The following is a 57,671-nucleotide window of genomic DNA, read 5'->3' on the forward strand; positions in this document are numbered from 1 at the left end:
GGCGTAGAGCAGGTACGGCGCGGTATTGCCTTCGAAGTTGAGCATCAGCTCGAAGTTGAAGCTGTAGTCGCTGGTGCGGTGCTTGGACAGGTCGGCGTACTTCACGGCGCCGATGCCGACCACTTCAGCGATGCGGCGAAGGTCGTCCTCGGCCAGGCTCGGGTTCTTCGCCTTGACCAGGGTGTAAGCGCGCTCCTTGGCCTCGGTGAGCAGATCGATGAGCTTGACGGTACCGCCATCGCGGGTCTTGAACGGGCGGCCATCGGCGCCGTTCATGGTGCCGAAGCCCATGTGCTCCATCTGCATCGGGTGGCCGATGAAGCCGGCGCGGCGAGCCACTTCGAACACCTGGTTGAAGTGCAGGGCCTGGCGCTGGTCGACGAAGTACAAGGCGCGGTCGGCCTTGAGCACGTTGCTGCGATAACGCACCGCGGCCAAGTCAGTGGTGGCGTACAGATAGCCACCATCGGCCTTCTGCACGATCACCGGCAGTGGCTCGCCTTCGCTGTTCTTGAATTCTTCCAGGAACACGCATTGTGCGCCCTGGTCCTCGACCAGCAAGCCCTTGGCCTTGAGGTCGGCAACCACATTGGCCAGGTCGGCGTTGTATGCGCTTTCGCCCATGACATCGGCCATGGTCAGCTTGACGTTGAGCAGCTCGTAGGTTTTCTGGCAGTGCGACAAGGAGATGTCCTTGAAGCGTGTCCATAGGGCCATGCATTCCGGATCGCCAGCCTGCAGCTTGACCACCAGGCTGCGCGCGCGGGTGGCGAACTGCTCGGATTCGTCGAAGCGCTTCTTGGCCGCGCGGTAGAAGTTTTCCAGGTCCGACAGCTCATCGCTGGTGATGGGGTTTTCTTCGAGGTAGGCCAGCAACATGCCGAACTGGGTACCCCAGTCGCCGACGTGGTTCTGGCGGATGACCTGGTCGCCGAGGAATTCCAGTACGCGGGCAACGCTGTCACCGATGATGGTCGAGCGCAGGTGGCCAACGTGCATTTCCTTCGCCAGGTTCGGCGCCGACAAGTCGACCACCACTTTCTGCGCAGGGCCGGCCTTGCGCGCCCCCAGGTGGTCATCGGCGAGGGCCGCGTCCAGGCGTTGGGCCAGGGCATCGGTGTTCTGGAAGAAGTTGAGGAAGCCAGGGCCGGCGATTTCGACTTTGCTGATGTCGGTGCTGGCCGGCAGCGCCTGGATGAGTTTCTCGGCCAGGTCGCGGGGTTTCATGCCGGCCGGCTTGGCCAGCATCATGGCGATGTTGCTGGCGAAGTCGCCGTGGGTCTTGTCCCGGGCGTTTTCCACCTGAATCGCCGGCGAGAGCCCTTCAGGCAGCACACCGTCGGCGACGAGTTGGGTGAGGGCTTGCTGGAGCAGCTGGCGAATGGTGTCTTTCATGGGAATCTCTTTTCGACCGCAAGCGCGGTGGAGCGCCTCGATGCGCAGGTGGAAAAACTGGGCATTATCCAGACTTTGAGCGGCAAGTCGCAAGCTTCAAGCTCCAAGACCGCCCCGCAAGCTTTTGCTTTTGCTTGCAGCTTGCAGCTTCGAGCCCCTTCTCAATAAAGGTCAACGGGATCGACGTCCAGCGACCAGCGCACCTGGCGCCCGCTCGGCAATTGCTCCAACACTAGCAACCAGGCGCTGATCAGTCGATGCAGCGGCGCTCGGGTGCTGGCTTGCAGCAGCAATTGTGCGCGGTAACGCCCGGCGCGGCGTTCCATCGGTGCAGGCACCGGGCCGAGCAGTTCGATGCCGGGCAGGCGCTGCTCGGCGACCAGGCGCTCGGCGCCAGCGCAGGCTTCGTCGAGAAAGCTTTCCGCTTGCCCGGGCTTGTGCGCCTCGGCACGCAGCAAGGCCAAGTGGGCAAACGGTGGCAGGCCAGCATTGCGGCGCTCGTCCAAGGCTTGCTCGGCGAAGGCGAAGTAGCCTTGCTCGGTCAATTGCACCAATAGCGGGTGGTCGGCCAGGTGCGTCTGGATGATCACCTTGCCAGGCTCGTCAGCGCGTCCGGCGCGACCGGCCACCTGGACGATCAGCTGCGCCATGCGCTCGCTGGCGCGGAAGTCCCCGGAGAACAGGCCACCGTCGGCATCGAGGATTGCTACCAGCGTCACCCTGGGGAAGTGATGCCCCTTGGCCAGCATCTGGGTGCCGACCAGGATACTCGGCTGGCCACGCTGGATCGTGCTGAACAGGTTGTGCATGGCATCCTTGCGCGCCGTGCTGTCACGGTCCACGCGCAGGATCGGGTAGTCCGGGAACAACACCTTCAGACGCTCTTCGGCGCGCTCGGTGCCGGCACCGACCGGGCGCAGGTCAACGTGATTGCATTGCGGGCACTGCTGCGGCAGGCGCTCGTCGTAGCCGCAGTGATGGCAACGCAGCACGCCGGAGCGCTGATGCACGGTCATGCGCGCATCGCAGCGCGGGCATTCGGACAGCCAGCCACAGTCATGGCACAGCAAGGTCGGAGCGAAGCCGCGACGGTTGAGGAACACCAGGACCTGCTGGCCGGCCTCCAGCGTCTGGCGAATCGCCTGCTGCAACGGGCCGCTGATGCCACTGTCCAGCGGAAGGCTCTTGACGTCCAGGCGCAACATGCGCGGTGGCCGCGCGCCGCCCGCGCGCTGATTCATGCGCAGCAGGCGGTAGCGCCCGGTCAGGGCATTGTGCAAGGTCTCCAGTGACGGCGTGGCCGAGCCAAGCAGGATCGGCACGTTTTCCTGATGGGCGCGTACCAGGGCCAGGTCGCGGGCGTGGTAGCGCAGACCTTCCTGCTGTTTATAGGAACCGTCATGTTCCTCATCGATGATGATCAGCCCGGGGTTCTTCATCGGTGTGAACAGCGCCGAGCGCGTACCAATGATGATGTCGGCCTCGCCGTCGCGGGCGGCCAGCCAGGCATCGAGCCGTTCGCGGTCGTTCACTGCCGAATGCACCAGGGCGATGCGGGCGTTGAAGCGCTGTTCGAAACGCGCCAGGGTCTGCGGGCCCAGGTTGATTTCGGGAATCAGCACCAGCGCTTGCTTGCCGGCTTCCAGGGTTTCGCGGATCAGTTGCAGGTAGACCTCGGTCTTGCCGCTGCCGGTGACGCCTGCCAGCAGAAAGGCGCCGAACTTGCCGAAACCTTCGAGCACGGCATCGAACGCTTCGAGCTGTTCTTCGTTCAGGGGCAACTCAGGTTGCGCCAACCAGTGTTCCTGGCGCTGAGGCGGCTGGTGGCGACGTACCTCCAGCTGTACCAATTCCTTGGCCAGCAACAGGTCAAGGCTGTCCTTGTTGAGGTTGAGCTTGCTGAGCAGGCTGTGCGCCACCCCGTGCGGGTGCTGGGCCAATGTCCTCAAGGCATCGCGCTGGCGTGGCGCGCGTGCGATGCGCGGATCCTCAAGACGGGCGTCTGGGGCCACGTGCCAGAAGCGTTCCTGGCGCATTTCGGCAGGTTCGCCCTGGCGCAGCAGCGTGGGTAGCGCCCAGCTCAGGGTATCGCCAAGGCTGTGCTGATAATACTGGGCAGTCCACAGGCACAGCTTGAACAGCGCCGGTGGAATCGGCGAGACCGGATCGAGCAGTGCGCTGGCCGGCTTGAGCTTGTCCGCCGGCACCTCGCTGTGCTGACAGACTTCGACCAGCACACCGATCATCTCGCGTCGGCCAAACGGTACGCGAATGCGCATGCCCGGGGTCAGGGCCTGGCGCGCCATGCTCGCCGGCGCCTTGTAGTCGAACAGGCGCCGCAGGGGCGAGGGCAGGGCAAGGCGCAGGATGACGTCGGACACGCGGAAGGTCTCGCAGGGCGTTTCAAAGAGTGGCGAGCCTAGCAGACGACAGCCGGTGCAAGCGACAACTTGCGCTGGCGTGATGCTCTGGTATTATTTGCCGCCTATTTACGTGCGGTATTCAACAATTGGTGTTGGGTGGCGGCACGCAGCTCGAGGAAGTGACCATGAAAGCAGATATTCATCCGAACTACGAAGCAGTTGCAGTCACCTGCAGCTGCGGCAACAAATTCGAAACGCGTTCGACCCTGGGCAACACCCTGGCGATCGACGTTTGCAACCTGTGCCACCCGTTCTACACCGGTAAGCAGAAAGTCCTGGACACCGGTGGTCGCGTACAGAAGTTCGCCGATCGCTTCGGTATGTTCGGTACCAAGAAGTAATCATGCGCATGGCGAATCCTTCGGGCTTCGCGTTGTTGCTGAAGAAGGCGCCCCTTGCGGGCGCCTTTTTTGTCGGCGCGGTTTGGCACCTGCCCGCGCTGGCTTTTTGCCCATTACCGGCCAAGGTGCAGACGGTGGCCGTGCGCCAGGTCGTCGATGGCGATACCTTGCGCCTGACCGACGGTCGCAGCGTGCGCATGATCGGTATCAACACGCCGGAAATCGGGCGCAAGGGACGCCCCAGCGAACCCTACGCACAGGCCGCGCGCCAGCGGCTGCAAGCGCTGGTCAAAGCCAATGACGGGCGCGTTGGGTTGGTACCAGGCGTCGAAAGCAAAGACAAATACGGTCGTACCCTGGCCCATGTGTACGGTCGCCATGGCGACAATCTGGAAGCACGCCTGCTCAGCGAGGGGCTTGGCTTTCGCGTTGCAGTGGCTCCCAATGTCCGCCTGGCCGGCTGCCAGCAAACCGCCGAGCGCTCGGCGCGCCAGGCGCGCGCTGGCATCTGGCGCACGCTGCCGGTGCGCAAGGCCGGCGAACTCAGGCGCTCGGGCTTTGCCGTCGTTGCCGGCACCCTGCGCAGCATCGAGCGCAATCGCGGCGGCGTCTGGCTGGAACTGGACGAGGCGCTGGTGCTACACATCCCCGCTCGTCTGCAGCGCAGCTTCCCCACTACGTTCTTCGCTAATCTCAAAGGGCAGCGGATCGAAGCCCGTGGCTGGGTGCGCGAACGCACCGGCAAAAGCCGCAAGCCGGGGCAGCGCCGCTGGGTGCTGCCGCTTACGGATCCGAGCATGCTCGAGCGCACATCTGGCTGAAAGATGTAGACAGTTCGATATTGGATTGTACACACTGTCACCCGAATGCCCCCGTGCGTGATAGCTTAAAGTCGTAGGCCAGAGGCCTTGACACAAGTGACCGACCAGTCTTGTGGCTCCTCGGCTCTTTGCGTATCCTCGGCGGTCCGTCAGAACAGTAAATAGCGGAATGCCCACCATGTCAGACCTGAAAACCGCCGCTCTCGAGTACCACGCTCAGCCTCGTCCGGGGAAACTGAGCGTCGAGCTCTCCAAACCCACTGCCACCGCCCGTGATCTCGCCCTGGCCTACAGCCCAGGCGTTGCAGAGCCGGTGCGTGAAATCGGCCGTGACCCTGAGCTGGCCTACAAATACACCGGCAAGGGCAACCTGGTCGCGGTGATTTCCGATGGCACTGCCATCCTCGGTCTGGGTGACCTCGGCCCACTGGCGTCCAAGCCGGTCATGGAAGGCAAGGGTGTTCTGTTCAAGCGTTTCGCTGGCATCGACGTGTTCGACATCGAAGTCGATTCGGAAAGCCCGCAGGCCTTCATCGATACCGTCAAGCGTATCTCGATCACCTTCGGTGGCATCAACCTCGAAGACATCAAGGCGCCTGAGTGCTTCGAGATCGAACGCACCCTGATCGAGCAGTGCGATATTCCGGTTTTCCACGATGACCAGCATGGCACCGCCATCGTCACTGCCGCTGGCATGATCAACGCCCTGGAAATCGCTGGTAAAAAGCTCGAAGAAGCGAAGATCGTGTGCCTGGGCGCCGGTGCTGCCGCCATTTCGTGCATGAAGCTGCTGGTGAGCATGGGCGCTCAGGTCGAGAACATCTTCATGATCGACCGTAGCGGTGTGATCCACGCTGGCCGCGAAGACCTCAACCAGTACAAGGCACAGTTCGCTCACGCCACTGACAAGCGCACCCTGGCCGACGCCCTGGACGGTGCCGATGTGTTCGTTGGCCTGTCCGGCCCGAACCTGCTGAGCCCGGAAGGCCTGAAGTCGATGGCTGCCAACCCAATCGTGTTCGCCTGCTCGAACCCGGATCCGGAGATCTCCCCGGAGCTGGCCCACGCCACGCGCAACGATGTGATCATGGCCACCGGTCGTTCCGACTATCCGAACCAGGTCAACAACGTACTGGGCTTCCCGTTCATCTTCCGTGGCGCACTGGACGTTCGCGCCAAGCGCATCAACGAAGAAATGAAGATTGCCGCCGCCATCGCCCTGAAAGACCTGGCCAAGCTGCCGGTGCCCAAGGAAGTGTGCGAGGCCTACGGCGTCGAAGGTCTGGAATTCGGCCGTGAATACATCATTCCGAAGCCGCTGGACGCGCGTCTGATCACTGTCGTCTCCGACGCGGTGGCCAAGGCTGCCATCGAATCCGGCGTAGCGACCCTGCCGTATCCGAAGCACTACCCGCTGAACAGCGTGGATGAAGTGTTCAACGGCTGATCCCTGCCGTTGCGACACAAAAAGCCCCGGCTCGTGAGAGTCGGGGCTTTTTGTTGCGCTATCGATCGACTCGAGTTCGGATCAGAACAGGTCCATTGGCGCCGCTTCATCGGCTGGCAGCGGGCTGCCAGGCGCTGCGCCGTTGCCCAGTTCATCCACCGACGGCGGTGAGTCTTCGGCTTTGAACAGCTCGAAGTAGGCGTTTGGCGTGCTGGGCGAAGCCGCCCGGCCGCTGACCGGGTCGACGCGCAGGCTGAGGATGCCCTCTGGTTCGGCCGGCGGGTGGTTGGGCTTGTCCTTGAGCGCAGCGCCCATGAAGCCCATCCAGATCGGCAGGGCGGCGGTACCGCCGTATTCACGACGACCGAGGGTTTCCGGCTGATCGAAACCGACCCATACGGTGGTCACGTAATCGGCGTTGTAACCCGAGAACCAGGCGTCCTTGGACTCGTTGGTGGTACCGGTCTTGCCTGCCAGGTCGGTACGGCCGAGCGCCAGCGCCCGGCGCCCGGTGCCGCGCTTGATCACATCCTGCAGCATGCTGGTGAGGATATAGGTCGTACGGCCATCGACGATCTGTTCGGCCACCGCCGGCGTTTGCGGTGGCGGGGCGATCTGACCCAGCGCCGAAGGCGCCTCGCCGGGCAGCGTAGCCGTGCTGATCGGCTGCTCGGGTGCTGCCTGGCCGGCATCATCCTGCGCACCTTGCGGCACGCGAGCCGGATTGGCGGTGAACAGGACCTGGCCGTCACGACTCTCGATGCGGTCGATCAGGTACGGGTTGATCTTGTAGCCGCCGTTGGCAAAGGTGCTCCAGCCGGTAGCGATCTCCATCGGCGTGAGGGTCGCGGTCCCCAGCGCCAGCGACAGGTTGCGCGGCAGGTCCTGCTTGTTGAAGCCGAACTTGGCGATGTAGTCGATGGTGCGGTCGACCCCCATGGCCTGCAGCAGGCGAATCGACACCAGGTTGCGCGACTTGTACAGCGCTTCGCGCATGCGGATCGGGCCCAGGAAGGTGTTGGTGTCGTTTTTCGGACGCCACACCTTGTCCACCGACTCGTCGACGAACACGATCGGTGCATCGTTGACCAGGCTCGATGCGGTATAGCCGCTGTCCAGCGCAGCACTATAGATGAAGGGTTTGAAGCTCGAGCCAGGCTGACGCTTGGCTTGCATGGCGCGGTTGTAGTTGCTCTGCTCGAACGAGAAACCGCCCACCAGCGCACGGATCGCACCGTTGTAAGGATCGAGGGTGACCAGCGCGCTTTGCGCCCCTGGCACCTGACTGAACTTGAGGGTGCCGTCGTCCAGGCGCTGCACGCGGATCAGGTCACCGACCTGGGCCACATCCGCTGGCGACTGCGGTGCGCGGCCCTGGGCATTGGTGTTGATGAACGGACGCGCCCACTTCATGGTGTCCCAGGCGACGTCTGCTTCCTCGCCGCCGCGGGTCAATACGTGCAGGGCAGTCTTGTCCACGCGGGTAACGATCGCCGGCTCCAGTCCGCCGAGCGTGCGCTGTTTATTCAGCTCCTGCTTCCAGGCCGCCAGGGGCTTGCCGGGGAAGCGGGCTTCCGGGCCGCGGTAGCCGTGACGCTCGTCGTAATCGGAAAGGCCATTGAGGATGGCCTTGTTGGCCATGTCCTGCATGTCGCTGGGCACCGTCGTGGTGACGCGGAAGCCTTCGGTATAGGCCTCGCTGCCATAGCGGCCGACCATTTCGGCGCGGGCCATTTCCGCGACATAGGGCGCGTTCACTTCCGGAGTCGGCACGTGGTAACTGGCATTGAGCGGTTCGGCCAACGCGGCCTGATAGCTGGCCTCGTCGATCTTGCCGAGCTTGTACATGCGGCCCAGGATCCAGTCGCGACGCTCCTTGGCACGCACCGGGTTGGCCAGCGGGTTGAAGCGCGAGGGTGCCTTGGGCAAGCCGGCGATCATCGCCATCTGCGCCAGGCTCACGTCGCGAATCGACTTGCCGTAGTACACCTGCGCGGCAGCATCGATGCCGTAGGCCCGGTTACCCAGGTAGATCTTGTTGACGTACAGCTCGAGGATCTCGTCCTTGGTCAGCTCACGCTCGATCTGCAAGGCCAGGAGGATCTCGTTGGTCTTGCGCGAGAAACTGCGCTCGCTGGTGAGAAAGAAGTTCTTCGCCACCTGCATGGTGATGGTGCTGCCGCCGGTCTGGATATGACCGGTTTTTACCAACTGGGTGGCGGCGCGCATCAGGCTGCTCGGGTCGACCCCGTAGTGGTTGAGGAAATTGTCGTCCTCAGCTGACAGAAGCGCCTGAATGAACTGTGGCGGAATGTCCGCGAAGCGGATCGGGGAACGGCGCATCTCGCCAAACTCGGCAATCAGCTTGCCGTCGCTGCTATATACCCTCAGGGGGATCTGCAACTGGATGCTTCTGAGCGAATCGACCGACGGCAGGTTGGGGCTAAGATACAGAAACGCACCGCTCAGACCGAGGACGAGCGCGCAGATGACTGCGATGAAAGACCACCAGAAGAACTTTAGCAGGCGTATCAAGGCTTTTCGGTGTCCAGATTGAGGGTGAATTGCGCACGGGGCCGGCGGACGAAAAAACGCCGGGCATTATAAGCACTTTTCGCCTTGCCGGGTGACCGGCCGGGCGGCTCGCTGTACCGTCTGGCCGCCAGCGCCCGGCGGTAAGGCGGTTCATGGTTGTAACAAGGAAGTCGCGATGCTTGGACGTTATGGCAGGGACGCCAGTTCACTGTTAGGGATAGAAATCGCCAGCGGTTGCGTTCGAATCGCTCAAGTCCGCCGCCACAAGGGGCGGTATGAAAAAATGGCCTGGGTCCAGCAGGCATTCGGGCCGCCGAGTGCTGGCGACAGCCTGCGTGAGCCTGATCGAGTGGTGGCGGCACTGCGCAGTGCCCATCAATCCTCGGGCAGCCACCAGCGGCGTGCTGCGGTGGCGGTGCCGGCCTCGCAAGTGATCTGCAAGATCTGCCAGCTGCCAGCTCGCCTGGGCAGCCAGCAAGTAGAGGCGCATCTGCTGGCGGAAGCGGACCGCTTCTTTCCTTTCCCTCTGGAAGACCTGGCCCTGGACTTTCAGGTGCTTGGCGCCTCGAGAAGCGCGCCAGACGCGCTGGATGTGCTGATCGCCGCCAGTCGACACAGCGCCCTGCAGGCCCTGCAAGCGGTCTTTGAAGCAGCCGGCCTTGATCTGCAGGTTGTAGAAGTCGATACCATCGCCTTGCGCAGGCTGATGCCCGTTGAGTCGAACGCAGCTGCAGGGTTGCTGCGTGTTGAAGCAGACGGAGCGACGCTGCACGGCTGGCAGCAGGGCATGTTGCCGATGCGTCGGGAGGTGTTGCCCGATGCGCTGCCTGTTGGCGCCGAGGGCAGCGAAGGCATGCCCTGGCCACAGCGCTTGCTGGTGGTGGGTCCGGCGCAATCAGCCCAGGCCACATTGGCGCGATTGGGCCAAGCCTGTGGCGTGCCATGCGAACCACTGCCTGATCCCAACGGCCTGGTCAGTCCCGATGGCGGCATGGCGCTGGCCTGTGCCCTGGCCTTAGGGGGGCTGACATGACCTTGCGTTTGAATTTGCTGCCCTGGCGGGAGCGAGAGCGCCAGGCGGCACTGCGACGCTTGCGCGTGACCGTGGTAGGCGCAGTGATAGCCGCACTGTGCGTGGTGCTACTGGTGGACCAGTTGGCCCGCCAGCGACACCGCCAGCAGGTTGCCGCCAATGACCAGCGGCAGGCTGTGAACCACGCGCTACGGGCGCAGTTGGCAGAACGGGAACGCCTCGCAGTGGCCTTGCAGGCGGTGCGTGACGAGGCCGCAGCGCTGGCCAAGCTGCGCGCCCAGCAGGGCCTGCCGACGGCGGTATTCGCCGATCTGGAGCGAGCGCTGCCGCCCGGTATGCGGCTGGTGAAACTAGAGCTGCAGCAAGGCACCGCGCTGCGCTTGTTCGGGCTGGCGGCTTCAAGCGCGGCGGTAGCGCAGTTCATTCGCAACCTGCAGCACTCGCAGGTGTTGCACGACCCGCAGTTGAAAAGCCTCGAAAGCCAGGCGCAAAGCAAGCGCTTCGAGCTATTGGTCCGTTTGTCCGCCCTGTGGTCATGAACGTGCTGTCAGGTCGTTTGCGGCAGGTCCTGCTGGAGCGCCCGCGTTTATTGAGGCTGGCTTTGCCATGGGCAGCAGGCTGTATGGTGATCGCGCTCGGCTGCGCCTGGCGTTGGCCGCACTGGTGGCTGCTTCAGCAGGCAGAACTTGCCAGACAGCGGCTGTTGCTCGAAGCCCACGCCGCCAAGCGCTTGCAACTTCAGGCCTTGGCGCCAGCACGCGTGGCGTTGGCGGATGCGCAGCAGCGGTTGCAAGCGGCGCGCTGGCGCCTGGCAGCCGATGGCGACATGAGCGACCTGTTGGAGCAGTTCGCGGCTTCCGGTCAGGCCCATGGCTTGCGTATCGAACAGGTCGATGTAGGGGCTGCACAGCAGCAACCCGGTTATTGGCAGACGCCGATCGATGTGCGAGTCGTCGGTCCCTACGCGGGCCTGCGCCCGTGGTTGGACGACTGGCTGGGGCAGATGCGCCTGCTGCGCAGCGAGACATTGCAGCTGACGCCTGTCGAGGGCAGCCCTGGGGCGTTGCGCCTGGACATGCGCGTGCAGGCCTACCGTGCCGACGAGCCACTCGCGGCGCCGGCGGGGCTTGCAGATTGGCCAGCCCGCGCGCAAGCACAGCCGGTGCGGGTCGATCCTTTTTCCCGCTCGGCCTTGGGCAACGCCCAGGTCGACCTCGCCAACCTCCCGCTGACCCAGATGCAAATGGTCGGCTTCTTGCGCCGTGGGGCATCGCAAGAAGCGCTGTTGGCGGCGGCCGGTCGCCTCCATCGCGTGCGCGCAGGCGACCGGCTCGGGCAAGAGGATGGTGTGGTACAGCACGTCGGCGAACACCAGGTGCAGGTGCTCGAACGCGTGCTGCTTGAAGGTGAGCCGCGTGAGCGTCTGGTGACGCTGGCGCTGGCAAGGCGAGTGGCAACGGAGGCCAGGCAAGACGATGAGACAGCTGTGGATACCGATGATAGTAGGCCTGTCGCTCAGCCCGTGGTGCGCCGCAGCGCCCCTTCGGGATGAGCTCATATCGCTCAATTTCCAGGATGTGGAAGTGCGCTCGGCGCTGCAGGTATTGGCAGATTTCGCTGACATCAACCTGGTGGCCAGCGACTCGGTGCAGGGCCAGGTGACCTTGCGCCTGCATGATGTGCCTTGGGACCAGGCCCTTGAGTTGGTACTGCGCAGCAAAGGGCTGGGGCGCCATGAGCAGGGCAATGTGTTGCTGATCGCGCCCGCCGCCGAGCTTGCCGAACAATCGATGGCTGCCGGTGGTGAGCAGATGGACGCACAGCTGCCGCCCTTGCGCCGTGAATTGCTGCCGATTCATCACGCCAGGGCGGCAGATCTTGCCGAGCTGTTGCTGGCCGCGCTGGCCGACCAGGGCATTTTGACCGGGCGCGGCAGCTTGAGTGTCGATGCCCGCACCAACACCCTGATCGCGCACCAACCGGCCGAGCGCCTGGCGGAGCTGCGCCAGTTGGTGGCCCAGCTCGATGTGCCGGTGCGCCAGGTCGAGATCGAGGCGCGCATCGTCGAGGCCAACGTCGACTACGAGAACGGCCTTGGCGTGCGTTGGGGGCGGCAGTTTCACGGCGAAGCACCGCAGTTGGGCAAGGATGTATTCGTTGACCTGGGGCTGGAGCGCGCCACTGGCAGCGTTGCCGTTGGCCTGCTGCGTGGCGGCCTGTTGCTGGATCTGGAACTCAGCGCCATGGAAAAAAGCGGCAATGGCGAAATCATCTCGCAGCCCAAGGTGGTCACGGCAGACAAAGAGACCGCGAGGATCCTCAAGGGCACCGAGGTGCCATACCAGGAAACCAGCCGCAATGGCGCGACCTCGGTGGCGTTTCGCGAGGCCTCGCTGTCGCTTGAGGTCACCCCGCAGATCACCCCGGACGGCAAGGTCATCATGACGGTCAAGGTGACCAAGGATGAACCCGACTACGTCAATGCCCTGAACGACGTGCCGCCGATTCGCAAGAACGAGGTCAATGCCAAGGTTCGGGTGGCCGATGGCGATACCATCGTGATCGGCGGGGTGTATTCCACCACGCAAAACAATGTGGTCGCCAAGGTGCCATTTTTCGGCGATCTGCCGTATGTTGGGCGGCTATTTCGACGCGATGCATTACAAGAGAAAAAATCCGAGCTGCTGGTCTTCCTGACTCCGCGTATCATGAATGACCAGGCGATTGCTGTGAGTCGTTGATTCTGTGCGAAATTTGATACTTGTAGGGCCCATGGGCGCTGGTAAGAGCACCATCGGGCGCCTGTTGGCCAAAGAGCTGCGCCTGCTGTTCAAAGATTCCGACAAGGAAATCGAACTGCGCACCGGCGCCAACATCCCGTGGATCTTCGATAAAGAAGGCGAACCGGGTTTTCGTGACCGTGAGCAGGCGATGATCGCCGAGCTCTGCGCCCTTGATGGCGTGGTCGTGGCAACCGGGGGTGGCGCCGTCATGCGTGCGGAAAATCGCCAGGCGCTGCATGCCGGCGGCCGCGTCATCTACTTGCACGCCTCGGTCGAGCAGCAGGTAGGGCGTACCGCGCGGGATCGCAACCGTCCGTTGCTGCGCACGGCCAACCCGGAGGCGACCCTGCGCAATCTGCTCGAAACCCGCGACCCGCTGTATCGGGAGATCGCCGACCTGGTGGTGGAAACCGACGAACGGCCGCCGCGTATGGTGGTGCTGGATATTCTCGAGCGCCTGCAGCAGTTGCCGCCCCGCTAAGCCGGGACTATTCTCGGCCAGCGCCGGGGCAAGGTTCAACGTAAGCGCGTGGGTCGCACAGCCGGCGCCACGCCCAAGTACACTGTGGGGACACATGCAGACACTTAAGGTCGATCTCGGCGAGCGTAGCTACCCGATCTACATTGGCGAAGGCCTACTGGATCAGCCAGAGCTGCTGGCGCCGCACATTCGCGGGCGGCAGGTGGCGATCGTTTCCAACGAGACCGTCGCACCTCTGTATCTGGAACGCCTGAGCAAGACCCTCGGTGCCTATGCGGTGCAGTCGGTGATTCTCCCTGACGGCGAAGCCTACAAGAACTGGCAGACGCTCCAGCTGATCTTCGACGGCCTGCTGACGGCACGGCATGACCGGCGGACCACCGTGGTCGCCCTGGGTGGCGGCGTCATCGGTGACATGGCCGGGTTCGCGGCCGCCTGCTATCAGCGCGGGGTCGACTTCATCCAGGTGCCGACCACCTTGTTGTCCCAGGTGGACTCGTCGGTGGGTGGCAAGACCGGCATCAACCACCCGCTGGGCAAGAACATGGTCGGTGCGTTCTACCAGCCCAACGCGGTGCTGATCGACACCACCAGCCTGAACACACTGCCTGCTCGCGAGCTCTCCGCTGGCCTGGCCGAGGTGATCAAGTACGGCCTGATCTGCGACAAGCCGTTCCTGGCCTGGCTCGAAGAACATATGCCGGCCCTGCGGGCGCTCGAGCCTGCCGCGCTGACGGAAGCGATTCGCCGCTCCTGCGCCGCCAAGGCTGCGGTAGTAGGCGCCGACGAGCGCGAATCGGGCGTGCGTGCCACGCTGAACCTGGGCCACACCTTTGGCCACGCTATCGAGACCCATATGGGTTACGGGGTCTGGCTGCACGGCGAGGCAGTAGCTGCGGGTACGGTCATGGCCCTGGAAATGTCCATGCGCCTGGGTTGGATCGATCAGGCCGAACGTGATCGCGGCATTCGCTTGCTGCAGCACGCAGGGTTGCCGGTGGTGCCTCCACAGGAAATGACCCCGGCGCAGTTCATGGAGCACATGGCGGTCGACAAGAAGGTGCTCGACGGTCGCTTGCGTCTGGTGCTGCTGCGCCAGCTGGGCGATGCGGTGATCACCGACGACTATCCGAAAGAGATTCTTCAGGCCACGCTGTCGGCGGATTACCGCGCGATCGTGGCCCAGCTTTGAGGTTGTGACAGCGCAATGACCAGTTTGCATGCCGATGAGGCGTTTCTCGATCACTACCAGCTGAGCCACGATCCGTTCGCGCCGCGTGTGCCCGGCTTCAAATTCTTCCCCGCCCAGCGCAAGCCGGTGCTCGGCCAACTGCATCATCTGGCACGCTACAGCCAATTGATGCTGGTGGTCACAGGGCCGTTGGGCAGTGGCAAGACGCTGCTGCGCCAGGCCCTGGTGGCCAGCACCAACAAGCAATCGGTACAGAGCGTCGTGGTTTCCGCTCGCGGTGCCAGCGATGCGGCCAGCGTGCTCGGGCAAGTGGCGCAGACCCTGGAGGTGGCCCAGCCCGAGGTCCAGGCGATCCTGAACAAGGTGGTGCAGTTGGCACTCACCGGGCAGGAAGTCTATCTGTTGGTGGACGATGCGGAACAACTTGACGAGTCGGCACTCCAAGCGTTGCTGGAACTGGCCGGCGGCTTGCCAGAGGCGCGCCCGCATGTGTTCCTGTTTGGCGAACCGTCGCTGATTGCCGGGTTGGATGAGATCGAGGTCGAGGAAGAGCGTTTCCACGTCATCGAACTCGCCCCCTACAGCGAGGAGGAAACCAACGAATACCTGGAGCAGCGTCTGGATGGCGCGGGCCGGGGCATCGAGGTGTTCACCCGCGAGCAGCTGGTCGATATCCACGAAAACTCTGGCGGATGGCCTGGCAACATCAACCAGGTCGCCCGCGATACCTTGATCGAAGCCATGATCGCTAGCCGGACCACGGTGAAGCGACCATCCATGGGGTTCAAAATGCCTAAGAAACACGTGCTCGCGCTGTCCGCAGTCGTCGTGGTTGCCGTAGGCGCTGCGGTGCTGATGCCCAAGAAAAGCGACAAGGCGCCAAGCGAGGCGCCGGTGGCGCAGGCCCAGTTGCCCTTGGGCGAGGGCCTGCCAGGTGCTGCTCAATCCAATAACGGCAACCCGGCCATCGAATTCTCCGGCCAGTCCCAGCCGATGCCGTTGCCGCTGGTGGGCCAGTCGCAACCGGTGATGCGTGAGCCGCTGGCCCAGGCTGCTGGCATGGGCGACGGTGAAGAGGGTGGGCCGGCAGGCAACACTGCCCTGCAACCTTCAGCGCCGCCGACCGTGACCACCACCGCACCGCCGCAGGGCGTCGCGGCGGGTCCGGCACCGAGCATGGCCCAGGCGACCGCGCCGTCCCAGCCTGCCGCGCCTGTGGCCAATCCAGTCACCAGCCAACCGGCCAAGCCGGTGCCCAAGCCTGCGCCTGCGCCAACCCAGGTGGCCAGTGCCAAGCCGGCGGTCAAGGCCACCGAGAAGCCTGCAGCAGCGGCCGGTGCCGGCAACAGCGGCTGGTACAGTGGTCAGAAGCCTGGCAACTACGTGGTGCAGATCCTCGGTACCAGCTCCGAGGCGTCGGCCCAGGCCTTCGTCAAGGCGCAGGGTGGCGACTATCGCTACTTCAAGAAGAACCTGCAGGGTAAACCCCTGTATGTGGTCACCTATGGCAACTTTGCCAACCGTGATGCGGCAGTTGCCGCAATCAAGAACTTGCCAGCGAAGGTCCAGGCTGGTAAACCTTGGCCACGTACTGTCGCCAGCGTCCAACAAGAGCTGGCCTCGGCCCGCTGATACCTGCCGGGCGGCACCACCCCGCCGCCCAGTTGCTGAGCGATTACTGACACTTGATAAGCCTGCTGCGCCCTGCGCGGCAGGCTTTTCTGTCCCAGCCTGCCGGCCACAAGCCCCGCGCGCAGTGTTGGCTGAAACGCTTCAGAGTCAAGCCCTGCCAACCCATGGTTTGCGGCTAAAAACATTCAAAATAGCGACATAAATTTTCAATGGTGAGACATGAAAATTTGTGGGCAGGACTGTCGCTGTGCAACAATGGTTTTCCATGGCCACCGCAAATAAGCTGGCGTTTGATCGGCGTGGATGGTAAGTGGTTGTACATAAAAGAGATTTGCCTCCGGTTGAGAGGTGAACCTGGTGAGAAAGTGTCTATGAAAACAGGTCTGTACCATCCCGAAGAATTCAAGGACAACTGTGGTTTTGGCCTGATCGCCCATATGACGGGCGAGCCAAGTCACCACCTTCTGCAAACCGCCATGCAGGCGCTGACGTGCATGACCCACCGTGGCGGCATCAATGCCGACGGCAAGACCGGCGACGGTTGCGGTCTGTTGATGCAGAAGCCTGACCGTTTCCTGCGTGCAGTGGCCCAGGAACACTTCGCCGTAGAGCTGCCCAAGCAGTACGCCGTCGGCATGGTGTTCTTCAACCAGGACCCGGTCAAAGCCCAGGCCGCTCGTGCCAACATGGATCGTGAAATCCTGGCAGCCGGCTTGCAATTGGTAGGCTGGCGCAAAGTCCCGATCGACACCAGCGTGCTGGGTCGCCTGGCCCTCGAGCGCCTGCCGCAGATCGAGCAGGTGTTCATCGGCGCTGATGGCCTGAGCGACCAGGAGTTCGCCATCAAGCTGTTCAGTGCCCGTCGCCGTTCGTCGGTAGCCAACGCCCACGATGCCGACCACTACATCTGCAGCTTTTCGCACAAGACCATCATCTACAAGGGCTTGATGATGCCGCGCGATCTCGCGGCGTTCTATCCAGACCTCGGTGACGAACGCCTGCAGACCGCGATCTGCGTGTTCCACCAGCGTTTCTCCACCAATACCTTGCCGAAATGGCCGCTGGCCCAGCCATTCCGGTTCCTCGCCCACAACGGCGAAATCAACACCATCACCGGCAACCGCAACTGGGCCATGGCCCGTCGCACCAAGTTCGCCAACGACCAGATTCCCGACCTCGAGGCCCTCGGCCCATTGGTCAACCGTGTCGGCTCCGACTCCTCGAGCATGGACAACATGCTCGAGCTGATGGTCACCGGCGGCATCGACCTGTTCCGTGGCGTGCGCATGCTGGTGCCACCAGCCTGGCAGAACGTCGAGACCATGGACGCCGACCTGCGCGCCTTCTACGAATACAACTCCATGCACATGGAGCCGTGGGATGGCCCGGCCGGTATCGTCATGACCGAGGGCCGCCACGCAGTGTGCCTGCTCGACCGTAACGGCCTGCGTCCGGCGCGTTGGGTCACCACCACCAACGGCTACATCACCATCGCGTCGGAAATCGGTGTCTGGGGCTATCAGCCTGAAGACGTCGTGGCCAAGGGCCGTGTCGGCCCAGGGCAGATCCTGGCGGTGGATACCGAAACCGGTCAGATTCTCGACACCGACGCCATCGACAACCGTTTGAAGTCGCGTCATCCGTACAAGCGCTGGCTGCGTCAGCACGCTACGCGCATCCAGGCCACGCTGAGCGACGATCAGGGCGTGGCCAGCTACGACGCTGACCAGCTCAAGCAATTCATGAAGATGTTCCAGGTCACCTTCGAAGAGCGTGACCAGGTGCTGCGCCCGCTCGGTGAGCAAGGCCAGGAAGCCGTGGGTTCCATGGGTGACGACACGCCTATGGCGGTGCTGTCGCAGCGGGTGCGTTCGCCTTACGACTTCTTCCGCCAGCAGTTTGCCCAGGTGACCAACCCGCCGATCGACCCGCTGCGCGAAGCGATCGTCATGTCCCTGGAAATCTGCCTGGGTGCCGAGCGCAATATCTTCCAGGAGTCGCCGGAGCATGCTTCGCGGGTCATCCTCAGCTCGCCGGTGATCTCGCCCGCCAAGTGGCGCTCGCTGATGAACCTGGAGCGCGAAGGTTTCGACCGTCAGCTGATCGACCTCAACTACGAGCAAGGCCTGGGCCTGGAAGCGGCGATTCGCAACATCGCCGACCAGGCTGAAGAAGCCGTTCGTGCCGGCAAGACTCAGTTGGTGCTGAGCGACCGCTACATCGCCCCCGGCAAGCTGCCCGTGCACGCTTCGCTGGCGGTGGGTGCCGTGCACCACCGCCTGACCGAACAGGGTCTGCGCTGCGACAGCAACATCCTGGTAGAGACTGCCACTGCGCGTGACCCGCATCACTTCGCCGTGCTGCTGGGCTTCGGCGCCTCGGCGGTCTACCCGTACCTGGCCTATGAAGTGCTGGCCGACCTGATTCGTACCGGTGAAGTGCTGGGCGATCTGGACGAAGTGTTCAAGTACTACCGCAAGGGCATTTCCAAGGGCCTGCTGAAAATCCTCTCGAAGATGGGGATTTCCACCATCGCCTCGTACCGCGGCGCGCAGTTGTTCGAAGCGGTGGGCCTGGCCGAGGAAGTCGTGGGCCTGAGCTTCAAGGGCGTGTCCAGCCGCATCAAGGGCGCACGCTTCGTCGACCTGGAAAGCGACCAGAAGCTGCTGGCCGCCGAAGCCTGGAGCGCGCGCAAGCCCATCCAGCAAGGTGGCCTGCTCAAGTTCGTCCATGGTGGCGAATACCACGCCTACAACCCGGATGTGGTCAACACCCTGCAAGCGGCTGTGCAGCAGGGCGACTATGCCAAATTCAAGGAATACACCACGCTGGTCGATCAGCGCCCGGTGTCGATGATCCGCGACCTGCTCAAGGTGAAAGTGGCCGAGCAGCCCCTGGCGCTGGACGAGGTCGAGCCGCTGCAAGCCATCCTCAAGCGCTTCGACTCGGCCGGCATCTCGCTGGGCGCGCTGTCGCCGGAAGCGCACGAGGCGTTGGCCGAGGCGATGAACCGCCTGGGCGCGCGCTCCAACTCCGGGGAGGGCGGTGAAGACCCGTCCCGCTACGGCACCGTGCGCAGTTCCAAGATCAAGCAGGTCGCGACCGGCCGCTTCGGTGTGACGCCGGAGTACCTGGTCAATGCCGAAGTGCTGCAGATCAAGGTGGCCCAGGGTGCCAAGCCTGGCGAGGGCGGTCAGCTGCCCGGCGGCAAGGTCAATGGCCTGATCGCCAAGCTGCGTTATGCAGTGCCGGGCGTGACCCTGATCTCGCCGCCACCGCACCACGACATCTATTCGATCGAAGACCTGGCCCAGCTGATCTACGACCTCAAGCAGGTCAACCCGCAGGCGCTGGTGTCGGTCAAGCTGGTAGCAGAAGCCGGCGTCGGCACCATCGCTGCAGGTGTGGCCAAGGCCTATGCCGACCTGATCACCATCTCCGGCTACGATGGCGGCACCGGCGCCTCGCCGCTGACCTCGATCAAGTATGCCGGCGCCCCATGGGAACTGGGCCTGGCGGAAACTCACCAGACCCTGCGCGGCAACGACTTGCGCGGCAAGGTCCGGGTGCAGACCGATGGTGGCTTGAAAACCGGTCTGGACGTGATCAAGGCGGCGATCCTCGGCGCCGAGAGCTTTGGCTTCGGCACCGCGCCAATGATCGCCCTGGGCTGCAAATACCTGCGTATCTGTCACCTGAACAACTGCGCCACCGGCGTTGCCACGCAGAACGACAAGCTGCGCAAGGACCACTACATCGGCACCGTCGACATGGTGATCAACTTCTTCACCTTCGTCGCCGAAGAAACCCGCGAATGGCTGGCCAAGCTGGGCGTTCGCAGCCTCGGCGAGCTGATCGGCCGCACCGACCTGCTCGACGTGCTGCCCGGCGACACCGAGCGTCAGCAGCACCTTGACCTGACGCCTTTACTGGGCAGCTCGCACATTCCGGCCGACAAGCCGCAGTTCTGCGAAGTCGACAAGAACCCGCCGTTCGACAAGGGCGAGCTGGCCGAGAAGATGGTCGAGATGGCGTTGCCGGCGATCCGCGATCAGGCCGGTGGTGAGTTCGATCTGGATATCTGCAACTGTGACCGCTCCATCGGCGCGCGGATTTCCGGTGAAATCGCCAAGCTGTATGGCAACCAGGGCATGGCCGCCAAGCCGATCACGTTCCGCTTCAAGGGCACTGCCGGGCAGAGCTTCGGGGTCTGGAACGCCGGCGGCTTGAACCTGCACCTGGAGGGCGATGCCAACGACTACGTCGGTAAGGGCATGACGGGTGGCAAGCTGACCATCGTGCCGCCAGCCGGCAGCCCGTTCGAAACCCAGCACAGCGCCATCGTTGGCAACACCTGCCTGTACGGCGCCACCGGTGGCAAGTTGTTCGCCGCCGGCACTGCCGGCGAGCGTTTCGCTGTACGCAACTCCGGCGCCCACGCGGTCGTCGAGGGAACGGGCGATCACTGCTGTGAATACATGACCGGTGGCTTTGTCTGCGTGTTGGGCAAGACCGGTTACAACTTCGGTTCTGGCATGACTGGCGGCTTCGCCTACGTGCTCGACATGGACAACAGCTTCGTCGACAAACTCAACCATGAGCTGGTGGAAATCCAGCGCATCAGTGGTGAGGCGATGGAAGCCTACCGCAGCCATCTGGCGCGGGTTCTGGGCGAGTACGTGGAAGAAACCGGCAGCGCGTGGGGGCGTGAGCTCTCGGAGAACCTGGACGACTACGTGCGCCGCTTCTGGTTGGTCAAGCCCAAGGCCGCCAACCTCAAGCAGCTGTTGTCCAGCACCCGTGCCAATCCGCAGTAAAACCAGCTGCAAGTGGCGAGCCTCGAGCTGCAAGTCAGAAGCTGCACGAGGTTTGCCCGGCTTAAGTGATCGTCTTGCGGCTTGCAGCGTGTAGCTAGCAGCTGCTGTAAAGAGGTTTTGAAAAATGGCTGAACGTCTGAACAACGACTTCCAGTTCATCGAAGTGGGCCGAAAGGACCCCAAGAAAAAGCTGCTGCGCCAGCGCAAGAAAGAGTTCGTGGAAATCTACGAACCGTTCAAGCCCCAGCAGTCCGTGGAGCAGGCCCATCGCTGCCTGGGCTGCGGTAACCCGTATTGCGAATGGAAGTGCCCGGTTCACAACTTCATCCCCAATTGGTTGAAGCTGGTCGCCGAAGGCAACATCCTGGCCGCCGCCGAACTGTCGCACCAGACCAACACCCTGCCGGAAGTGTGCGGTCGCGTATGCCCGCAAGACCGCCTGTGCGAAGGCGCCTGCACACTCAACGATGGCTTTGGTGCGGTCACCATTGGCTCGGTCGAGAAGTACATCACCGACACCGCCTTCGCCATGGGCTGGCGCCCGGACATGTCCAAGGTCAAGCCAACCGGCAAGCGCGTCGCCATCATTGGCGCCGGCCCGGCGGGCCTTGGTTGCGCCGACGTGCTGGTACGCGCTGGCGTGACCCCGGTGGTGTTCGACAAGAACCCGGAAATCGGCGGTTTGCTGACCTTCGGTATCCCTGAATTCAAGCTGGAGAAGACGGTGCTGAGCCACCGCCGCGAGGTCTTCACCGGCATGGGTATCGAATTCCGCCTCAACACCGAGGTGGGCACTGACATCAGCATGGAGCAGCTGCTCGCCGAATACGATGCGGTGTTCATGGGCATGGGCACCTACACCTACATGAAAGGCGGGTTCCCCGGTGAGGACCTGCCGGGTGTGCACGATGCGCTGGACTTCCTGATCGCCAACGTCAACCGCAACCTGGGCTTCGAGAAGTCGCCGGAAGACTTCGTCGACATGCAGGGCAAGAAGGTCGTGGTGCTCGGCGGTGGTGACACGGCCATGGACTGCAACCGCACCTCGATTCGCCAGGGTGCCAAGTCGGTGACCTGCGCCTATCGTCGCGACGAGGCCAACATGCCCGGTTCGCGCAAAGAGGTGAAGAACGCCAAGGAAGAAGGCGTGAAATTCCTCTACAACCGCCAGCCTATCGCTATCGTCGGCGAAGACAAGGTCGAAGGGGTGAAGGTGGTGGAGACCCGCTTGGGTGAGCCTGACGCCCGCGGCCGTCGCAGCCCCGAGCCGATTCCAGGTTCCGAGGAGATCCTGCCGGCCGATGCCGTGGTCATCGCATTCGGCTTCCGCCCAAGCCCTGCGCCATGGTTCGAGCAGCACAGCATTCAGCTCGACAGCCAGGGTCGCGTGGTCGCGCCGGAGAAAGGCAAGTTCAAGCACCAGACCAGCAACCCGAAGATCTTCGCCGGGGGCGATATGGTGCGTGGCTCGGACCTCGTGGTGACGGCGATCTTCGAAGGCCGCAACGCCGCTGAGGGGATCCTGGACTACCTGGAAGTCTGATCGCCAGCTGGGGCTGTCAGCCAGCCCCAGCACATTTTGTATACAAAATCAGTTGATCTACAGCACTCGATAGCCAAAACCCATGGCCTCGGCCGTGCCTTTTATGCGCGCGTCTGAGAAAATGCCGGCACTCTTTTTCCGGATGCCGACATGACTGCCTTGAAGAACGATCGTTTCCTGCGTGCGCTGCTCAAGCAACCTGTGGATGTCACCCCGGTCTGGATGATGCGCCAGGCCGGCCGTTACCTGCCGGAATACCGTGCCAGCCGGGCCAAGGCCGGTGACTTCATGAGCCTGTGCAAGAACCCGCAGTTCGCCTGCGAGGTGACCCTGCAGCCGCTCGACCGTTATCCTCTGGACGCGGCGATCCTGTTCTCGGACATCCTCACCATTCCGGATGCCATGGGCCTGGGCCTGTACTTCGAAACCGGCGAAGGCCCGCGTTTCAAGAAGGTCGTCAGCACCCCGGCCGACATCGAAGCACTGCCGGTGCCCGATGCGCAGAAAGACCTCGGCTACGTGATGGATGCGGTCAGCACCATCCGCCGCGAACTCAATGGTCGTGTACCGCTCATCGGCTTCTCCGGCAGCCCGTGGACGTTGGCCACGTACATGGTCGAAGGCGGCTCGTCGAAAGACTTCCGCAAGACCAAGGCCATGGCCTACGACAATCCGCAAGCCCTGCACCTGCTGTTGGAAAAGCTCGCCCAGTCGGTTACCAGCTACTTGAACGGGCAGATCCTGGCCGGCGCGCAGGCGGTGCAGATCTTCGATACCTGGGGTGGCAACCTGTCAGCCGCGGCTTACCAGGAGTTTTCCCTGGCCTACATGCGCAAGATCGTCAGCGGTCTGATTCGCGAACACGAAGGGCGCAAGGTGCCGGTGATCCTGTTCACCAAGAACGGCGGCCTGTGGTTGGAAAGCATCGCCGAGGCTGGGGCCGATGCCCTGGGCCTGGACTGGACCTGCGACATTGGCGATGCCCGCCGCCGGGTCGGCGACAAAGTGGCGCTGCAAGGCAACATGGACCCGACCGTGTTGTACGCCAGGCCCGCGGCCATCCGCCAGGAGGTGGCGCGCATCCTGGCCAGCTACGGTCATGGCAGCGGTCACGTCTTCAACCTGGGCCATGGCATCACCCCGGAAGTCGACCCCGAGCACGCCGGTGCCTTCATCAACGCTGTGCATGAACTGTCCGCGCAATACCACGGCTAGGCGCTGCAAACGACAAAGCCCGGCCTGTTGAGCCGGGCTTTTTTTCGCCTGTCGCCTATGCGGTTTTCGGCGCCAGCCTGCTCAGGCGCAAGGCGATCAACAGCGCTGCGGCCAGCAGGGCGCCAATGAACACGCCGATGCCATTCCAACCCCAGTGGTGCCAGAACACGCCCCCGGCTGTGCCGGCCACGCTCGAACCTGCGTAATAGCTGAACAGATACAGGGATGAGGCTTGGCCTTTGGCCTTCAACGCGCGGCGACCGATCCAGCTGCTGGCTACCGAGTGAGCGCCGAAGAAACCGAAGGTGAACACCAGCATGCCGGCGATCACCACCGGCAAGGGCGTGGCCAGGGTCATCAGCATACCGCTGGCCATCACCACGATGCTGGCCCAGAACACCTTGCGCCGGCCGAGCTTGTCGGCCAGGGCACCGACTTGGGCAGAGCTGTAGATGCCAGACAGGTAGACCACCGAGAGCAGTCCTACCAAGGCCTGGTTCATGTGATAGGGCTCGGCGAGCAGGCGATAACCGATGTAGTTGAACAAGGTGACGAAGGCGCCCATCAGCAGGAAGGCTTCAAGGAACAGCCAAGGCAACCCGGCATCCTTGAAGTGCATGAGAAAGCCGTCGCGCAGGCTGCGCGGGTTCATCGATTGGGCGCGGAAGTTGCGCGACTCCGGCAGCACTTTCCAGAACACCACGGCAGCGATCAGCGCCAAGGCACCGATGGTCAGCATTGCCGTGTGCCAGCTGACGAAATCGATCAGCACCCCAGTGATCAGGCGTCCGCTCATGCCGCCGATGGCGTTGCCACCGATGTACAAGCCCATGGCCAGGCCAATGTGCTGCGGGTGGATCTCTTCGCTGAGGTAAGTCATGGCCACCGCCGCCAGGCCGCTCAACGACAGGCCCACCAGCGCCCGCGTGGCCAGCACTAGCTCCCAGGTCGGCATCACGGCACTGGCCAGTGTGGAAAGCGCCGCGCACACCAGGGCGAATACCATCACCGGCTTGCGGCCCACGCGGTCGGAAATCGGCCCGGTGATCAACAAGCCGCAGGCCAGCATCGCCGTCGCTACCGACAGCACCAGGCTGCTTTGCGCGGCATTGATGGCGAACTCTTGGGACAACAGCGGCATCATCGGCTGAACGCAGTAGAGCAGGGCGAAGGTGGCGAAGCCACCGCTGAACAAGGCCAGGACGGTCCTGAGAAAAGCGGGCGTGCCTTTTTCGATCCACCTGTCCGGTGCGATGGCTGCCGAGCAAGCGGGGAGGGGGGCGACTGCAGTTTTCACGCGGCGGTACCTCTGGTGCAATGAAAAAAGCATATAGCCGGCTAATGATTTGATCCAATATATTGTTCGACCTATTTAAGTTGTTTGGCGACCTATTGGAGCAAGCTCATGGAGCTGCGGCACCTGCGTTATTTCATCGCTGTGGCGGAGGAGCTGCATTTCGGCCGTGCGGCCCAGCAGTTGGGGATCTCGCAGCCGCCGCTGAGTCAGCAGATCCAGGCGTTGGAACACGAACTGGGCGCCCGCCTGTTTGAACGCACCAACCGACGGGTCGAGCTGAGCGAGGCTGGGCGCTTGTTTCTGCAAGAGGCCCGCCAGGTCCTGGCACAAGTCGAGAAAGCGGCGGATGTGGCACGTCGGGCGCAGTTGGGGGAGCTGGGCGAGATGAAAATCGGTTTCACCTCGTCCGCACCCTTCACGTCGAAGATTCCCAAGGCGATTCATGCGTTTCGCCAGCGCTTTCCGGCGGTTCATCTGCACCTGCAGGAAATGAGCAGCCGCGATGTCGCCGAGGGGGTTTTCGATGAATCCATCGAAGTTGGCCTGATGCGGCCGATGCCGTTGCCTGAGGGGCTGGTGGCTACCGAACTGTTTCGCGAGCCGCTGGTGGCAGTGATCAACGCCTCTCATCCTCTGGCCCACGGCAGCGACGATGGCGTATACATGGCAGCGCTGGCGCAGGAGCCGTTCGTGTTCTTCCCGCGCAGCTACGGCAGCGGCTTGTATGCGCAGCTGCTGAGCCTGGCCCGCCAGGCCGGGTTCAGTCCGCATTTTGCCCAGGAGGCGGGCGAGGCGATGACCATCATCGGCCTGGTATCGGCCGGGCTGGGTGTGTCGGTACTGCCGGCGTCGTTCAAGCGCATGCAGATCGAAGGCGTGGTGTATCGCACGCTGCTCGATGCCGAGGCGACTTCGGCCGTGTGGCTGGTCCAGCGCGAGCGCGGCAGCTCGGCGATGGCCAGGGCTTTCGCCGAATTGGTGACCGGGCAGGTCTACGCCGAGTGAATCCGAACCGAGATCAAGCCGGCATCAGGTAGCCATCGACAGTACTGGCCATTGCCGCTGCACCGACACATACTCGGGCATTCGTTGATACACGGAGGTCAATCATGCGGCGCGTGGTGTTCAATCAGAAAGGTGGCGTTGGCAAGTCGAGCATCGCTTGCAACCTGGCAGCGGTGAGCGCCAGCGAAGGCTACCGAACCCTGCTGATCGACCTGGATGCCCAGGCCAATTCGACCCAGTACCTGACCGGGCTGACCGGCGACGACATCCCCATGGGGATCGCCGATTTCTTCAAGCAGAGCCTGTCCAGCGGGCCATTCAGCAAGAAGAACAAGGTCGATATCTACGAAACCCCGTTCGACAACCTGCATGTGGTCACCGCCACTGCGGAGCTTGCCGACCTGCAGCCCAAGCTCGAAGCCAAGCACAAGATCAACAAGCTGCGAAAGCTGCTCGACGCGCTGGACGAAGACTATGAGCGGATTTACATCGACACGCCGCCGGCGCTCAATTTCTACGCCGTATCAGCGTTGATCGCCGCTGATCGCGTACTGATTCCTTTCGACTGCGACAGCTTCTCGCGGCAAGCCCTGTACGGCCTGCTGGCGGAAATCGATGACCTCAAAGACGACCACAATGAAGCTCTCGAGGTCGAGGGCATCGTGGTCAATCAGTTCCAGTCCCGCGCCAGCCTGCCCCAGCAGATGCTCGATGAGTTGCTGGCCGAGGGCCTGCCGGTGCTACCGGTGTATCTGGGCAGCTCGGTAAAGATGCGCGAATCGCATCATGCAAGCCTGCCGCTGATCCACCTGGAGCCGCGGCACAAGCTGACCCAGCAGTTTGTCGAATTGCACGATTTGCTTGAGGGCAATGGCTGAGGATCGCGCGGGCGCGAGCTGTCGTCAGGACGAGCAGCTGATTTCCAGGTGCTTGCCCCATTCAGGCGGACGCTCGGCATAGGCCTGCATGCCAGCCTGTTCTTCGAACGGTCTGGTCAGCACCTGATGCAGGCGCCGCACCTCGCTGTAGTCGCCTGCCTCAGCCGCTTCGATGGCCCGCTGCGCCAGGTAGTTGCGCAGTATGTACAGCGGGTTCACCGCATGCATGCGCTCGCGTCGGCCGGTCGCATTGTCGGCTTCGCGCTGGCAGCGCGCCAGGTAGTCGGCAGCCCAGGCGTCGAAACCGGCCAGGTCGATGAAATCATCACGTAGCAGCTGCAGGGCGTCAGCCACCGGCTGCTCGCCCAGCCTGCGGAAGAACAAGGTGTAATCCACGCCACCGCTCTGCATGCGCTGCAGCAGCCGTTCGACCAAGGCCATGTCCTCATCTTCGGCGCTGGTCAGGCCCAGGCGGCGGCGCATCAGGTCCAGGTAATGGGCCTGGTACAGCGGCAGGAACAACTCCAGGGTCTGCTTCAGCGCTTCGACCTCGATCACCGTGGTCAAGGCCTGGGCGAGGGCGCTGAGGTTCCAGTGGGCAATGGGCACCTGGTTGGCATAGCTGTAACGGCCACGGTCATCGGAATGGTTGCAGATGAAGTTGGCGTTGAAATCATCGAGGAAGGCGAACGGTCCGAAGTCGAAGGTGATGCCCAGGATCGACATGTTGTCGGTGTTCATCACGCCGTGGCAGAAACCGTAGGCCTGCCAGTAGGCGATCAGCTCGGCATTGCGTTCGACGATGGTGCGGAACATGGCCAGGTAGGGCTGTTCGGCGTCCCGGCATTCGGGGTAATGCTCGGCGAGCACGTGGTCGATCAACACCCGTTGCTGTTCAGGCTGCTTGGTGTAGTAGAAATACTCGAAGTGGCCGAAGCGCACGTGGCTGGGCGCCAGGCGCGTCAGCATCGCTGCGCTTTCGCGGGTTTCGCGCCAAACCGTGGTGCTCGAGCCTATTACGCAGAGTGCCCGGCTGCTGGGAATGCCCAGCGCATGCAGGGCTTCGGAGGCAAGGAATTCGCGGATCGACGAGCGCAGCACGGCGCGCCCGTCGCCCATGCGTGAATACGGGGTCTGGCCAGCACCCTTGAGGTGCAGGTCCCAGTGCTCGCCGCGCTCATTGCGCACCTCAGCCAGGAGCAAACCGCGACCATCGCCCAGGCGCGGGTTGTACGAGCCAAATTGATGCCCAGAGTAGACCATTGCGCGGGGGTCGGCTTCTTCCCAGAGCTTGTGGCCGCTGAACAGCTCGGCGAACAGCGGCAGTTGCGCCTGGGCAGGGTCGAGATCGAGCAGCCCCATGGCCGACTCGCTGGCCACCACCAGGCGCGGGTCGGCGATGGGATCGGGCAGCACCTGGGTGGAAAATGCATCGCCCAGACTGGCGAAGCGGTTGTCGAAGGTCAGTTGGTCGAGGGCTTTCACAGGCTGCTCCTGGTTGAGGGCCATTGGGGCCGTCTTGCGGCCCTACGCGGGCAAGACGGCTCGCCCCTGATTGGCGGCGAGCCTTCCCGGCATTGTGCACAGCGTAAAGTATTGGAGCCCCATCAAGCCGGAGCAGTGCCATCCGATTTCGGCTGCTCCATCGCTATCAGCTGCTGCTTGCCGCCTTTGGGATCCATCAGGAACACTTCCACCTGGCGCACCGAGATCTTGATGTCGTGGGCCTTGAACTCGCGGTTGATGTAGCGGTTGATCTCGTCGAGCGTCGGGTTGCGATCGCCAAGGTCGCGTACATGCATGCGCAGTTCGTGGTCCAGCGAGCTCTCGCCGAAGTTCAGGAAGTACACGATGGGCTCAGGGTCCTTGAGTACCCGCGGGTTTTCATGGGCGCCCTTGAGCAGCAGGTCGCGCACCAGATCAAGGTCAGAGCCGTAGTCGATGCCCAGCTTCAGTGTTACCCGCGTGACCGTATCGGTCAGCGACCAGTTGATCAGCTGCCCGGTGATGAAGGTCTTGTTGGGAACGATGATGTCCTTGCGGTCGAAGTCGGTGATGGTGGTAGCGCGGATGCGAATCTTGCTCACGGTGCCGGACAGGTTGCCGATGGTGATGGTGTCGCCGATGCGCACCGGGCGCTCGAACAGGATCATGATGCCGGAGATGAAGTTGGCGAAGATCTCCTGCATGCCGAAACCCAGGCCCACCGACAAGGCCGCGACCAGCCACTGCAGCTTGTCCCAGCTCACCCCCAGGGTCGACAGGGTACTGACGATCCCGACGCCGACGATGGTGTAGGACAGCAGCGTGGTCGTTGCGTAGGCGCTGCCCTGGGCAAGGTTCAGGCGCGACAGCACCAGCACCTCGAGCAGGCCCGGCAAGTTGCCCGCCAGGGCGAAGGTGATGCCGACGATCACCAGGGCGCCGAGCAGGTCGCCGAGGCTGATCGGTACCATGCTGGCGGCAGCGCCGGTGCCGCTGGTGTATTCGTAGAGGACGAAGTTGTTGAGGTAGGCGAATACCGACAGCAGGTCCGACCAGACCCAGTACAACCCGGCGATGAAGCCGCCCAGCAGCGCCAGGCGGATCAGGCGCAGCGATTGCTGGTTGACCTGCTCGATGTCCAGGGTGGGCTCTTCGCTGATCACTTCGCCGTCCAGCCCTTCCTTGGCGGCCTGGCGCTTGCTCAAGGCGCGTTGATAGGCCAGGCGCCGCGCCGCCACCGACAGCCCGCGCACGAACGCCGCTTCGATCACCAGCCAGAACAGCAGCAGGTACAAGGTGTAGATCAAGCGGTCGGTGAGCTTCAGCGCGGTGTAGTAATAGCCGAAGCACACCGCGACGAACAAGGCGATCGGCAGGGCGGTGAACGCCACCCCCACGGCCTTGCGGAACAGCGAGGTGTCGCGATGCGCAGGGCTGCTCAACAGCAGGCGGCTGAGCAACCAGGCCATCAGTGCGTAGCAGGTCAGCACCACACCGATGCCGAGCACATCTTCAGCCAGCGCCGAGGGCTGGTGCTCGGCCACCGCCACCACGCCGACCAACGCCAGCACCACCGTGCCAAGGCGGCGCACCCAACCACGCAGGAATTCGACCTGCGGCTTGTGCCAGCGGAAGTGGATCTCGGCCACACCGCCCGGCGAAAGAATGCGATAGGCGGTGTAGAACACCAGCCAGGCCTGGGCCAGCTGCCACAAGGCGGCACCCAGGTTGGCGTTCTGCCCGCGGGCGTCGATCTGCAAGGCATAACTGCAAAGCGCCAGGCCCAGGCTGACCGGCATTGCCAGGAGAATGTTGATGAGGATCGCCTGGGGCGTGTGCCACTGGCTGTCGCGGCGGAAGTGGCCGATATCCTGGTGCACCTTGCCCAGGCGCTGATACAGGTACTTGCGCCGCCATTGCAGGGCGCCGATCACCAGCAGCAGCGGCAGGAACAGCAGCGGGCGCTGGATCAGGCCATCGCCCAGTTCCTTGACCCCCGAGGCCCACGGCAGGCTGGCAACCTGCTCCGGCAAGCGCTCTGGCACCAGGCGCAACCAATCCCAGTCCAGCGGCTTGTTGCTGGGAATCCAGAACATCTGTTCGTCGAGGGTGTTGCGCAGGCCGATGGCGGTGCCGAGCAGTTGCTTCTGGTTGAGCTGCAGGGTGATCGATTCGTTGAGCAGTGCCGACAATTCGCGGTTCAGGCGCTCGAGCAGGTCGCTGCGGGTGATCGCCACCTCGAGCAAGGCCCGGCGCAGCTGGGGGGTGACATCCTGTTCGGGCTGAGTGGCTAGCAAACGGTCGACGTAGGTCACCGGGCTGCTCATCTGCTCGCGCTGCTGGTTGATCTCGAACTGGTACAGGCGGATATCGGCAATCTGGTCGGCCAGGTCGCGGTCCAGCTTCAGGTGCGGCAGCGCCTGTTTCTGCTTGTAGAGGATCTTGGACAGCAGCAGGCTGCCCTTGAGCACGTTGATCTGCTCGTCCAGGGCCTGGTCAGCCTGGGTCAGGCTATCGAGCTGCTGTTTGGTGCGCAGGTTCTGTTGGGTCAGCTCGTTGAGGCGGTCGGTGCTTTTGAGCAGGTAGTCGGACAGCTTGAGGTTGGCTGCACTTTCGGTAGCCAGCAGGCTGCTGCCGCCGGCCTTCTGCGCCTCGATGGACTGCTGGGTGACGGTTTGCTGCGACTGGGCCAGGCGCTTTTCGTTGATCAGCGTCTGCAAGTCCTGGATTTCCTGCTCCAGGCGCGCGGTACGCTCGATGAGCAGGTCGTGGCGGGCATTGCCCAGGTCCTGCAGCAGGCCGTTGCCGGCCAGCTCCTGGCGGCGCAGCAAGGTCGTGGCATTGAGCGAGGCCAGTTCGGCGAGCAACTGGTTGCGCTGGTCGGCGTTGATCGGCTTGCCGCCGTCCTTGCCACTCTTGAGGCTGTTGTTGATCTGTTGGGCGCGGGTCTGGTTGTTGCTGATCTCGGCCTGGGCACGCTCAGGGCGAGTTTGCGAGTTGATGATCAGGCTGTTGGCCTCGGACAGGGCCTTTTGCAACTCACCCTGCTGGGTGTTGCGCTCACTGAGCATCTGCTCGAGCTGCGGTACGCTCAAGTTGGCGTAGCGCTGAGCCAACGGCTGCGCCTTGCTCTGCTTGAGCTTGGCCAGTTCCTTCTGATTGTCGCTGGTTTCCTTGGGCGCATCGGCCAACTGTTGCTTGAGCTCGGCCAGCTTGCGCTCGCTGTCTTGCTTGCTGTTGAGCAGGCCCAGGGTTTGCTCCAGCACCTGCTGCAAGGCCTTCTGATCGGCTTCGGGCAGCTTGCGCTCGGCAATCTTGTCGAGGCTGCTCTGGATGCTGGCGGTGGTCGGGGCTTCTGCCGCGTTGGCGGCGAAACAAAGGCACAGGCACAACCCGAGCAGGGCTGTGCGAAGGTACACGCGCAGGGACATAGGCAGACTACTTTGGATCAGGCGGAAACGGAGTTTAGAGGAACAATCCTGGTCCGGGTCGCGTTCCTTCGGGGAATCTGACGCCGACTTTCTGGATCTTGTTCCCGTCCAGGGTCGCCACGGTCCAGATCGTGCCATGCCATTCGACCTGGTCGCCTACTACTGGAGCGCCTCCGACCTTTTGTCGGATGAACTGCGCCAGCGGCATTTTCGCGTCCAGGCCGTCGAGCTTGAGGCCATACAGCGCAGCGACCGCGCCCAGCTCGGCATCGCCTTCGAGCACGAAGTCGCCGAAGAAGCGCAGGTCCAGCCCGCGCTGCGGTGCCTGGCTGAACAGCTTGCCCAAGGCCGGCAGGTTGTGTTCGTGGCCGATCACGCAGAGCATGTCGCCCACCTCCAGCACCGTGCTGCCCGAGGGGTGCAGCAGTTGCTCGTTGCGAAACAGGGCGGCGATGCGTGTGCCCTCGGGCATCTTCAATTCGCGCAGGGCTGCGCCGATGCACCACTTTTCCGCACCCAGGCGGTACACGAACAGCTCCCACTCGCTGGTCACATGCACCTCCAGCGCCGAGCGGGAAATGGGTGCCGGGTCTGGTGGTACCGTGACTTTCAGCAGCTTGGCCATCCACGGCAAGCTGGTGCCTTGCACCAGCAGCGATACCAGCACGATGAAGAACGCCAGGTTGAAGAACAGCTGCGCATCGGGCAGCCCCGCCATCAACGGGAACACCGCCAGAATGATCGGCACCGCACCGCGCAGGCCGACCCAGCTGATGAAGCCTTTTTCGCGGCCGTGGAAGGCCTTGAATGGCAGCAGTGCGGCCACCACCGACAACGGCCGCGCCACCAGGATCATCCACAGCGCCAGGCCCAGCGCCGGTACGGCGATCGGCAGCAGGTCGTGAGGCGTGACCAGCAACCCCAGGACCAGGAACATGCCGATCTGCGCGAGCCAGGCCATGCCGTCGAGCATGTGCAGGATGCCGTGGCGGCTGCGGATCGGCTTGTTACCCAGTACCAGGCCGCACAGGTATACGGCCAGGAAGCCGCTGCCATGCAGGGCGTTGGTCAGCGAGAACACCACCAGGCCACCGGCCACCACCAGAATCGGGTACAGGCCACCGGCCAGGTTGATGCGATTGACCAGTTGCAGCATCAGCCAGCCGCCACCCAGGCCGAGCAGCCCGCCGATGCCGAACTCGCGCAGCAGGTGGGTCAGCAGGCTCCAGTGCAAGCCGGTCTGGCCGCTGGCGATCATGTCGATCAAGGTAACGGTGAGGAATACTGCCATCGGGTCGTTGCTGCCCGATTCGATTTCCAGGGTGGCCGTGACCCGTTCGTTCAGGCCCTTGCCGCCAAGCAGCGAGAATACCGCCGCCGCGTCCGTGGAACCGACGATGGCACCAATCAGCAAGCCTTGGATCAGGCTCAGGTTGAACAACCAGGCCGCGACCAGGCCGGTCAGCGCCGTGGTGATCATCACCCCGATAGTGGCCAGCGACAGCGCCGGCCACAGGGCCACGCGAAAGCTCGCGACCCGTGTGCGCAGCCCGCCATCGAGCAGGATCACTGCCAGGGCCAGATTGCCTACCAGGTAAGCGGTGGGGTAGTTGTTGAAGATGATGCCGCCACCGTCGACCCCGGCAACCATGCCTACCGCCAGGATGATGACCAGAATCGGGATACCCAGACGCGACGACAGCGAGCTGACCAGAATACTCGCGCCCACCAGCAATGCGCCGATCAGAAACAGGCTGTTGATGGTGCTGGCATCCAAAGGCAGGTACTCCGGGGTCGTGCGGAAAGGAACTTGAATGGGCAAGTCGCGTGCCAATCGATTCTAACCTGATGAATTGGCAGCATGTAAAGCGTTTCTGCAGATGTAAAAAAGGCACCGCGAGGGTGCCTTTCAGTGCCGCCAGGTTACCAACCAGGGTTGGCTTAGCCCTGCTTCACTTCGCGCATCGCTTTGCCTTTGACCGGAGCACCATTGGCCTTGTAGTACTTGGCCGTGCTGCGCGGCAGTGGCTTGCGACCACGGATCTTGTCCGAGATCTTTTCCGCGATCATGATCGTGGTGGCATTCAGGTTGCCGGTGATGATGATCGGCATGATCGAGGCGTCGACCACGCGCAGACCTTGCATGCCATGGACGCGACCTTCGCCATCGACCACAGCCATCTCGTCGGTGCCCATCTTGCAGGAACAGGACGGGTGATACGCGGTTTCGGCGTGCTCGCGGATGAACTTGTCCAGCTCTTCATCGGTTTGCACGTGCTCGCCCGGGCTGATCTCGCGCCCGCGGTACGGGTCGAGCGCCGGCTGGGCCATGATTTCCCGGGTCAGGCGGATGCCGTCGCGGAATTCCTGCCAATCCTGCTCGGTGGCCATGTAGTTGAAGAGGATGCTCGGGTGCTGACGCGGGTCTTTGGACTTGGCCTGGATACGCCCGCGGCTTGGCGAACGCATCGAGCCCATGTGCGCCTGGAAGCCGTGTTCCTGCACGCCTTTGGAGCCGTTGTAATTGATCGCCACCGGCAGGAAGTGGTACTGGATGTTCGGCCACTCGAACTCAGGACGCGAGCGAATGAAACCGCCTGCCTCGAACTGGTTGCTGGCGCCGATTCCGGTACCGTTGAACAGCCACTCGGCGCCGATGGCCGGCTGGTTCCACCAGAGCAGCGAAGGGTACAGCGATACTGGCTGAGTGCAGGCGTACTGCAGGTACAGCTCCAGGTGGTCCTGCAGGTTCTCACCTACCCCTGGCAGGTCGTGCACCACCGGGATATCCAGGCTTTCGAGCAGGGCGCGCGGGCCGACGCCGGAGCGTTGCAGCAGCTGCGGCGAAGCGATGGCGCCAGAGCTGACGATGACTTCCTTGCGCGCACGGGCTTCGACGCGCTCTTCGCTGTCGCCGACCAGGTAGGTCACGCCAACGGCGCGCTTGCCTTCGAACAGCACGCGGTCGCTCAGGGCGTGGGTAACGATGGTCAGGTTCGGGCGTTTCTTGGCCTGGTCCAGGTAACCACGGGCGGTGCTGGCGCGACGACCCTTCTTGGTCACGGTACGGTCCATCGGACCGAAGCCTTCCTGCTGGTAACCGTTCAGGTCTTCGGTGCGCGGATAGCCGGCCTGCACGCCGGCCTCGACCATGGCGTTGAACAGCGGGTTGTTGCCAGCCTTGGGCGTGGTGACGCTGACCGGGCCTTCGCCGCCGTGGTAGTCATTGGGGCCGATGTCACGGGTTTCGGCCTTGCGGAAGTACGGCAGGCAGTCCGAGTAAGTCCAGTCTTCCAGGCCTGGCAGTTCGGCCCAGCCATCGAAGTCCATGGCGTTGCCACGGATGTAGCACATGCCGTTGATCAGCGACGAGCCGCCCAGGCCCTTGCCGCGTCCACATTCCATGCGGCGGCCGTCCATGTGCGGCTCTGGGTCGGTTTCGTAGGCCCAGTTATAGCGCCGACCTTGCAGTGGGAAGGCCAGTGCAGCCGGCATTTGCGTGCGGAAATCGAAGCGGTAGTCCGGGCCACCGGCTTCGAGCAGCAGCACGGTCACGCTGGCGTCTTCGGTCAGGCGCGTCGCCAGGGTGTTACCGGCCGAGCCTGCGCCGACGATGATGTAATCATATTCCATGGAGCTTCCTCCGGAAGCAGCGGCAAGCTTGGCGCTGCAAGCTGCAAGAACAGGCAGCCGCGCAAAGCTTGCGGATGAATGAGGCCTGCAAGGGCCGGTGGCAGGGTGCCGACCGGCTCTTCTTGCAGCTTGAAGCGTGCGTCTTGCAGCGGTAGATCAGAAGACCGACGCGTAGTCGCCCAGTTCGACCTGCACCGACTTGATGCGGGTGTACTGAGCCAGCGAGCTGATGCCGTTTTCACGGCCGACGCCCGACTGCTTGTAGCCACCGACCGGCATCTCTGCCGGCGACTCGCCCCAGGCGTTGATCCAGCAGATACCGGCTTCAAGCTTGTGGATGATGCGGTGGGCGCGGCTGATGTCGTTGGTGCAGACGCCGGCCGCCAAGCCGTACTCGGTGTCGTTGGCGCGGCGGATCACTTCGTCTTCGGTCTCGTAGGACAGAATGCTCATCACCGGGCCGAAGATCTCTTCCTTGACGATGGTCATGTCGTCGCGGCAGTCGGTGAATACGGTCGGCGCCACGAAGGCACCCTTGGCGAATTCACCCTCGTTCAGGCGCTCACCACCGCACAGCACACGGGCGCCTTCCTGCTTGCCCTTGGCGATGTAGCCCAGCACGCTTTCCATGTGCTGGAAGCTGACCAGTGGGCCGAAGTTGGTGTTTTCGTCTTCCGGGTTGCCAGCACGGATGCGGGCTACGCGCTCGACGATCTTGGCTTCGAAAGCGGCTTTCAGTTCAGCCGGGACGAACACACGGGTGCCGTTGGTGCAGACCTGACCGGAGCTGTAGAAGTTGGCCATCATGGCAATGTCGGCGGCCTTGTCGAGGTCGGCATCTGCGCAGATGATCAGCGGCGATTTGCCGCCCAGTTCCATGGTGACTTCCTTGAGCGACGAGCTCGAGGCGCTGGCCATGACTTTCTTGCCGGTGGTGGTGCCGCCGGTGAAGGAAACCTTCTCGATGCGTGGGTGTTCGGTCAGCCAGGTGCCGACTTCGCGGCCGCTGCCGGTCAGGACGTTGAACACCCCGTTCGGCAGGCCGGCTTCGGTGTAGATCTCGGCCAGCTTCAGGGTTGTCAGCGAAGTGACCTCCGAGGGCTTGAAGATCATCGCGTTACCGGCAGCCAGGGCCGGCGCGGACTTCCACAGGGCGATCTGGATCGGGTAGTTCCAGGCGCCGATACCCACGGTGACGCCCAGTGGCTCACGGCGGGTATAGACGAAGGACGATTCACGCAGTGGAATCTGCTCGCCTTCGATGGCCGGCACCAGGCCTGCGTAGTACTCCAGGACATCGGCGCCAGTGACGATGTCGACGTAGCGGGTTTCGGAGTACGACTTGCCGGTATCCAGGGTCTCCAGCATGGCCAGCTCGTCGTTGCGCTCGCGCAGGATGTCGACGGCGCGGCGCAGGATGCGCGAACGCTGCATGGCGGTCATCGCCGCCCAGACTTTCTGGCCGCGCTCGGCGCTTTCGACGGCTTTCTCGACGTCAGCCTCGGTGGCACGTTGCACGTGGGCGAGGACTTCGCCGGTCGCCGGGTTGATGGCTTCGAAGGTGGCATCGCTGCCAGCGTCGACGTGAGCGCCATCGATGTAGAGTTTTTGCGTTCCGAAACGGGCCATAGTGTCCTCGCAAGTGCAGTGTGTGGTTAGGCTCGCGCGTCACGCTCCTGCCGGGTCGACAAGGGCCATGCGCGTTGGGTCAGCAGCCTGGTCGTCAGTGCCCAGGGTGTGCTGCTTAGCCAGTTGTAGATCCATGTATTCGTAAGCAATCCGTATTGCCTGGGCGGTGTCGAAGGCATCGCCCGACAACGCGCCACGCAGCCACAAGCCATCGATCAGGGCCGCCAGGCCGCGGGCAGCCTTGCGCGCATGGTAGAGCGGCAAGACGCGGCGAAACTGGCAGCACAGGTTGGAGTACAAGCGGTGGTCATTGATCCGCTGCAACCTGTGCAAATCGGGCTGGTGCATGCTGGAGGCCCAGAAGGCCAGCCAGGTTTTCATCGCCGGGCCGTTCACCTGGCTGGCATCGAAGTTGCCCTCGATGATCACTTTCAGGTGGGCGCGCGGGCTGTCGTCGGCAAGGGCCTGGCGACGTGCTCGAACGCCTTCGTTGAGCATGTTCATGATGTAACCCATCGTCGCTGCGATCAGGCCGTTCTTGTCCCGAAAGTAGTGACTGATGATGCCGTTCGACACGCCGGCCAAACGGGCAATCAGCGCAATGCTGGCATCCCCCAGACCGACCTGATCGACCGCCTGCAATGTGGCTTCGATCAACTGCTGGCGGCGGATGGGTTGCATACCGACCTTGGGCATCTTGCTTTCTCCTCAGGCCTGCGAGCAGACGAAATGCGGCTGACTCGGCGAGGACCAGTCTATTTTGTTTTGATTGAACGTTCAATCAATAAAGAATAAGCTCTGCGACAATTTGTGCCATTGACAGCCTGAAGGGCGTTTCAAAGCGCACGGATTGACACCCCAGGAAATCGCGTAACCCCCGGAATACAAGGCGTTGACGGGTATGAGCGTGGCGAAATGCAGATTCTGTCGTATGGCCCTGGCCCTGCGACAGGCCCTTGGAGCGGGCGCGGTGCTCTGTGACGAATGCGCGCACCTCGGGCTGAGGGAAGGCATTTGCAGCAGGCCACCTGTCTGTTTTTTGCAACGTATCGATTCGGGTTCACGGTTTCCAAGGTGCTTTTATAACACCTGACGCAGTGGGGGTATTCCACCAATTGCTCGGGAAAGATTGATTAGCCTCCACAGCCGCACTGCCCGGAGCATTCGTGCAATGACTTCTGCCTCACTCACCCAACCCCCCGCCGAGAGGGTCCGGGTCAACCGCGTGGTGTTCTTCACCTCCGCGCTGATGATCCTCGTTCTGACTGCCTTGCTTATCGCCGTACCGGAAACCGCCGGCCAGGTCCTGGGGGTTGCCCAGAAATGGCTGACTCGCACCTTTGGCTGGTACTACATGCTGGTCATCTGCGGGTACCTGGTATTCGTCATCTACCTGGCTTTCTCCGACTACGGCAGCCTCAAGCTCGGTGGCAAGGACGATCAACCCGATTTCAGCTACGGCGCCTGGGCCGGCATGCTGTTCTCCTCCGGGATCGGCATCTCGCTGCTGTACTTCGGCGCGTCCGAGCCGCTGGACCATTACTTCAACCCGCCTGAAGGCACGCCGGCGAGCCTTGAGGCTGCGCGCCAGGGGCTGCAGTTGACGTTCCTGCATTGGGGGCTTCATGGCTGGGCGATCTACGCCTTGGTTGGCCTGGCCGTGGGCTACTTCGCCTATCGCCACAACCAGCCGTTGGCGCTGCGTTCAGCGCTGTATCCGTTGGTCGGCGAGCGCTGGGTCAAAGGCGCTGCGGGCAATGCCGTGGACATCTTCGGCATGTTCGTCACCTTGCTGGGGCTGGTCACCAACCTGGGTATCGGCTCGATGCAGGTGGCCTCGGGCCTTGAATACCTGTTCGGCATGGACCACAGCAAGACCAACCTGCTGATGGTGATCCTGGTGATGGCAGGCGTGGCCACCGTGGCTGCGGTGTCGGGGGTCGAGAACGGCATCCGTCGCCTGTCCAACCTGAACATCGCGCTGTTCAGCGGCCTGCTGGTCTTCGTGCTGCTGGGCGGGGAGACGCTGCACCTGCTCAACGGCTTCGTGCAGAACGTCGGCGACTACCTCAACGGCATCGTGCTCAAGACCTTCGACCTTTACGTGTATGAAGGCGAGGGCGGCAAGTCCGAGCGCTGGCTGGGGTTGTGGACCGTGTTCTACTGGGCCTGGTGGATTTCCTGGGGGCCATTCGTCGGCATGTTCATCGCGCGCATCTCCAAGGGCCGCACGGTGCGCCAACTGGTCATGGGAGTGCTGCTGATTCCACTGGGCTTCACCCTGGCCTGGCTGTCGATCTTCGGCAACACCGCGCTGGACCTGGTCATCAACCAAGGGGCCGTAGAGCTGGGCAAGACCGCGCTGGAGCAGCCTTCGATGTCGATCTACCAACTGCTCGAGTACTTCCCGGCGGCCAAGATCGTCATCGGCGTCGCGGTGTTCGTGGGCTTCGTGCTGTTCCTCACCCCGGCCGACTCCGGCGCGGTGATGATGGCCAACCTGTCGTGCAAGGGCGGCAAGGTCGACGAAGACGCCCCGCACTGGATGGTGGTGTTCTGGTCGGTGGTGATCACCCTGGTGACCATCGGTTTGCTGTTCGCTGGCAACTTCGAAGCCATGCAGACCATGGTGGTACTGGCGGGCCTGCCGTTCTCGGTGGTGCTGGTGCTGTTCATGTTCGGCCTGTACAAGGCCATGAAGCAGGATGTGGCGGTCGAGCAGGAACGCGCCGAACTGGCCGCCCGCGGTCGCCGTGGCTTCAGCGAACGCCTGAGCCAGCTTGAATTGCAGCCGACCCAGGCCGTGGTGCAGCGCTTCATGGACAAGCAGGTCAGCCCGGCGCTCAAGGAAGCTGCGCTGCAGTTGCAGGCCCTGGGCTTCGAGGTCGAGACGCGGTTGGGGCAGTCGCGCAACATGATGGGCCTGCGGGTGATGATGGAGGAAGGCAACCCGTTCGTTTACGAAGTGAGCCTCGATGGCTACCTGGCGCCGCCGAGCGAAGCCCAAGTCGAAGGCGACGCCCAGGTGCGCCAGCGCTTCTACCGCGCCGAGGTTTACCTGCACGACGGCAGCCAGGAGTACGACCTGATGGGCTTCACGCCCGAGCAGATCGTGCGCGATGTGCTCGACCAGTTCGAAAGCCATCGGCAGGTACTGGGCCGCGTCTACAGCTGACGCCGCGGCCCATGCGCATGGGCGTAACTATCTAGCGCCATGCGCGCCGGAGCCAGCGCGACCTTGGAGGGCCATTTCCGACCAAGGTTGCGCTCATGTCCGCTACGTCCCCTGGCGACTTCAAAACCCTCGTTGCGCGGCAGTTCGCCACGCGTCCGACACTGCGATCGGTGCTGTCCCAGCAGTTGCTCGCCGTGCTCCAGCAAACCCATCCGCTGCTTCTGACCGTGCAGCCGGCGCTAGCGGATGCGCAAGCCATTCTGTTGATAAGCCCTGATCCGCTGCAGCCGTCCTGGTCCTCGCAACCGCTGCTGGAAGTGGCGATGCGGGCTGTCTTCGAGCAGCAGCCCATGGACTTTACGCCGGTAGCGGGGCGCCACTATCAGCTCAGCGTGGCAGCGCCTCATCGCTTCGCTCACGCCGATGACTCGTTGTCGTACGTGGCTCTGGGCAGTGCCGACGTCGCTCTCAATGCCTTGCTGGTCGAGCTGCCGCTATGGTTGCAGCAGGCGCAAATCGACTATTGGAATGCACAGGCAGGTGCAGGTGTGAGCCGCGAGCTGTGGTTGCAGGGGGTGTTGCAACAGGCCGTACTGCAAAACCTGCCGCTGCAGAGCCTGGATGAGGCGCAGCGACGTTGTCTGCGCGGGCTGCTCAAAGGCGGTCAAGCGGCGCCCCAGGCGTTCGCAGTCCAGGCGCAGCTGATCGACGGCGAGCACCGTCAGGTGGTTACCCTGCCCCAGCTTCTGGTCGTCGGTGAGGCGGACGCGCGTCGGTTGATTCTCTGGTGCACGCCTTGCGGCGTGATTCGTGCCTTCGATACCTTCGAATCCTTCAGTTCGACCTTGCTCGCACAACTGGCAGAACGGCACCGCTTCGAGCACATGGTCTGGGACCGGTATCTGCTGGAAGGTAACGTGTTCGCCTCCCAGGTCTGCCTGTTACTGGAAAGCCAGCTGCAGCACATTGCGGCGCTGCACTGGCAGCGGTTCGACGACATTGCGCACATGGAGCGCGTGCTGCATGCCCTGACCGACCCTGCGATGCACTTCATCCCAGGTTATATCCAGCCGGCGCCCGCCGGGATCCAGCTGCCACCGGGGCTCAGCCGCGCCAAGATGGCCGATAACGTCGCTTATCAGTCGGCGCTCCTGCAACTGGCCGTCGATCAGCAGGAGTCGGACGGCGTCGGTGCCCTCGATGGCATCCCTACCTTGCAGGCGTTCGCCAGGCAGCGCCTGGCACAACTGCTCACGGCCAACCACGGCCTTGACGCTGCCTACGACAGCGATGACATCGTGCTTGAACTCGCCATCGCCCGGGGTGTGCCAGGTGGCGCCGGAGTAGGACCTGGCGGCGGTGAGAGCCTGGAGGCCCTGGGTTCGAAAAGCCTTACCGAGTTTGCCATCGGCAATCTGAGCGCATTGCATGGAGCGTTCATCAAGAGCGTCACTCATCGCACTGGCCTGCCGCTTCCCCAGAGCCTGGATGCGCAAGCGATCAAGCGCATGGTCACCGATGCCGACGTCGGCGGGCGCTATCCGCGCCTGGTTGCGCAGCAGCTCGATGAGCGCAGTGTACGCCCTGCGCGAGTGCGACGCTTCGCCCGCGAATGGCGTAACGACCTGGCCTTTCAGGCACTGGCGGCGAAATTGGACAACCGCCTGAGCGACACTGGCCTGCAGGTGGTTACCGACTATTGCCTCGGCCACGTCGATCTGCAAACCCCTGGGATTGCCCTGATACCGCTGGCTTTCAAACGGGCGGCGGCCTCGAAGCAACGCGATGTGGTCCGGGGCGCCTACCTGCTGTTTTCAGCTGAACCTGCCAAACTGCTGCTGTACTGCCCACTGTTTGCACCGCCTCTTCTGCGCGAGTACTCGAGCTTTGCCGAGCTGCTCGCGGCAGTGCGCACCAGCCCGACGTTACAGAAGAACCTTCTGGCCTGGATGGCGCCTGAAGTGCAAGACATCTACGGCCAGGGCGGCTTTGCCGAGCCGCACATCGCCGAGCTGGGTATCGACCCGTTCAATCTGCCTGAGACGCCCGACCCGGCCAACCTCGACATCCGCCTATGGCTGCATCAAGTGGATGAAAAGCTCTATTCGGCCAACCGTGATCTACTGCTCGAGCTGGCACAGCTGCACTCGACGTCGACGGCGCAAAGCCGCTGGCAGAGCCTGGCTGAAGGCGCGTGGTTGCTGTTCAACACCGCCACCCTGCTGATCCGTGGTCCCATCGCCAGCGTGGCCTGGCTGATCCAACTGCTCGAAAGTCTGGATGATGACCTGGGCGCGCTGGGCGCCGGCAGTGATTTTGAACGAGGGGCCGCTGCCGTGGACGTACTGCTCAACCTGGGTATGGCATTGCTGCATCAGCATGCGCCTCCATTCCCTGGCGGCGCTATGCAACCGCCGCCGCGCCCCAGGTTGCTGGGCAGCAGCGAGCGCTTTGGCAGTGCGAGCGGGGCGCAGGCCACACAGGGCAAAGTGGTGCTGCAAGGCCCGTCATTGCTCGCCACCAGTCAACTGGACATGCGCCCGCGTGGCAACCAAGGGTTCAACTTTCTCACGGCGCAGAACAAGCAGGCGCTGCGCCGGATGCGCGTGAATGTTTCGCTCGATGCGTTGCAGCCGGTTGCCAGCGGCAAGCGACAAGGTCTGTATGAAGTGGATGAGCGGTTGTACCTGGCCATGGCTGGCATGACCTTTCGGGTTGGCTTCACAGAGGGTGGCATCAGGGTTTTCGACGGCGATCAACTGACCGGCCCCTGGCTGGAGTTCCAGGCCGGCGCCTGGCGTATCGATCGAGCGATGCGTGGCGTTGGCGGCATGCCCAAGCGTCGGGTGGAACGCCTGCGCGAGGCCAACGCTGCGCTGCAGGAATCGCTCAACTCGACCGAGGCCAGTCTGTTGCGCGAAATCAACGCGCTGGTGATCGATTTCAATAAGCACCGGGCTTTCCTGGTGAAGGCCGTGGAGGAGCTCTCGAGCTATTCAGGCACGCCGGGGGCGCCTGCGCAGCAGATACTCAGCAACATTGCCAAGCAGGCGCGGCTGCGGGTCGTCGCTGATTTGAAGAGCATGGTCGACAAGGGCTTCGCCCATGATCAAGTCGTCTCGCAGATCGCCCGCACGGGACGCCCAGCGCTGGACATGCAAGAGGCCATCCGCAGGCAGCGCAACGCCACCCGCTACGATTTGATCGAGCGCTGCACGGTGTATAGCCGAGAGCTGAACGTCCTGATCGCTGAGGCAAACCTGCAGCAGCTGGGCGATGCCATCGCCGTGTTACCTGAGAGCGAATCTGAAAAACGCAGCTATCAAACGTTTTATCAGCAGGTTGAAGCGGTGGTGGGGTGGCGCACCGAGCTGGTGGATCTGCTGGCCCGTTTCGACAGGGTGCTGGAAGACTCCCTGGCCGACCGCCTGGTAGCGTTCAGGAATGAAGAAACCGGGGAGAGAATCAACAAGGAGGCATGGCTTGGGCAGATCATCCAGGAGCGTCGGTTGACTGCTGTCGACCATGCCTTCGGGCTGTTGATGGACCTTGCCGAAGCCAGCTTGAACCGCCTGGCGGCAGTCGACGAGCAGGTTCTAGTGGACTATGCGGACTATCTGTCCAACCCCGAGCTTCGCAGCTCCGGCAGCGCCCATGGCGAAGCTGCGGCTGAGCCGGACCTCAAGGAACGCGTTGAGATTCTCAGCGGTGTTCTTCAGGACTACAAGCAGGCCGAAGCGATGAGTGGCTATTTGACCAGCCTGGGCGGCGAAGCGGTCCGGCAGGAACCACTGGCAGCCTATCGCCGAGTCTTGAAACAGCTGATCGACGTTGCCCAGGAGGATCTCGATCAGGCCGTGCGGGAAACGGAGCTGGCCGAACCTCGGCAGCCGCGGTTACCGGTGTACGCGAGCCGTGGCGGGCGCCGCAAAGTCGTGACCACCCGGCGGGGACACAGGGTCGTCGCCGAGGAAGCGGAGGTCGATGGACACACTGTGGTCCGGCAGCTGGATTTTCGCAAAGCGGTGCTGAAAACGTTCCATCAGCAAGATGGACGCTGGGTGGAGGACAGCGCAGCGCTGCCCCTCACCCCAGAGCCGGTGCCTGAAACTCTGGCATCGGTTTCTGCCGCACGCGCTGCCAGCTTGCTGGGGCAGGTCGAAAAAGTCATTGGCTTGGCCAGGCAATACTTCAAGGCCGACGAGCCGCGTGGACTGGAAACCGTGATCGACGGCCACATCAACAAACTGACCGAGTTGTCGGCCAAGCTGCCTGATCAGCACAACGAATCATTGCTCGAACGCCTGGGAGACGGTATTGACCGGCTGCACAATGCCCGTGACGACATGCTGCGCGGCCTGTACCTGTCGACACGCCATCCCACGGCGCAGAGCCTGCGCTTTCTGCTGCAGCATGAGGCGGTCACGGTCAGCCGTTCGCAGGCCCGCAAGGCGACCCTGGCGGGTGATTACCTGGACATCTACGAGGTCCGCCGGCGCGCCGTCGGCGCCCAGACCCAAGGCAAAGGCCTATGGGAGGCTCACTTTCACTACCCCGAAGCGACCACGCCTGCGCTGGCCTTCAGCAAAGGCCATTTGAAGATCTGGTCAGAACGCAAACTCGGTCGCGAGGCGCAGATGCGCGCAGCGCAGACCCGAAACGAGCTGTTGTTCATCTATCGCGGTGACCTGAAGGCGGACCAGGTATCTGACCTGTTCCCGTTCGAGTGACCGCTCGGCACGTGCCGCAGGCCGCCAGCCTGCGGCGCGGCGCTGAGCCGCTGCAATAACTACCGCTGGCCGGCCAGCGTCGCGTCTTATGGTCCGATGCTTCATGTTCATGGAGTATCGTCATGCCGCTCACCTCACCTGTAGCCACCACGCTCAAAGAAGCCGTGGCGGCCCAGTTCGCGTACCGCCCGACCTTTCGCCACACCCTCAGCAAAGCGGTGCTTGAGGCGGTGGCGAGGCGTTTTCCCGACAAGGCCAACGTCACTGTCGATCATGACAGTCAAGAGCCGTATACGCTTTATCGCCGCAACCAGCAGGGCAAGCTACGCCCGGAGCGGTTGCTCGATCTGTTGCTGAAGGCCTACCTGCAAGGCATCACGATAGCGTTCGGCGAGCACGACAAGCTGTTGCTGCAAGGCTACGACAGGTCACTGCTGGACGCTGTGTTCGAGAGCACTCCAGGGGGTACCCCGCCGGATGAAGGCGCCATGCTCGCGCTAAATGACCTGAACGATGACCTCAACGCGGCGTTGGCTGGCTTGATGTCGGCATTCCAGCAGGCCCAGGTGCGCTTCTGGAATGAAGACGATGCGATCATCCCAGTGACCACCGGCATCGGTCGCCATGGCTGGATGCGCCAGGTCTTGCGGGCCAGCTTGCTCGGCGCAGCGCAATCGTCCGAGCTCGCAGAGGAGGAAAAGGCCTGCCTCTATGAAGTGCTGCTGAACGCGCCGGACAAGCCGGCGGTGGCCGCCATCGAACTCGAATATTCCGTCGGTGCAGAGCGCTTTACCCATGTACTGCCGGATTTGCTGATCGAAGCCGAACGGGAAACGCGCGGCCTGGTGATCCATTGCATGCCAGGTCGCTTTGCCGCATTCGACTCGCTGGGCGATTTCGAGGCGCATCTGGCCAGCCAATACGCCGCAGCCGAGGACACGAGCCTGAGCTGGCGCCGCCTTGCCTTCGAGGGTGATGCATGCCTGCAGCAATCGGCACTCTTGCTTGAAGGCCTGCTCGATGCTGTGCAGCGGCTGCGGCTGTCGTCGATAACCGACATTCGGACACTGGAGCAGGCATTGTCGACGCTGACCGACCCGGCGACGCGTTTTCTCAATGACCATTATTTCCCGGTGGACGCTGAGCGTCCGGCGCTGCCGCAATGGCTGCTGCAAGCCACAGATGCCGACCAGTTCGAGTACCAGGTAGCACTGCTTGACCTAGCGATCGGGCACGCACTGGCAGGCGGTCGCTCGTCTCTGGAGGGTGTGCAAGACCTGCATGGCTACGCTGCCAGGCGCCTGCGCGAGGAATTGCTCAAAGACTATCCCACTGAAGCCAACTACTTTCCCGACGACCTGCTGTTGCAGGTTTCCATTCCCGACCCGCTGCTGGACAAGGAGCTGCCCGTGCGTCTCCAGCCCGCTGGCAGCCTGAGTCTGACCGAATTCGCCATAGGCCGGCTCGACGGCTTGGACAATGCGGTCATCACCGGCATCAGTCATCGCCATGAGCAGCTGATCATGCCGTGGATGACGCCCGTCTATGCCGTTGAGCTGGTCGAGCGCGTCGACGTCGGTGGCGTCTATCCAGGGCATGTCGCGGCGCTGCTCGACGAGCCACAGCAACAGCCGGCGCGCATAGCCCGCTTCGCCAGGGAGTGGCGCAGTGCGCTGCTGTTCGACGCGCTACGTGGCAAAGTCGAGGGAACGCTGGATACCCCCTGCTGGCAGGCGCTTGCCGAGTTCTGTCGCAGCGGTCGCGACCTCAGGGCTAACCTGAGCCTCGCGCCGTTGGCGTTCCGGGCTGCGCCCGACAGCCGTCAACGTCACAGCGCTGCCTGCATGTACGTCATCACCCTGCAGCAACCCTCGGCAGTCTTGCTCTATCGCCCGCTCTACCGCGAAGGGACGCTGCTGCGATATGCCGACAATGCCGCGCTGATGGCAGCGCTCAGCCAGGCGGGCGCGCTGCAGGATAGCGTGCTGGAATGGCTGCCGCCTTCGGCGTATAGCACCTACGCCAATGGTGGTTTCGTGGAACCGCACCTGCGCCGGGTCATCTTCGATACCTCGCTCTGGCCAGAACCGGTCGAGCCCGTGCAACTGGCACTGAGCGCCTATCTAGCCGACATCGACACGCGCCTGTATCAGGACAAGCGCCAGGCCCTGCTGGCCATGGCTGAGCGCCAATCGCTGTCGAACGCCGAACAACGCTGGCGTGTGGCCAAGCGTTTCGCCTGGATGCTGTTCGACCTGGTAGCGCCGGTGTTGCCCGGGCCTTTGGGTAAGGTCGCCTGGGTGGTGGGCTTGCTGGCGCCACTGCTGCAGGCGGGCAGTGGCAAGCAGCAAGAGGAGGCGAATACGCTGCTTGGCGTGAACCTGGCAGCGAGCCTGGCGATGAGCGTATTGCACGCGCGTCTGCCACGACCGGTAATGCCGCCCAGCCCCCGACCCGCCTCGGCAGTTGCTCTGGCCGGCGAGCCTCTGCCACGCCTGCCGATGATGCCGGCACCCGCCGCTGCACACGGTCTGGCCGACGCGCCGCTGCGGGCCCAGGCCAAGTACCTTGAAATCGGTCACGGTTGGGGCGCAGGCCCCTTGGCGCAACAGGCTGCGCTGCAGCCCTACCAAGCGCACGTAGACCTGAGCGCCGCGGTCCATGCCAATCGCCTCTATTACCTGGATGAACGCTTCTATGCCGAGCTCTACGGAAAATATTACGAAGTGGGGCACGATCAGGGCGGGCGACGCATTCTCGGCCCGTCCGGCAACTGGGGCCCTTGGCTGTTCGACGACGGCAGCCGGTTGCGGGTACGCATCGATGGTTTCGCCTGGGGTGGGCAGTCTGGCCGCAAAGGCGCTGCCCAGGTGGCGCGTGACCAGCGCAAGTTCGACCAGATGGCCGCGCGCGTGGCTCAGTGTTTCAGGGCCATTGACGACAATCTGCCGCTATTGCGCGAGCGCTTCGATGCCGAAGTGGCGCGGTACCAGGAAATGCTCGATGTGCAGCAGCGTCGTGACACCGCCGCGCTCAACAAGGCAGGCCTGGACGAGGAAAAACTGCAGAAGTTGCTTGTGCTGTTTTCCGAGAAGATCGACCTCAAGCTGCAGGAGTACCAGCGTGCCCGGGCCGAGTACGTCAACGGGTTGGAAGCTGACATTGCCCAGCTCTCGATAATCCTCGATACCGTCGATCAGCAGCTTGACCTGCAACGGCGGCGCAACGTGGTGGTCGAGCAGAGCGTCGATGATCTGCTGGTCACGCGTACCCGCGCTCGGCAAGGCCTTACCAAGAGTGCCTGGGGCGCCTATTTCCGGCTGTTGGCGACCATCGACTATCCGTTGCTGGCGCGTATGGAAGCCAATGTCGCGGCGACCGGCTGGCCCGAGTTGAAGGCACGCATGCGCAAGATGCTGCCGATCCAGGCTCGGCTCATCGAGCTCAGCACCTTGCTCGACCACTCTATTCCTTTGATTGCAGAAGACACCGTGGTCGCCATGCTTGGCGATCAGCAGCAAGTCATGCGGGATGTCAAAGGGCAGCGGGAATCGACCACCGTGAACCTGTTGATCATCCAGGCGCACTTCTACAAGACGTTGGCCTTGCATTATGAATTGGGTTTGTCCGAGCGCCTGCAACATTACCGGATGAACCTGATGGGGCCGAATTTGATGCTTGCGGCGTTTGCCCATGTCGAAGTGCAACGTGGCAATCTGCTGGGCACCGCGCGCACCGAGGTGCTGCAAAGTGCCTGGGAGGAATACAGTGCCGCATTGATCGACTGCATCGATATCAAGCGCGACGGCGGTGAACTGGTCGACGTCTCCATGCTCGAAGCGCTCGAACAGTCGCTCCAGGCTTTGAAAAGGGATGCGGGTATGCGCCTGGGGTCGAGCGTCGAGCCCGAGGTGCTGCCGTACACCAGTAGCAAACAGCCCCGCGAAGTGGCTTACCTGGACAATGGCCAGATCGTGGTCGGAGACCGGGTGGAAATAGACGGTCGACCACGGTTGGAGATCCGCAATCTGGTAACCGGCAAGGTCACGACTCACTTCGAGTGGGTCGACGGCAGGTGGGCACCGCCAAAACCGCCAGCTCCGGTCGGCAGTGGCCAGCAGGGCGAGGCCGCGCAAGCCAAGGCGGCGCTGGTGGCCAAGGCCGTGGCGGTGCTCGCTGCCGACAAACCCGTTCAGGCGACCGCCGAGCAATACCTGGCTCAGCACGTCAGCCACCGTGTACTGGAGCGGCTGGTCGATGGCCACATCGCCGAGCTGCAGCGCCTTAGCGATAGCCTGCAAGACGATGCCGGCTTCACGGCGCGCAAGGTCCGCGAGCAGCTGGCCGCCTGGCCCGAGCGGCGCCGCACGTTACTGGTGCAGCTATTTGCGCAGACACGCTTTCCCGATGCCCAGGCGTTGCGTTATCTGCATGAGCAGAAGCTGTTGAAGATCGACTACACCGGCAAGCGCCATCCTTATCGCGACGGGTCATTCGACGACTATGAAATACGCCTGCTGAAAAAGCCGGGCGATAGCCGCGGCAAGCTGATCTGGGTGGCGCACTTTCACTACCCGCGTCAGGACACGCCGGCCACGCAATTCACCGTAGGCCATTTGAAAACCGCGCAGCAGCGCAGCTACGGACCTGCCGAAGAAGTGGAGCTGGCCAAACTGGGCCAGTGGGTGCACCGCGGGCCGCTGCTGTACTCGCAGGTCAAGGACATCATTGCGTTTCTGTAAACGCGCAAGGGTGGCGGTCGTGCCGCCGCCCTTGTCGATGCTCTGTCTGTCAGTTGTCAGCGCGGGCAATCACATCGGTGCGCGGGGCAGAGCTTTCGCGCAGCCCGTCGATTGCAATGGTGCAGAGCGTGAGGGGCAACCTGTTCGCCTTGAACACGAAGCGCTCATGCGGGACCGGCCCGTAACCCCGCGGATCCGCGCAGTCCGTTGTTTCTGGGGCGCCGCGCTTGGCCCGATAACGCACGATATGCGGCGGATCGGTCACCCAGTTGACGACGGCGTCGCCATTGGGCTTGTAGTCGACTTGCACCTTTGGAGCAGCCACTGGGCCTGCGGGCAGCAGCTGCATGGGGACGCTCAGGGCGTTGGCCATCAAGCCCGGCCAGGATAGCTGCTCAGCCGAGTCTACCCCGACTACGCACAGAAACTGCCATCCCGCCTGCGCCTCGAGCGGCGCCTGAATCAGACCGATTTCGCTGTCGATGCTACCGCTGTAGCCTGCAGGTGCTTCGCACGCCAGCGGATCGTCGACCGATTTGAAGCGGTATCGTGGTGTGTCGATGGTGAAGTTGAAATTCCAGGTTGGCGCGGTGATCTGCCCCTGATCATTCACCTGCAAGCGATCAAGGGCCTTGAAGGTGTCCACCTCAGTCTGGGTCAGCTGGAAGCCGGGCAGTAGCGTACAGCTCGGCAGGTCTGGGATGACGTGGCCGGCCGCGAAACAGCCCTGCAGGCGTTGTACCGGTACCGCCGCCACGCCCTCGTCTAGCAAACTGGTGACCACGCTGAGCAACGCGTTGCTACCACGCTCGAGAACGGGACTGCCGGAAGCGCCTTCGCCTGCTCCAGTGCAGTCATTCTGCGTGAGGTTGCGCCAGATCCACGGTGCTTCCATCAGCCAGGGCAGGCTTTGCTGGGTGCAGGTAGAAAGCCGCAGGCCGCGGTCAGACGCTGTGGTCTCGCCCACCATCAGTACCGCGCTGCCATCAGCCGCTGCCGGGCCTAATGCCAGCGGCTGTATACCCTGAGCGAGGAGCTGTTCGAGGCGTGCATCGAGTTCGAGCAGGGCCAGGTCGCTGCCCTGCATGCTGCTCCAGACGATGCGCCGTACCGCGATGGTCGGCCGCTCGCCTTCGGTATCGGCAAAGAAGTTGAAAACAAGGCTGGCCTCAAGCGGCGCATCCTGGACGATGGCACCGTTGCGCTTGCTGGCACAGTGGCCTGCGGTGACCACGTAGGCGGGGCCGGTTGCCTGGCCTGGGTCTGAACGGGTGTCGAGCAACGAAGCGATGCACTGGCGTTGATCGGGCAGCTGCAAGCGCCCGATGCCGCTCCAGTGCGCATTCTCACCCTGGCTGTTGTTCAGCACGTGCGGCGTGGCGCGCGCTGGCAAGCCCTGCCCGTAGTCGGTCGCGGTCACTGCCATGGGCAGACAGCCCAGCGCAAGCGCCAGGCCCGCTGTGCACGATGTGTTCATGTTGATGCCTCCGTTGCAATGGAGGCGCTAATGTCGGGCAAGCCGACGCTGGGCTCGCGGTAGATAGAGCTGTGTCAGCGCGGCGGCACGGCGTTGCTGTAGCGCCCTTTGTGACCATGGGCGGGCATCGCCAGGTTGCCGCGCTCGGCGATCATCTGCTGCAAGCCGATCAACTGCACGCCCTGGTGCTGCAACTGCGGCAGGGCCTGTTCCAACACTGCCAGGGTTTGCGGGTAAGGGTGTCCGATGAGCACGGCCGAACCCTGCTTGCGCGCCAGCGCGATGCCTTGCTGCAACTGCCCGGCAATGGCCTCGGGGGTACGCACGTCATCGAGGAACACATCGCGCGACACATGCGCCAGCCCTTGTGCCTGCGCCTGGGCGGCCGCCACGGTGGCAGCGCTGGTGCGGCTGTCGACGAAAAACAGCTGGCGGCGTTGCAGTTCGGCCATCAGCCAGGTCATCGGCTCGCGCTGGGCTGTCATGCGGCTGCCCATGTGGTTGTTGATGCCGGCGGCGAAAGGCACCTTGTTCAGCGCCGCGTCCAGGCGGCGGGACAGTTCTTCAAGGGCGATGCCAGGATGCCAGGCATAGGGGCCGGTCGCCGGGTCCATCGGCATGTGCAGGATCACCGTCTTGCCAGCCTTGTGGGCCTGTCGAGCGAAATCGCTGGCGTGCGGTGTGTCGGGCATGATCGCCATGGTGATCGGCCCGGGCAGCGCCAAGGTGCGATTGTCGCGTTCGCTGCTCTGGCCCAGGTCGTCGATGATGATGCTCAAGTAGGCCTTGCTGACGGGCGCCGCTTGCGCGACGCCTGCCAGCAGGCAGCACAGCAGAAACAGCCAATGGCGCATGTCGGGCTCAGCTGCCCTTGGTGATGTTCAGGCCCTTGAGCAGGCTCAGTGCCTGGCTCAGCTGGAAGTCGTCATCCTGCGGGCGTTCCTTGCGCTTGCTGCTGCCGGTCGGGCGGTCGGCACCGCCGTTGCCGTTGCCCAGATGGCCCTTGAGGTCGGCTTCCTTGAAGTTGTCGCTGTCGCTGGCATCGGCTGTCAGCTTCGCAGGACGCACTTCGATGTCTGGCACGATGCCCTGAGCCTGAATCGAGCGGCCGTTGGGCGTGTAGTACAGCGCCGTGGTCAGTTTCAGCGCACGGTCGTTGGCCAACGGCAGCACCGTTTGCACCGAGCCTTTGCCGAAGCTGTCGGTGCCCATCAGCACTGCACGCTTCTGGTCCTGCAGGGCGCCGGCGACGATCTCCGAAGCCGACGCACTGCCGCCGTTGATCAGCACCACCAGTGGCACGCCTTCGCTGGCGTCGGCCGGGTCGGCCGAGAAGCGCAGCTCGGAGTTGGCGATGCGGCCCTTGGTGTAGACGATCAGGCCCTTGGTCAGGAAATGGTCGGCCACTTCGACCGCCGATTGCAGCACCCCGCCTGGGTTGTTGCGCAGATCAAGCACCACCCCGCGCAGCTTCTTGCCGTTGTCCTTGCGCAGCTTGGCCAGGGCCTTGCCAACTTCGTCGCCAGTCTTGACCTGGAACTGGGTGATACGGATATAGCCGTAGTCGTTTTCCAGCAGCTGGCTCTTGACGCTCTTGACCTGGATCACCGCGCGGGCGAGGGTCACATCGAAGGGCGTGCCGCCATCGCGGATCAAGGTCAGGGTGATTTTGTCGCCGACCTTGCCTCGCATCTTGTCGACCGCTTCGGTCATGCTCTGGCCGCGGGTGGGGGCGCCATTGATCTTGACGATCAGGTCGCCGGCCTGCACGCCGGCACGCGAAGCCGGTGTGTCGTCGATCGGCGAGACCACCTTGATCATGCCGTCTTCCTGGCCTACTTCGATGCCAAGACCACCAAACTCGCCGCTGGTGCTTTCTTGCAGCTCCTGGAAGTCTTCCGGGCCCAGGTAGGCGGAGTGCGGGTCGAGGTTGCTCAACATGCCTTTGATTGCATTCTCGAGCAGGGTCTTGTCGTCCACTGGTTCGACGTAAGCCGCCTTGATGCGGTCCATGACCTCGGCGAAGGTGCGCAGTTCTTCCAGTGGCAGCGGCGCCTTGGCCGTCGCCTCGGTCGCTGGCGCAGCGCCCGACTGGGCAGCCGGGGCCTTGGCGGGCTCGGCGGCGCTAGCCAGGGGCGCAGCGATCGCCAGGGCGACGGTCAAGGCCAGCAGGGTAAGGCGTGGCGAGTGCAGCATGTCGAACGAACTCCTGATCCTGTAAGCGCTCCCTGCGGAGCATCGGTGCAGCGCCTGGCGCTACGCCGTATGAAGTGTTTCAGCCGCGGCACCATTGTGAAGGATCGGTAGGCCGGCCCTGCTGGCGGATGGCGAAGTACAAACCTGCGCTGTCTTGTCCGCCGCTGTCGCCAACGGTGGAGATGGCGTCGCCGGCCTTGACGATGTCACCGGCACTCTTGAGCAGGCTCTGGTTGTGGCCGTACAGGCTCAGGTAACCATTACCATGGTCGAGAATGACCAGAAGTCCAGCGCCACGCAACCAGTCGGCGAATACCACCCGCCCACCGTGTACGGCACGTACCTGGGTGCCAGGGCTGGCGCCGATCATCACGCCGTCCCACTTCGCCCGGGCATCGCTGCCACGGGCATCACCGAAGCGTGCCAGCAATCGACCATTGACTGGCCAAGGAAGTTTTCCCCGCGCAGCGGAAAAAGCACCGCCGTAGTTGGCGCCGTCACTGGACACCAAGGGGCCGAGGGTGGTGCGCGCCTTCTTCGGCGGCTCGGCAGGTGGGGTGTCGTTGCTCGCGCGGGCGGCCAGGGCCTCCTGTTGGCGGCGCTTTTCCGCCTCCTGCTGGGCGAGCAGGGCTTTCTGACGCGCTTGCTCGGCTTCGCGGGCCTGGCGAGCGAGGGTTTCCTCGATGGTCTTGAGCACCTTGGCCAGGTCTGCCTGGTCTTGCTGGCGGGCCTGGAGCTTCTGGTCGCGGTCTTTCACATCGCTGTTGAGCTTGGCCAGCACCTGCTGACGCTTGCTGCGCTCGGCATCGAGCGCCTCGCGGCGGCTGTCGAGGTCGCTGCGTTGGGCCAGCAGTTGCTGCTGCTGGCGGGCGATGTCCTGCTCGACACCGGCCAACTGGCGAAGGGTCTGGTTGAAGGCGTTGAGCTGCTCCAGGCGGGCCTTGCTCAGGTAATCGTAGTAGGAGAGGGTGCGAGCGAATTTTTCAGGGTTCTGCTGATTGAGCAGCAGCTTGAGGTATTCCTCGCGACCGTTGTTCTGGTAGGCCGAACGGGCCTGGATGGCGATCAGCCGCTGTTGTTCAACGCGGGCGCTCTGGAGTTTTTTTTTCTCGGTATCAAGGCGCTCCAGCTCGCCCTCGGTCTTTTTTAGTTCTTGTTGCAGGGCCTCCACCTGCTTCTCCAGATTGCCGATGTCGGTTTCGGTGCTCTTGAGGTCTTTCTGCACGCCAGCTTTTTCTTCCTGGAGCTTGCCGAGGGTTTTCTTGAGCTCGGCGATATCCTGGCGAGTGGCGTCCAGTTGCTGCTGGGTCTGCGCACGCTCATCGGCAAAGGCCGGGCTGAGCAGGCAGGACAGGGCGATGGGGATCAGGGCGCGTAGCATGGGGTTTGGCGTACCGGGGATGGAGACGTGGCTAGTATGGAGGAGCTGCAAGCGTCAAGCTACAAGCGGCAAGAAAAACCACGCCACGGCGGGTTGGTACTTGCCGCTCGCCATGTCAGGCGTCGACCAGGATCGAAGTGCCAGTCATTTCTGCGGGCTTTTCCAGGCCCAGCAGCTTCAGCATGGTCGGTGCCACATCGGCCAGAACGCCGCCTTCGCGCACCCGCACCTGGCGCTTGCCGACGTAGATGAAAGGGACTGGCTCGCTGGTGTGGGCGGTGTGCGCCTGACCGGTGCTCTCGTCTTCCATCTGCTCGACGTTGCCGTGGTCGGCGGTGATCAGGGCCTCGCCGCCGACTTTGTCGAGCGCCTCGACGATGCGACCGACGCAGGTATCCAACGCTTCGACGGCCTTGACGGCAGCATCGAACACGCCGGTATGGCCGACCATGTCGCCGTTGGCGTAGTTGACCACGATGACGTCGAAGCGCTGCTGCTCGATGGCCTCGACGATGCAGTCGGTCACTTGCGGCGCGTTCATCTCAGGCTGCAGGTCGTAGGTGGCCACCTTGGGCGATGGGATGAGGATGCGTTCTTCACCCGCGAATGGCTCTTCACGGCCACCGGAGAAGAAGAACGTCACGTGCGCGTACTTTTCGGTTTCGGCGATGCGCAGCTGGGTCTTGCCATTGTTCGCCAGGTATTCGCCCAGCACGTTGTGCAGGCTTGACGGCGCGAAGGCGGCCGGCGCCGCGATGTTCGCCGAATACTGGGTCAGGCCGATATATGCGGCCAGCTTGGGCAGGCGCGCGCGCGGGAACTCGGTGAACTGCGCCTCGACGAAGGCGCGCGACAGTTCGCGGGCGCGGTCGGCGCGGAAGTTCATGAAGATCACCGCATCGCCGTCTTCGACCGGCGCTGCCTCGCCGATGCGCGTGGCTTTGACGAATTCGTCGTTTTCGCCACGCGCATAGGCCGCTTGCAGGCCTGCCTGGGCGCTGTCTGCGCTGAACTCGGCGGCGCTGTCGACTATCAGGTTGTAGGCGGCGCTGACGCGGTCCCAGCGATTGTCGCGGTCCATGGCGAAGTAGCGACCGATCAGCGTGGCGATGCGCCCTTTGCCCAGTTTGGCGAAGGTTTCATCGAGCAACTCGATCGAAGATTGCGCGCTGCGTGGCGGCGTGTCGCGACCATCGAGAAACGCGTGCAGGTAGATTTTCTCGGCGCCGCGCTGGGCAGCCAGCTCAGCCATCGCGACCAGATGGTCCTGGTGACTGTGCACGCCGCCGTCGGACAGCAGGCCCAGGATGTGCACGGCCTTGCCAGCACCCACGGCCTTGTCCACCGCACCGGTCAGGACCGGATTGGTGAAGAACTCACCGTCCCGTATGGCCTTGGTGACACGGGTGAAATCCTGATAGACGACGCGTCCTGCGCCCAGGTTCATGTGACCGACTTCAGAGTTGCCCATCTGCCCGTCCGGCAGGCCGACATCCATCCCGGAGCCGGAAATCAGGCCGTGCGGCTGGGTGGCGCGCAGGCGGTCGTAGACCGGCGTGTTGGCGGCGTAGATGGCGTTGTATTCAGGGCTTTCGCTGTGACCGAAGCCATCCAGGATGATCAGGACCAGGGGTTTGGGCGTGCTCGTCATCAATCAAACTCACGGTTGTTCAAAGATGATAAAGACACGCATTTTAGGGCAAATACGCCACCTGCGGCGAATATTCCTCCTGCGCCCCGACCAGCGCAGGCGGCCGGGCAAGATGAAGCCGCACCTGCCGCCGGCCCGTCGGGCTTTGGTGGCACTGGGGGGCTGTGTATACTGGCCGGCATTTTCAATCGCCTGGAACACCGCTGATGGTTGCTCACCTGATTCAATTCGCAACGGATCACTACATCCTGGTTGCGATCTTCGTCGTGCTGCTGGTCGCTCTGCTGGTCAACGAAATCCGCCGTGGCGGCCAGAGCCTGAGCAACGGCCAGCTGACCGCACTGGTCAATGCTGACAAGGCCGTGGTCATCGACATTCGCCCGCCCAAGGAATACGCCGCAGGGCACATCGTCGGTGCGCTGAACATCCCGCAGGACAAGCTGGTCAACCGCATGTCCGAGCTCGACAAGCACAAGGACAAGACCCTGATCGTCGTTGACGCGATGGGTCAACAGTCCGGCACCCTCTGCCGCGAGCTGCTCAAGGCTGGTTACAACGCCGCCAAACTCAGCGGTGGCGTTTCCAGCTGGAAAGCCGATAACCTGCCCCTGGTGAAGTGATATGAAGCCCGTCATCGTTTATTCCAGCGACTACTGCCCCTACTGCATGCGCGCCAAGTACCTGCTCGAAAGCAAGGGCGTGGCCTTCGAGGAAATCAAGGTCGATGGCAAGCCGCAGGTCCGCGCCGAAATGAGCCAGAAGGCCGGGCGTACCTCGGTGCCGCAGATCTGGATCGGCAGCACCCATGTCGGTGGATGCGATGAGCTGTATGCCCTGGAGCGCGCCGGCAAGCTCGACGCCCTGCTCACGGCCTGATTTGCACCGCACAGAAAACATTAGGATTAAGGATCTGCCATGACTGACCAACAGACCAACGGCGCTGCTGCAGAAGACAACAGCCCTCAGTTCTCCCTGCAGCGCATCTACGTGCGCGACCTGTCGTTCGAAGCCCCGAAAAGCCCGCAGATCTTCCGCCAGCAGTGGGAGCCGAGCGTAGGGCTGGACCTGAACACCAAGCAGAAAGCCCTGGAAGGCGACTTCCATGAGGTGGTGCTGACCCTGTCGGTGACCGTCAAGAACGGTGAAGAAGTGGCCTTCATCGCCGAAGTCCAGCAGGCCGGTATCTTCCTGATCAAGAACCTCGACGCGGCCTCGATGAGCCACACCCTGGGTGCGTTCTGCCCGAACATCCTGTTCCCATACGCCCGCGAAACCCTGGACAGCCTCGTCACCCGCGGTTCGT

Annotated in this window: 35 protein-coding genes and 1 pseudogene (2 of these 36 running past the window's edge); 21 read left to right on the forward strand and 15 right to left on the reverse strand. The window is 63.2% G+C overall.

All coding sequences use genetic code 11. The annotated features are described in order from the left end of the window. Window positions 1–1,395: the 5' portion of an arginine--tRNA ligase gene (gene argS / locus FS665_RS17900; RefSeq protein WP_145191292.1), read on the reverse strand. Its footprint begins 342 nt before the window's first position; only the first 1,395 of its 1,737 coding nucleotides appear in the window; it begins with the start codon at window positions 1,393–1,395; its stop codon lies beyond the left edge, outside the window. A gap of 161 nt (window positions 1,396–1,556) precedes the next feature. After that, window positions 1,557–3,776: a primosomal protein N' gene (locus FS665_RS17905; RefSeq protein WP_145191295.1), complete on the reverse strand. Its 2,220-nt coding sequence runs from the start codon at window positions 3,774–3,776 to the stop codon at window positions 1,557–1,559. Window positions 3,777–3,943: 167 nt separating this feature from the next. Here FS665_RS17905 and rpmE point away from each other — a divergent pair, with 167 nt between their 5' ends. From rpmE to FS665_RS17920, 3 genes are all read left to right on the forward strand, one after another. After that, on the forward strand, window positions 3,944–4,159 hold the full coding sequence (rpmE, locus tag FS665_RS17910; protein ID WP_054891182.1) for a 50S ribosomal protein L31: 216 nt from the start codon (window positions 3,944–3,946) through the stop codon (window positions 4,157–4,159). A gap of 2 nt (window positions 4,160–4,161) precedes the next feature. Then, entirely contained in the window at window positions 4,162–4,980 is an 819-nt protein-coding gene (locus tag FS665_RS17915) for a thermonuclease family protein (protein WP_145191298.1), read from the forward strand. Between the two features lie 178 nt (window positions 4,981–5,158). Beyond that, window positions 5,159–6,427: a malic enzyme-like NAD(P)-binding protein gene (locus tag FS665_RS17920; RefSeq protein WP_145191300.1), complete on the forward strand. Its 1,269-nt coding sequence runs from the start codon at window positions 5,159–5,161 to the stop codon at window positions 6,425–6,427. A gap of 81 nt (window positions 6,428–6,508) precedes the next feature. Here the strand turns inward: FS665_RS17920 and FS665_RS17925 are convergent, their stop codons facing one another. Next, a complete protein-coding gene (locus FS665_RS17925; RefSeq protein ID WP_145191304.1) occupies window positions 6,509–8,962 on the reverse strand; it encodes a penicillin-binding protein 1A in 2,454 nt (817 codons plus the stop codon). A 175-nt stretch (window positions 8,963–9,137) separates the two neighbouring features. On the opposite strand from FS665_RS17925, the gene pilM reads away from it, so the two are divergent. The 10 genes from pilM (at window position 9,138) to hemE (ending at window position 23,658) form a co-directional block, all read left to right on the forward strand. Then, window positions 9,138–9,995 carry a type IV pilus biogenesis protein PilM gene (pilM, locus tag FS665_RS17930; protein WP_145191307.1) on the forward strand — a complete coding sequence of 286 codons (858 nt, stop codon included), beginning with the start codon at window positions 9,138–9,140 and terminating at the stop codon, window positions 9,993–9,995. Beyond that, a complete protein-coding gene (locus FS665_RS17935) occupies window positions 9,992–10,534 on the forward strand; it encodes a PilN domain-containing protein (protein ID WP_145191310.1) in 543 nt (180 codons plus the stop codon). Before pilM ends, FS665_RS17935 begins: the two co-directional genes overlap by 4 nt. Before the next feature lie 83 nt (window positions 10,535–10,617). Further along, window positions 10,618–11,547 carry a pilus assembly protein PilP gene (locus tag FS665_RS17940; protein ID WP_178108364.1) on the forward strand — a complete coding sequence of 310 codons (930 nt, stop codon included), beginning with the start codon at window positions 10,618–10,620 and terminating at the stop codon, window positions 11,545–11,547. Then, entirely contained in the window at window positions 11,492–12,736 is a 1,245-nt protein-coding gene (locus FS665_RS17945; RefSeq protein ID WP_145191315.1) for a type IV pilus secretin PilQ, read from the forward strand. Before FS665_RS17940 ends, FS665_RS17945 begins: the two co-directional genes overlap by 56 nt. Before the next feature lie 4 nt (window positions 12,737–12,740). Next, window positions 12,741–13,259 (forward strand): shikimate kinase AroK, encoded by a 519-nt coding sequence (aroK, locus tag FS665_RS17950; RefSeq protein WP_145191318.1) that lies wholly within the window; start codon window positions 12,741–12,743, stop codon window positions 13,257–13,259. Window positions 13,260–13,353: 94 nt separating this feature from the next. Further along, window positions 13,354–14,451, forward strand: a complete 1,098-nt coding sequence (gene aroB, locus FS665_RS17955) for a 3-dehydroquinate synthase (RefSeq protein WP_145191321.1) — start codon at window positions 13,354–13,356, stop codon at window positions 14,449–14,451. 15 nt (window positions 14,452–14,466) lie between these two features. Then, entirely contained in the window at window positions 14,467–16,083 is a 1,617-nt protein-coding gene (locus FS665_RS17960) for an AAA family ATPase (RefSeq protein WP_145191324.1), read from the forward strand. A 371-nt stretch (window positions 16,084–16,454) separates the two neighbouring features. Continuing rightward, entirely contained in the window at window positions 16,455–20,900 is a 4,446-nt protein-coding gene (gene gltB / locus FS665_RS17965) for a glutamate synthase large subunit (protein ID WP_145191327.1), read from the forward strand. 124 nt (window positions 20,901–21,024) lie between these two features. Beyond that, complete coding sequence (locus tag FS665_RS17970; RefSeq protein ID WP_145191353.1) at window positions 21,025–22,443, forward strand: FAD-dependent oxidoreductase; 1,419 nt, start codon at window positions 21,025–21,027, stop codon at window positions 22,441–22,443. 150 nt (window positions 22,444–22,593) lie between these two features. Next, window positions 22,594–23,658 (forward strand): uroporphyrinogen decarboxylase, encoded by a 1,065-nt coding sequence (gene hemE / locus FS665_RS17975; RefSeq protein WP_145191356.1) that lies wholly within the window; start codon window positions 22,594–22,596, stop codon window positions 23,656–23,658. A 55-nt stretch (window positions 23,659–23,713) separates the two neighbouring features. On the opposite strand, the gene FS665_RS17980 is transcribed toward hemE, so the two are convergent. Continuing rightward, a complete protein-coding gene (locus tag FS665_RS17980; RefSeq protein ID WP_145191359.1) occupies window positions 23,714–24,955 on the reverse strand; it encodes an MFS transporter in 1,242 nt (413 codons plus the stop codon). A gap of 108 nt (window positions 24,956–25,063) precedes the next feature. Between FS665_RS17980 and FS665_RS17985 the strand changes: the two genes are divergently transcribed. Together FS665_RS17985 and FS665_RS17990 are read left to right on the forward strand one after the other, a co-directional pair. Then, complete coding sequence (locus FS665_RS17985) at window positions 25,064–25,960, forward strand: LysR family transcriptional regulator (protein ID WP_145191362.1); 897 nt, start codon at window positions 25,064–25,066, stop codon at window positions 25,958–25,960. Between the two features lie 104 nt (window positions 25,961–26,064). Next, on the forward strand, window positions 26,065–26,838 hold the full coding sequence (locus FS665_RS17990; RefSeq protein ID WP_145191365.1) for a ParA family protein: 774 nt from the start codon (window positions 26,065–26,067) through the stop codon (window positions 26,836–26,838). Window positions 26,839–26,862: 24 nt separating this feature from the next. Here the strand turns inward: FS665_RS17990 and selO are convergent, their stop codons facing one another. The 6 genes from selO to betI form a co-directional block, all read right to left on the reverse strand. Further along, window positions 26,863–28,323, reverse strand: coding sequence for a protein adenylyltransferase SelO (selO, locus tag FS665_RS17995; RefSeq protein ID WP_145191368.1), 1,461 nt, complete (start codon window positions 28,321–28,323; stop codon window positions 26,863–26,865). Between the two features lie 122 nt (window positions 28,324–28,445). Then, complete coding sequence (mscK, locus tag FS665_RS18000; protein ID WP_145191371.1) at window positions 28,446–31,754, reverse strand: mechanosensitive channel MscK; 3,309 nt, start codon at window positions 31,752–31,754, stop codon at window positions 28,446–28,448. A gap of 34 nt (window positions 31,755–31,788) precedes the next feature. Further along, complete coding sequence (locus FS665_RS18005) at window positions 31,789–33,531, reverse strand: potassium/proton antiporter (protein ID WP_145191451.1); 1,743 nt, start codon at window positions 33,529–33,531, stop codon at window positions 31,789–31,791. Between the two features lie 164 nt (window positions 33,532–33,695). Further along, entirely contained in the window at window positions 33,696–35,387 is a 1,692-nt protein-coding gene (gene betA / locus FS665_RS18010) for a choline dehydrogenase (protein ID WP_145191374.1), read from the reverse strand. Between the two features lie 156 nt (window positions 35,388–35,543). After that, window positions 35,544–37,016, reverse strand: a complete 1,473-nt coding sequence (betB, locus tag FS665_RS18015) for a betaine-aldehyde dehydrogenase (RefSeq protein WP_145191377.1) — start codon at window positions 37,014–37,016, stop codon at window positions 35,544–35,546. A gap of 39 nt (window positions 37,017–37,055) precedes the next feature. After that, the gene (gene betI, locus FS665_RS18020) at window positions 37,056–37,712 is read right to left on the reverse strand and encodes a transcriptional regulator BetI (protein WP_145191380.1); all 657 of its coding nucleotides are present in this window, start codon (window positions 37,710–37,712) and stop codon (window positions 37,056–37,058) included. A gap of 532 nt (window positions 37,713–38,244) precedes the next feature. Here betI and FS665_RS18025 point away from each other — a divergent pair. The 3 genes and pseudogenes from FS665_RS18025 (at window position 38,245) to FS665_RS18035 (ending at window position 49,663) form a co-directional block, all read left to right on the forward strand. Continuing rightward, window positions 38,245–39,800 (forward strand): annotated as a pseudogene (locus tag FS665_RS18025) (BCCT family transporter). Between the two features lie 486 nt (window positions 39,801–40,286). After that, window positions 40,287–44,921 carry a dermonecrotic toxin domain-containing protein gene (locus tag FS665_RS18030; protein WP_145191386.1) on the forward strand — a complete coding sequence of 1,545 codons (4,635 nt, stop codon included), beginning with the start codon at window positions 40,287–40,289 and terminating at the stop codon, window positions 44,919–44,921. Window positions 44,922–45,043: 122 nt separating this feature from the next. After that, window positions 45,044–49,663 (forward strand): DUF6543 domain-containing protein, encoded by a 4,620-nt coding sequence (locus tag FS665_RS18035; protein WP_145191388.1) that lies wholly within the window; start codon window positions 45,044–45,046, stop codon window positions 49,661–49,663. Window positions 49,664–49,712: 49 nt separating this feature from the next. Here the strand turns inward: FS665_RS18035 and FS665_RS18040 are convergent, their stop codons facing one another. The 5 genes from FS665_RS18040 to gpmI all read right to left on the reverse strand — a co-directional run bounded on the left by FS665_RS18040 (window position 49,713) and on the right by gpmI (window position 56,368). Further along, window positions 49,713–51,140 carry a trypsin-like peptidase domain-containing protein gene (locus FS665_RS18040; protein WP_145191391.1) on the reverse strand — a complete coding sequence of 476 codons (1,428 nt, stop codon included), beginning with the start codon at window positions 51,138–51,140 and terminating at the stop codon, window positions 49,713–49,715. 74 nt (window positions 51,141–51,214) lie between these two features. Next, window positions 51,215–51,994, reverse strand: coding sequence for a divergent polysaccharide deacetylase family protein (locus FS665_RS18045; RefSeq protein WP_145191394.1), 780 nt, complete (start codon window positions 51,992–51,994; stop codon window positions 51,215–51,217). Between the two features lie 7 nt (window positions 51,995–52,001). Then, window positions 52,002–53,336 carry a S41 family peptidase gene (locus tag FS665_RS18050; protein WP_145191398.1) on the reverse strand — a complete coding sequence of 445 codons (1,335 nt, stop codon included), beginning with the start codon at window positions 53,334–53,336 and terminating at the stop codon, window positions 52,002–52,004. Between the two features lie 79 nt (window positions 53,337–53,415). Further along, the gene (locus tag FS665_RS18055) at window positions 53,416–54,717 is read right to left on the reverse strand and encodes a murein hydrolase activator EnvC (protein WP_145191401.1); all 1,302 of its coding nucleotides are present in this window, start codon (window positions 54,715–54,717) and stop codon (window positions 53,416–53,418) included. A 115-nt stretch (window positions 54,718–54,832) separates the two neighbouring features. Then, window positions 54,833–56,368, reverse strand: coding sequence for a 2,3-bisphosphoglycerate-independent phosphoglycerate mutase (gene gpmI / locus FS665_RS18060; protein ID WP_145191404.1), 1,536 nt, complete (start codon window positions 56,366–56,368; stop codon window positions 54,833–54,835). A gap of 206 nt (window positions 56,369–56,574) precedes the next feature. Between gpmI and FS665_RS18065 the strand changes: the two genes are divergently transcribed. The 3 genes in view from FS665_RS18065 to secB are tightly spaced (at most 39 nt apart) and all read left to right on the forward strand, a layout consistent with a single transcriptional unit that may run on beyond the window. Beyond that, window positions 56,575–56,988: a rhodanese-like domain-containing protein gene (locus FS665_RS18065; RefSeq protein WP_145191407.1), complete on the forward strand. Its 414-nt coding sequence runs from the start codon at window positions 56,575–56,577 to the stop codon at window positions 56,986–56,988. Window position 56,989: 1 nt separating this feature from the next. After that, window positions 56,990–57,244 carry a glutaredoxin 3 gene (gene grxC / locus FS665_RS18070; RefSeq protein WP_145191410.1) on the forward strand — a complete coding sequence of 85 codons (255 nt, stop codon included), beginning with the start codon at window positions 56,990–56,992 and terminating at the stop codon, window positions 57,242–57,244. Between the two features lie 39 nt (window positions 57,245–57,283). Next, window positions 57,284–57,671, forward strand: the 5' portion of a protein-coding gene (gene secB / locus FS665_RS18075) for a protein-export chaperone SecB (RefSeq protein ID WP_145191413.1). The gene runs 98 nt beyond the window's last position; only the first 388 of its 486 coding nucleotides appear in the window; the start codon lies at window positions 57,284–57,286; its stop codon lies off the right edge, out of view.

Origin of the sequence: Pseudomonas sp. URMO17WK12:I11, from assembly GCF_007677725.1 — a bacterium.
GTDB lineage: Bacteria > Pseudomonadota > Gammaproteobacteria > Pseudomonadales > Pseudomonadaceae > Aquipseudomonas.

What these genes read in the sequence shown, in the direction of transcription:
- rpmE (WP_054891182.1), top strand. Translation starts at nt 3,944, where the DNA reads ATGAAAGCAGATATTCATCCGAACTACGAAGCAGTTGCAGTCACCTGC.
- FS665_RS17915 (WP_145191298.1), top strand. Translation starts at nt 4,162, where the DNA reads ATGCGCATGGCGAATCCTTCGGGCTTCGCGTTGTTGCTGAAGAAGGCG.
- FS665_RS17920 (WP_145191300.1), top strand. Translation starts at nt 5,159, where the DNA reads ATGTCAGACCTGAAAACCGCCGCTCTCGAGTACCACGCTCAGCCTCGT.
- pilM (WP_145191307.1), top strand. Translation starts at nt 9,138, where the DNA reads ATGCTTGGACGTTATGGCAGGGACGCCAGTTCACTGTTAGGGATAGAA.
- FS665_RS17935 (WP_145191310.1), top strand. Translation starts at nt 9,992, where the DNA reads ATGACCTTGCGTTTGAATTTGCTGCCCTGGCGGGAGCGAGAGCGCCAG.
- FS665_RS17940 (WP_178108364.1), top strand. Translation starts at nt 10,618, where the DNA reads ATGGTGATCGCGCTCGGCTGCGCCTGGCGTTGGCCGCACTGGTGGCTG.
- FS665_RS17945 (WP_145191315.1), top strand. Translation starts at nt 11,492, where the DNA reads ATGATAGTAGGCCTGTCGCTCAGCCCGTGGTGCGCCGCAGCGCCCCTT.
- aroB (WP_145191321.1), top strand. Translation starts at nt 13,354, where the DNA reads ATGCAGACACTTAAGGTCGATCTCGGCGAGCGTAGCTACCCGATCTAC.
- FS665_RS17960 (WP_145191324.1), top strand. Translation starts at nt 14,467, where the DNA reads ATGACCAGTTTGCATGCCGATGAGGCGTTTCTCGATCACTACCAGCTG.
- gltB (WP_145191327.1), top strand. Translation starts at nt 16,455, where the DNA reads ATGAAAACAGGTCTGTACCATCCCGAAGAATTCAAGGACAACTGTGGT.
- FS665_RS17970 (WP_145191353.1), top strand. Translation starts at nt 21,025, where the DNA reads ATGGCTGAACGTCTGAACAACGACTTCCAGTTCATCGAAGTGGGCCGA.
- hemE (WP_145191356.1), top strand. Translation starts at nt 22,594, where the DNA reads ATGACTGCCTTGAAGAACGATCGTTTCCTGCGTGCGCTGCTCAAGCAA.
- FS665_RS17985 (WP_145191362.1), top strand. Translation starts at nt 25,064, where the DNA reads ATGGAGCTGCGGCACCTGCGTTATTTCATCGCTGTGGCGGAGGAGCTG.
- FS665_RS17990 (WP_145191365.1), top strand. Translation starts at nt 26,065, where the DNA reads ATGCGGCGCGTGGTGTTCAATCAGAAAGGTGGCGTTGGCAAGTCGAGC.
- mscK (WP_145191371.1), bottom strand. Translation starts at nt 31,754, where the DNA reads ATGTCCCTGCGCGTGTACCTTCGCACAGCCCTGCTCGGGTTGTGCCTG.
- betA (WP_145191374.1), bottom strand. Translation starts at nt 35,387, where the DNA reads ATGGAATATGATTACATCATCGTCGGCGCAGGCTCGGCCGGTAACACC.
- betB (WP_145191377.1), bottom strand. Translation starts at nt 37,016, where the DNA reads ATGGCCCGTTTCGGAACGCAAAAACTCTACATCGATGGCGCTCACGTC.
- betI (WP_145191380.1), bottom strand. Translation starts at nt 37,712, where the DNA reads ATGCCCAAGGTCGGTATGCAACCCATCCGCCGCCAGCAGTTGATCGAA.
- FS665_RS18030 (WP_145191386.1), top strand. Translation starts at nt 40,287, where the DNA reads ATGTCCGCTACGTCCCCTGGCGACTTCAAAACCCTCGTTGCGCGGCAG.
- FS665_RS18035 (WP_145191388.1), top strand. Translation starts at nt 45,044, where the DNA reads ATGCCGCTCACCTCACCTGTAGCCACCACGCTCAAAGAAGCCGTGGCG.
- FS665_RS18040 (WP_145191391.1), bottom strand. Translation starts at nt 51,140, where the DNA reads ATGAACACATCGTGCACAGCGGGCCTGGCGCTTGCGCTGGGCTGTCTG.
- FS665_RS18045 (WP_145191394.1), bottom strand. Translation starts at nt 51,994, where the DNA reads ATGCGCCATTGGCTGTTTCTGCTGTGCTGCCTGCTGGCAGGCGTCGCG.
- FS665_RS18050 (WP_145191398.1), bottom strand. Translation starts at nt 53,336, where the DNA reads ATGCTGCACTCGCCACGCCTTACCCTGCTGGCCTTGACCGTCGCCCTG.
- FS665_RS18055 (WP_145191401.1), bottom strand. Translation starts at nt 54,717, where the DNA reads ATGCTACGCGCCCTGATCCCCATCGCCCTGTCCTGCCTGCTCAGCCCG.
- gpmI (WP_145191404.1), bottom strand. Translation starts at nt 56,368, where the DNA reads ATGACGAGCACGCCCAAACCCCTGGTCCTGATCATCCTGGATGGCTTC.
- FS665_RS18065 (WP_145191407.1), top strand. Translation starts at nt 56,575, where the DNA reads ATGGTTGCTCACCTGATTCAATTCGCAACGGATCACTACATCCTGGTT.
- grxC (WP_145191410.1), top strand. Translation starts at nt 56,990, where the DNA reads ATGAAGCCCGTCATCGTTTATTCCAGCGACTACTGCCCCTACTGCATG.